General features: G+C 48.7%; 41 protein-coding genes and 1 pseudogene. 35 read left to right on the forward strand and 7 right to left on the reverse strand.

What is annotated here, in order from left to right; all coding sequences use genetic code 11:
• Positions 1-502: 502 nt before the first annotated feature.
• Positions 503-1,591: an Ig-like domain-containing protein gene (locus tag POREN0001_RS03100; RefSeq protein WP_004333051.1), complete on the forward strand. Its 1,089-nt coding sequence runs from the start codon at positions 503-505 to the stop codon at positions 1,589-1,591.
• Between the two features lie 144 nt (positions 1,592-1,735).
• On the opposite strand, the gene POREN0001_RS03105 is transcribed toward POREN0001_RS03100, so the two are convergent.
• Positions 1,736-2,677: a ribose-phosphate pyrophosphokinase gene (locus tag POREN0001_RS03105; RefSeq protein ID WP_040580443.1), complete on the reverse strand. Its 942-nt coding sequence runs from the start codon at positions 2,675-2,677 to the stop codon at positions 1,736-1,738.
• Positions 2,678-3,289: 612 nt separating this feature from the next.
• Between POREN0001_RS03105 and recJ the strand changes: the two genes are divergently transcribed.
• The 9 genes from recJ to POREN0001_RS03150 all read left to right on the forward strand — a co-directional run bounded on the left by recJ (position 3,290) and on the right by POREN0001_RS03150 (position 16,518).
• Positions 3,290-5,035: a single-stranded-DNA-specific exonuclease RecJ gene (gene recJ / locus POREN0001_RS03110; protein WP_004333011.1), complete on the forward strand. Its 1,746-nt coding sequence runs from the start codon at positions 3,290-3,292 to the stop codon at positions 5,033-5,035.
• A gap of 29 nt (positions 5,036-5,064) precedes the next feature.
• Positions 5,065-7,200: a RecQ family ATP-dependent DNA helicase gene (locus POREN0001_RS03115; RefSeq protein WP_115321317.1), complete on the forward strand. Its 2,136-nt coding sequence runs from the start codon at positions 5,065-5,067 to the stop codon at positions 7,198-7,200.
• A gap of 160 nt (positions 7,201-7,360) precedes the next feature.
• Complete coding sequence (locus POREN0001_RS03120) at positions 7,361-10,018, forward strand: thiol protease/hemagglutinin PrtT (RefSeq protein ID WP_004333119.1); 2,658 nt, start codon at positions 7,361-7,363, stop codon at positions 10,016-10,018.
• A gap of 181 nt (positions 10,019-10,199) precedes the next feature.
• Positions 10,200-10,553, forward strand: coding sequence for a PEGA domain-containing protein (locus tag POREN0001_RS03125; RefSeq protein ID WP_004332990.1), 354 nt, complete (start codon positions 10,200-10,202; stop codon positions 10,551-10,553).
• 239 nt (positions 10,554-10,792) lie between these two features.
• Positions 10,793-12,517, forward strand: coding sequence for a glutamine--tRNA ligase/YqeY domain fusion protein (locus tag POREN0001_RS03130; RefSeq protein WP_004333067.1), 1,725 nt, complete (start codon positions 10,793-10,795; stop codon positions 12,515-12,517).
• A gap of 12 nt (positions 12,518-12,529) precedes the next feature.
• Positions 12,530-13,186 carry a DedA family protein gene (locus tag POREN0001_RS03135; protein ID WP_004333009.1) on the forward strand — a complete coding sequence of 219 codons (657 nt, stop codon included), beginning with the start codon at positions 12,530-12,532 and terminating at the stop codon, positions 13,184-13,186.
• Between the two features lie 13 nt (positions 13,187-13,199).
• Positions 13,200-14,129: a hydrogen peroxide-inducible genes activator gene (locus tag POREN0001_RS03140; protein ID WP_004333039.1), complete on the forward strand. Its 930-nt coding sequence runs from the start codon at positions 13,200-13,202 to the stop codon at positions 14,127-14,129.
• Between the two features lie 31 nt (positions 14,130-14,160).
• Positions 14,161-15,885 (forward strand): phosphoethanolamine transferase, encoded by a 1,725-nt coding sequence (locus POREN0001_RS03145; RefSeq protein ID WP_004333021.1) that lies wholly within the window; start codon positions 14,161-14,163, stop codon positions 15,883-15,885.
• A gap of 378 nt (positions 15,886-16,263) precedes the next feature.
• A complete protein-coding gene (locus POREN0001_RS03150) occupies positions 16,264-16,518 on the forward strand; it encodes a GlsB/YeaQ/YmgE family stress response membrane protein (protein WP_040580449.1) in 255 nt (84 codons plus the stop codon).
• Positions 16,519-16,781: 263 nt separating this feature from the next.
• Here POREN0001_RS03150 and POREN0001_RS03155 read toward each other — a convergent pair whose 3' ends face one another.
• On the reverse strand, positions 16,782-17,441 hold the full coding sequence (locus POREN0001_RS03155) for a class I SAM-dependent methyltransferase (protein WP_040580452.1): 660 nt from the start codon (positions 17,439-17,441) through the stop codon (positions 16,782-16,784).
• Between the two features lie 177 nt (positions 17,442-17,618).
• Here POREN0001_RS03155 and POREN0001_RS03160 point away from each other — a divergent pair, with 177 nt between their 5' ends.
• Both POREN0001_RS03160 and POREN0001_RS03165 read left to right on the forward strand, forming a co-directional pair.
• Positions 17,619-20,123, forward strand: a complete 2,505-nt coding sequence (locus POREN0001_RS03160) for a ribonucleoside-diphosphate reductase subunit alpha (protein ID WP_004333019.1) — start codon at positions 17,619-17,621, stop codon at positions 20,121-20,123.
• Between the two features lie 36 nt (positions 20,124-20,159).
• A complete protein-coding gene (locus POREN0001_RS03165; protein WP_004333130.1) occupies positions 20,160-21,200 on the forward strand; it encodes a ribonucleotide-diphosphate reductase subunit beta in 1,041 nt (346 codons plus the stop codon).
• A gap of 211 nt (positions 21,201-21,411) precedes the next feature.
• Here the strand turns inward: POREN0001_RS03165 and gcvP are convergent, their stop codons facing one another.
• The 3 genes from gcvP to rsmG all read right to left on the reverse strand — a co-directional run bounded on the left by gcvP (position 21,412) and on the right by rsmG (position 25,727).
• Positions 21,412-24,303, reverse strand: coding sequence for an aminomethyl-transferring glycine dehydrogenase (gene gcvP / locus POREN0001_RS03170; protein WP_004333121.1), 2,892 nt, complete (start codon positions 24,301-24,303; stop codon positions 21,412-21,414).
• Positions 24,304-24,416: 113 nt separating this feature from the next.
• Complete coding sequence (locus tag POREN0001_RS03175; protein WP_004333077.1) at positions 24,417-25,070, reverse strand: MBL fold metallo-hydrolase; 654 nt, start codon at positions 25,068-25,070, stop codon at positions 24,417-24,419.
• A 15-nt stretch (positions 25,071-25,085) separates the two neighbouring features.
• On the reverse strand, positions 25,086-25,727 hold the full coding sequence (gene rsmG / locus POREN0001_RS03180) for a 16S rRNA (guanine(527)-N(7))-methyltransferase RsmG (RefSeq protein WP_004333109.1): 642 nt from the start codon (positions 25,725-25,727) through the stop codon (positions 25,086-25,088).
• Positions 25,728-26,111: 384 nt separating this feature from the next.
• Here rsmG and gap point away from each other — a divergent pair, with 384 nt between their 5' ends.
• The 8 genes from gap to POREN0001_RS03225 all read left to right on the forward strand — a co-directional run bounded on the left by gap (position 26,112) and on the right by POREN0001_RS03225 (position 35,560).
• The gene (gene gap / locus POREN0001_RS03185) at positions 26,112-27,116 is read left to right on the forward strand and encodes a type I glyceraldehyde-3-phosphate dehydrogenase (RefSeq protein WP_004333057.1); all 1,005 of its coding nucleotides are present in this window, start codon (positions 26,112-26,114) and stop codon (positions 27,114-27,116) included.
• 315 nt (positions 27,117-27,431) lie between these two features.
• On the forward strand, positions 27,432-28,454 hold the full coding sequence (pheS, locus tag POREN0001_RS03190) for a phenylalanine--tRNA ligase subunit alpha (RefSeq protein ID WP_004333079.1): 1,023 nt from the start codon (positions 27,432-27,434) through the stop codon (positions 28,452-28,454).
• Between the two features lie 90 nt (positions 28,455-28,544).
• The gene (locus tag POREN0001_RS03195) at positions 28,545-28,985 is read left to right on the forward strand and encodes a dCMP deaminase family protein (protein ID WP_004333052.1); all 441 of its coding nucleotides are present in this window, start codon (positions 28,545-28,547) and stop codon (positions 28,983-28,985) included.
• Positions 28,986-29,013: 28 nt separating this feature from the next.
• A complete protein-coding gene (locus POREN0001_RS03200) occupies positions 29,014-30,615 on the forward strand; it encodes a S41 family peptidase (RefSeq protein WP_004333069.1) in 1,602 nt (533 codons plus the stop codon).
• 25 nt (positions 30,616-30,640) lie between these two features.
• Positions 30,641-31,186, forward strand: a complete 546-nt coding sequence (locus tag POREN0001_RS03205) for a 5-formyltetrahydrofolate cyclo-ligase (protein ID WP_004333104.1) — start codon at positions 30,641-30,643, stop codon at positions 31,184-31,186.
• 24 nt (positions 31,187-31,210) lie between these two features.
• Positions 31,211-33,214: a urocanate hydratase gene (locus POREN0001_RS03210; RefSeq protein ID WP_040580404.1), complete on the forward strand. Its 2,004-nt coding sequence runs from the start codon at positions 31,211-31,213 to the stop codon at positions 33,212-33,214.
• A gap of 451 nt (positions 33,215-33,665) precedes the next feature.
• Positions 33,666-34,700 (forward strand): hypothetical protein, encoded by a 1,035-nt coding sequence (locus tag POREN0001_RS03220; RefSeq protein WP_004333137.1) that lies wholly within the window; start codon positions 33,666-33,668, stop codon positions 34,698-34,700.
• Positions 34,701-35,023: 323 nt separating this feature from the next.
• Complete coding sequence (locus POREN0001_RS03225) at positions 35,024-35,560, forward strand: hypothetical protein (protein ID WP_004333136.1); 537 nt, start codon at positions 35,024-35,026, stop codon at positions 35,558-35,560.
• Positions 35,561-35,847: 287 nt separating this feature from the next.
• Here the strand turns inward: POREN0001_RS03225 and POREN0001_RS03230 are convergent, their stop codons facing one another.
• On the reverse strand, positions 35,848-36,711 hold the full coding sequence (locus POREN0001_RS03230) for a DNA adenine methylase (RefSeq protein WP_004333128.1): 864 nt from the start codon (positions 36,709-36,711) through the stop codon (positions 35,848-35,850).
• A 4-nt stretch (positions 36,712-36,715) separates the two neighbouring features.
• Positions 36,716-37,513, reverse strand: a complete 798-nt coding sequence (locus POREN0001_RS03235; RefSeq protein WP_004333082.1) for a type II restriction endonuclease — start codon at positions 37,511-37,513, stop codon at positions 36,716-36,718.
• Positions 37,514-37,629: 116 nt separating this feature from the next.
• Here POREN0001_RS03235 and POREN0001_RS09660 point away from each other — a divergent pair.
• The 15 genes and pseudogenes from POREN0001_RS09660 to POREN0001_RS03305 form a co-directional block, all read left to right on the forward strand.
• Positions 37,630-37,763: pseudogene (locus tag POREN0001_RS09660) on the forward strand (IS30 family transposase); the annotation flags it as partial.
• 108 nt (positions 37,764-37,871) lie between these two features.
• A complete protein-coding gene (gene mutS / locus POREN0001_RS03240; protein WP_004333105.1) occupies positions 37,872-40,532 on the forward strand; it encodes a DNA mismatch repair protein MutS in 2,661 nt (886 codons plus the stop codon).
• Complete coding sequence (gene mnmH, locus POREN0001_RS03245; protein WP_004333041.1) at positions 40,532-41,566, forward strand: tRNA 2-selenouridine(34) synthase MnmH; 1,035 nt, start codon at positions 40,532-40,534, stop codon at positions 41,564-41,566. Before mutS ends, mnmH begins: the two co-directional genes overlap by 1 nt.
• Before the next feature lie 11 nt (positions 41,567-41,577).
• Positions 41,578-43,029 (forward strand): D-alanyl-D-alanine carboxypeptidase/D-alanyl-D-alanine endopeptidase, encoded by a 1,452-nt coding sequence (gene dacB, locus POREN0001_RS03250; RefSeq protein WP_004333113.1) that lies wholly within the window; start codon positions 41,578-41,580, stop codon positions 43,027-43,029.
• A 28-nt stretch (positions 43,030-43,057) separates the two neighbouring features.
• Positions 43,058-43,648 (forward strand): nicotinamide riboside transporter PnuC, encoded by a 591-nt coding sequence (gene pnuC, locus POREN0001_RS03255; protein ID WP_004333107.1) that lies wholly within the window; start codon positions 43,058-43,060, stop codon positions 43,646-43,648.
• 9 nt (positions 43,649-43,657) lie between these two features.
• Positions 43,658-44,806, forward strand: a complete 1,149-nt coding sequence (locus POREN0001_RS03260; protein WP_004333098.1) for a sensor histidine kinase — start codon at positions 43,658-43,660, stop codon at positions 44,804-44,806.
• Positions 44,799-45,158: a dihydroneopterin aldolase gene (folB, locus tag POREN0001_RS03265; RefSeq protein WP_004333131.1), complete on the forward strand. Its 360-nt coding sequence runs from the start codon at positions 44,799-44,801 to the stop codon at positions 45,156-45,158. The genes POREN0001_RS03260 and folB overlap by 8 nt, the downstream gene beginning before the upstream one ends.
• A gap of 318 nt (positions 45,159-45,476) precedes the next feature.
• Positions 45,477-46,187 (forward strand): UMP kinase, encoded by a 711-nt coding sequence (gene pyrH / locus POREN0001_RS03270; protein ID WP_004332995.1) that lies wholly within the window; start codon positions 45,477-45,479, stop codon positions 46,185-46,187.
• Positions 46,188-46,217: 30 nt separating this feature from the next.
• Positions 46,218-46,781, forward strand: coding sequence for a ribosome recycling factor (gene frr / locus POREN0001_RS03275; RefSeq protein ID WP_004333005.1), 564 nt, complete (start codon positions 46,218-46,220; stop codon positions 46,779-46,781).
• 104 nt (positions 46,782-46,885) lie between these two features.
• Entirely contained in the window at positions 46,886-47,839 is a 954-nt protein-coding gene (gene rsgA, locus POREN0001_RS03280; protein WP_004333017.1) for a ribosome small subunit-dependent GTPase A, read from the forward strand.
• A 72-nt stretch (positions 47,840-47,911) separates the two neighbouring features.
• Positions 47,912-50,122 carry a ribonuclease R gene (rnr, locus tag POREN0001_RS03285; RefSeq protein WP_004333094.1) on the forward strand — a complete coding sequence of 737 codons (2,211 nt, stop codon included), beginning with the start codon at positions 47,912-47,914 and terminating at the stop codon, positions 50,120-50,122.
• Between the two features lie 16 nt (positions 50,123-50,138).
• Positions 50,139-51,158 (forward strand): dual-specificity RNA methyltransferase RlmN, encoded by a 1,020-nt coding sequence (gene rlmN / locus POREN0001_RS03290; RefSeq protein WP_004333122.1) that lies wholly within the window; start codon positions 50,139-50,141, stop codon positions 51,156-51,158.
• A 60-nt stretch (positions 51,159-51,218) separates the two neighbouring features.
• On the forward strand, positions 51,219-52,349 hold the full coding sequence (locus tag POREN0001_RS03295; protein ID WP_004333029.1) for a DUF4831 family protein: 1,131 nt from the start codon (positions 51,219-51,221) through the stop codon (positions 52,347-52,349).
• A 50-nt stretch (positions 52,350-52,399) separates the two neighbouring features.
• Positions 52,400-53,956 carry a peptide MFS transporter gene (locus tag POREN0001_RS03300; RefSeq protein WP_004332999.1) on the forward strand — a complete coding sequence of 519 codons (1,557 nt, stop codon included), beginning with the start codon at positions 52,400-52,402 and terminating at the stop codon, positions 53,954-53,956.
• A gap of 541 nt (positions 53,957-54,497) precedes the next feature.
• Entirely contained in the window at positions 54,498-57,530 is a 3,033-nt protein-coding gene (locus POREN0001_RS03305) for a T9SS type A sorting domain-containing protein (RefSeq protein WP_115321321.1), read from the forward strand.
• Positions 57,531-57,671: the final 141 nt, after the last annotated feature.

The raw sequence follows: 57,671 nt of genomic DNA on the forward strand, positions 1-57,671 counted from the left end.
CTTATCGAAGACGAGGCTGGTCGCACAATAGCTCCAAATTGTACCTTAGTGGAATTGAAATTTCGTAGTCGACTTGTCCGGGGATGATGATCTTCTTCTCTCCAAATTGTACCTTAGTGGAATTGAAATTGATCAAAAAAGATTTACTTCGTTGCTCTCTTCTACTCCAAATTGTACCCTAGTATAGTTTGAAATATGGGGGGGAGTCAAATGGGCGTTCTCTCTTGATGTCACGCTAACAAATTGCTCTCAGAGGGAGGGGGAATTGGATTGTCCTGTGGATGACATAACCATTCATGGGGCAATTTTTTGTTGAGTCGAGGGGAGAGGGCAAGAGTGGTTGAGTTGAAGATATATAATAGACAGTTCTTTTTATTGCGGCATTTCGAATAAAAATCTTACATTTGTGCCGAATAGGGTTAATGACATGGAGATATAAATTATTCCATTTCTTGAAGACCTTGATTATAATGAAGAGTATAAATGAATCAAAATGCCAGAGATGAAAAGGAATTTGTTGCTTATTGTGGGAGTCTTCTCCTTCGTTTCTCTCCTTCTTGCGGGATGTGACAATGGGACTAAACCTCCCTCTCCTCAGAAGATTTCGGAGATAAAATTTGAGAAAGAAACTGTCAATCTTTCCGTTGGCGAGAGTCTACTTCTTAGGCTCATTGCTACGCCTAAAGAGGCTACTCTTGATGGGAAAAGTATCGTTTGGACCTCTAGTGATCCAAATGTTGTCTCTGTAAAAGAGGGAACCATTACGGGAGTAGCAGAGGGAAAAGCATTCATAACGGCTAAGCTAGAGGGACTAGAAGCCAAGTGCACGGTTGAGGTGAAAGCCAAAGGGCTAGAGGTTGATTTTGAGATCGTGGCTTTGGAAAAAACATCTGCTACCATCAAGATTGTCCCCAAAGATCTTACTATGCGTTACTACTATTATGCCATGACTCGGGAGAAGTACAAGACAGAAAGCTCTCGTACTGAGGCCGGTATTTATGGTTTCGAAAAGAGCTGGTTTATGTTTTTGAGTGAGGCAAATCCCGGGAAGACTTGGCAAGAATTATTCTTAGAAGACTGCACGAAGGGAGCTGCTACACTGAAGTTGCCTAAGCCGGGCTGCCTCTTGACGTTGGACCCCGACTCTACCTACGTGGTATATGCTTACGCTCTAAATGAGAAGGCAGAGCAAGTGGGAGAAGTAAAAACCATGGAGTTTACGACAAAGTCGTCGGAGAAAAAGAACGTAACATTTGACGTTCGGATCGAGAATATTTACCTGGATGGAGTGGATGCTCTCATCAAACCCTCGACCAACGACAAGTACAGTGTAACGGTCCAGAAGAAGAAATTTGTGGACTTTTACAGGGAGAAAAATATGGAGTATAAGATGGCTAAGATGATAATAGAGGCTGATCTTTCGAATGAATTTACTCCCTATCTCGTTCAAGGAGAGTTTAAACTAACTCGGGAATATCGCAGGGCTACTATGAAAGATACGGATTATTACATTGTGGTCTTTGCCTACGACGAGGAGAATGGTGTAGGATCCGATCTTACCTACGTACCCTTCCATACAAGAACAGAATAGCTAGAAAGACGGAAAGCACTGTTATAAAAAGCCCCATCGTTTCCTATAAAGGGACGGTGGGGCTTCGTTATTTTATCTCGTCTCGGGAGTAAGAAAAAGAATCTTACGGGAGGGAGAGGGTAGACTAATTGAGAGCTCTATTTCTTAGAAAGAATAGAGAGAGCTAATAGACTCGTGGCTGCAAACGCGTTTGATAGACTCTGCAATGAGGTTGGCAACCGATATAATCTTTACTTTGGGAGAGCCCTTGATGTAAGGGATAGAGTCTGTAAAAATCATTTCGGAAAGCCCGGATTCATTTACTCGCTCGGTAGCAGGGTCGCTCATTACGGCATGGCTTGCCATCGCGCGCACGCTCTTAGCTCCGTTCTTGAGCATCAAGTCCGCACTCTTAGTAATGGTGCCGGCTGTATCTACAATATCGTCTACGAGTAGTACATCTTTGCCTTCTACATCCCCAATGATACGCATTTCGGCAACTTCGTTGGCGCGCAAACGAGTTTTGTGGCAAATAACCATGGGTACCCCCAAGTGGCGAGCGTAGCTGCTGGCACGCTTAGTTCCCCCAACGTCGGGAGTAGCGACTACGAGGTTGTCTAGAGGCATCGTCTTTTCGATATAGTCCATAAAGACAGACGAAGCATAGAGGTGATCTACGGGTACATCGAAGAATCCTTGTATCTGATCGGCATGGAGGTCCATCGTGATAAGGCGCGTAATCCCCGCCGTGCTTAGGAGGTCTGCAATAAGTTTTGCACCAATAGATACACGAGGTTTGTCTTTACGATCCTGACGAGCCCAGCCAAAGTAAGGTACTACAGCTGTGATGTAGTGGGCGGATGCTCGCTTAGCAGCATCAATCATAAGGAGCAGCTCCATGAGGTTATCTGCCGAGGGGAAGGTCGATTGAACGAGGAAGACATCTCTACCTCGGATGCTTTCTTCGTACGAAACGGCGAACTCGCCATCGGCAAAATGTTGCGTTGTCATTCGCCCCATAGAGCACCCCAAACTTTTACAAATTTGCTCAGTGAGGTATTGGGATTTAGACCCCGAAAAGACCAAATAGGGATTTTCTGAAACCATTACAATAGTAGTTAGTAGATTATTCGTTGCACCTTGGTTCGTAACAGCTACCGTCTTAGGCTCATCTTTTGCCCTCGGCAAAATAGCTCTGTTATTTGCTTCTGCAAAAGTACCCCTTTTTACCTAATGGAGCACCCCATTTAGGGGGCTTTTTTCCTAGCTCAAGCTGTTTATGATTTTTGGGGAGGATATTCTTGTGGAATCGCAAGGCGAATCGCTTTTCGGAAATCAGGTAGTAATGCTTTCCCTTTCTGCTCTATTTTTCTTTTTTTCTCACCCTAAAATGGGTTGGCATTTTGCCTTAAAAATAAAAGAATCTAGGGCAGTAGTGTGAGAGGTTTTTGCCTGGTGTTTTTCGCGTTCTATAGGGTGGGTATGAGGGGAGGGGCTTTGAGGTGTTTGAAAAGGGTTGCTTACATAGTTTAGGATTAGGTAAGAGTGAGGTTTCGTCAGATTGTCGTAAATTTACGAGCCGTACTCTTTTGGGGGCAGCTTGCTCCCTCTTTTTGGGGAGAGATATTGCCGTGAGAGTAGGGTATAAGGTAGCCGGAGCGATCGATGTGAGAGCCTTTGATTGGTGCGCCTTTTGATAGAATAAAATAGAACAATATAATGACGAACAAATGGATTTGGAAGCCTCTAACAGACGAAGAGATTTCTACCAGCAACGAACTCATTGCGGAGCTAAAGTTAGCTCCCGTAGTGGGGCGGCTGCTGGTTAAGCGTGGTATTAGAACTGCCGACGAAGCGCGTCATTTCTTCTCTCCCAAGCTCGAAGACCTCCACGATCCCTTCTTGATGAAGGATATGGATAAAGCCGTGGAGCGCATCAATAAGGCGTTGGGTAAGAAGGAGAATATCCTAGTATATGGCGATTACGACGTAGATGGCACTACGGCGGTTTCCTTGGTGTATAAATTTTTGCGCCAATCGGGCTGTAGCGATCATCAGTTGCATTACTATATCCCGGATCGCAACGACGATGGTTACGGGGTCTCGAAGCAGGGGATCGACCGCGCCCACGAGTTGGGGGTTAAGCTTATTATTGTACTCGATTGTGGCATCAAGGCGATTGAGGAGATCGCTTATGCTAAGTCTTTAGGGATTGATTTTATCGTATGCGACCACCATACGCCGGATGGGGTGTTGCCCGATGCTGTGGCGGTACTCGACCCCAAGCGGGCGGATAATACCTACCCTTTTGAGGAGCTTTCGGGGTGTGGTATTGGCTTCAAACTTATGCAAGCCTTTGCTATTAACAACAACATTCGCATGCGTCGTCTCTATTCATTGCTTGATTTGGTAGCCGTGAGCATTGCGAGCGATGTGGTCTCCACATTGGGAGAAAACCGCATATTGGCGTATTTTGGCTTGCAGCAACTCAATCGTAATCCGTCGCCGGGCTTGAGGGGTATTATCAATATCTGCAACTTGGCAAATGAGGAGATTGATATGAGTAGTATCGTCTTTAAGATTGGCCCCATGATCAATGCTTCGGGGCGTATGATGGACGGCAAAAAAACGGTCGATCTGCTTATCAGTCGGGATATAGAGGAGGCAGAAGAGAAGTGCCTTGAGATTGTACAGTACAACGAGCAGCGGCGTGAGCTTGATAAGCAAATTACCCGAGAGGCCGTGCGCTTTGTGGAGGAGTTTAAGCCCCATAAGAAGTACAAAATCATAGTGATTCACAAGCCACAATGGCACAAAGGGGTGATTGGCATTGTAGCCTCTCGCCTGGCTGAGCAGTATGCTCGTCCTGTGGTGGTTTTGAGCGGAGAAGGGGACAAAGTCTCTGGTTCTGCGCGTAGCTATGGAGGCTTTGATATGTACCATGCCATAGAGCATTGCCGTGATCTCCTGACCAACTTTGGGGGGCACCCCTATGCTGCCGGGCTCACTTTGAGCGAGGATAAGGTGGAGGAATTTACCGAGCGCATCCAGCACTATGCCGAGGAGAACGTGTACGCCAAGCAGTTTAATCCGGAAATCGAAATTGATGCCGTGCTGAGCCTTGTGGAAATAACGAAGAGTTTGCACAAAAACTTGCAGAAAATGGGTCCCTTTGGTCCCGATAATCCCAAGCCTATCTTTATGACACGTTTCCTCTTCGATACCGGTACAAGTAAGGCTGTGGGCAAGAATGGAGAGCATATCAAGCTGGAGATGACGGACTCTCCACAGATGTTCCAAGTCAAAAGCGGTATTGCTTACGGGCTTTCTTCGCATATATCCTACATCAAGAGTTACCGACCCTTTTCTATCTGTTATACGGTGGAGGAAAACGATTATTATGGCACTTCATCGATACAAATACTGGTCAAGGATATCAAGCATGAGGACAATTTCTCTGCATAGAGTCTCTTAACGTTTTACCTAGCTACGCTGTGAGTACATCTTCCGAAGGGGCAAGAGTGGAGGGTGCGCCAGCCTTTGACGACGAGGAGGAATGGCGCTCCTATTGCGATAAGTATGGCTACGAGCTAGACTCTGTTGCCGGTTTTGCTGATGAGCCGGAGACCTCTTCTTTTTCCCAAGGGGAGGGTGAGGAAATACTCGTATCGCAAGAGCTGGACGACGAGGAGGTCGGGAATAGGAAAACTCGCTTTGAGACTCCCGAGGAGGTTTTGCAGTACTATTGGGGGTATTCTGAGTTCCGACCCAAGCAGCGTGAGATTATTGATTCGATACTCGCAGGGCGTGATACCCTAGGTTTGCTCCCAACGGGGGGCGGTAAGAGCATTACATTTCAAGTCCCAGGGCTTATGATGCGAGGGGTTACACTGGTTGTAACTCCTCTCATTGCTCTTATGCGCGATCAGGTAGAGCACCTCAAAGAGCGTAACATCCCTGCCGTGGCTATCCACTCCGGTATGGCGAGTTTTGAGATCCAGCGCACGCTCGATAACGCAGTCTTGGGGGCTTACAAGTTTTTGTATCTCTCCCCCGAGCGTATCGCTTCGCCCCTATTTCGCGCCATTTTGCCGCAGCTCAGGGTGAGTATGATTGTGGTAGACGAGTGCCACTGTATTAGCCAATGGGGGTACGACTTCCGTCCCTCCTATATGCGAGTTACCGAGTTGCGTTCTTTGCTCCCGAAGGCTCCTGTATTGGCTCTTACAGCTACGGCTACCAGGGTAGTTGCGGAGGATGTGATGCGTGTTCTGCACTTCCCCGAATCCAATATTATCCAACGAAGTTTCTCTCGTCCCAACGTTGCCTATGTTGTACGGCACACAAGTGACAAGGCGGCAACGATGCTACGCATTCTCTTCGGAGTACCCGGTACCTCCATTGTCTACTGTCGTAATCGCAAACGTACCGTAGAATTAGCCGAGTATCTGAGGGAGCAGGGAATATCGGCAGACGCTTTCCATGCCGGACTTACCCATGCTGAGCGCAACGAGCGACAGCGGCGTTGGATGGCCGGTGAGGTGCGTGTGATGGTGGCAACCAATGCTTTTGGTATGGGTATTGACAAGCCCGATGTGCGTTCGGTAATCCATTGGATGCTCCCTTCGTCGCCCGAAGAGTACTTCCAAGAAGCGGGGAGAGCCGGGAGAGATGGTAAGAAGTCGTATGCCGTGGCACTCGTGGATAAGCGAGATCCCATGCTTATTCGTAGGCGTGTTAATGAGGAATTTCCTTCTCGCGAGTTTCTTTCGGATGTGTACGACCAGCTTACGAGCTATTTAGGAGTGGGTATGGGCGAAGGATTTTTGCGTACGTTCTTAGTCGATATTGAGAGATTTATCAAACTTAATAAGCTGTCTCCCATCTATACGATGAGCGCCATTCGTCTGCTTGATATCGCGGGAGTTTGGGAGTATCGAGACAAAGAAGACCAGCACTCACGCCTTTTGTTTACCATTGATCGCGAGGCTCTGTACAATAACGCAACCCTATCGCCGGCAAGTGATACCCTAATCCAATTTTTGCTTCGTCGCTATACGGGTATTTTTACCGAGTACGTTTTTATAGAAGAAGATACCATTGCAAGAGCTCTTAATTGCTCTGTGGAGGAGGTCTATTTAATGCTTGTCGACCTCTCGCGGAGCAACGTTGTACACTATGTGCCGCGCTCGTCTCTTCCCAAACTTTTCCTTTTAACCCGACGCGAAGAAGGCCGGCATCTGCTCATCTCCCAAGAGGTGTACGAGGTGCGCCGAGAGCGATTGGCAGAGCGTATTGAGGCCATAATTGCCTATGCGGGTGCGTCTGATACTTGCCGTAGTCAGCTGCTTCTCCGCTACTTTGGGGAGGAGGAGAGTGAGCCTTGTGGTATGTGTGATGTCTGTCTTTCGCATCGGAATAAATGCTCCTCTCCCTCTATGCCTCTCTCCCAAGCCGTGGCTTTACTGCAAGAAGAGGCAGAGGCTCTCGTACCCAAAGGCAAGGCGTTGCCGCTTGTTTCTTGGCGAGAGCAGAGTAGGGTGCCTTCGAGTCTTTTTTTTGAGGCCTTGCAGCAACTTTTGGCAAAGGGGCGAGTAATACTTGACGGAGATAGCTGCCGTATCCCCTAGTATTGGCAGTATTATAGTCTTTTCACGTGACAAAGTGATAGAATTTGCCCCAAGAGATATATCTTTGTGGGATGGATGGTTGGATGGACACTAACAACCCTCTTTGCTACAACAAAGCTACAGTAACGAAATATCGAATTAAAAAATAAGTATAGAACCTATGAGAAAATTTATCCTCTCTACGCTGGCGGCAGTGATCTCTCAGTTGGTGCTTCTGGCGGGGCCGGTTACTCCCGAGCAAGCACAGAAGATAGCAGAGAGCTATCTTAATGGGTCAGATCTCCGCAGTTCAACCCCTGTGGCATTGACTTATACGCACCGGGGTAGTAACGAGTTGCGCTCTGGCAATTCATCTCAACTACTCTCTTCACCAGCCTATTACTATGTATTCAATCGTGGTACTGATGAGGGCTTTGTGATTGTTTCTGCAGATGATCGTACCGCTGCCGTGCTAGGGTACTCGGAGACGGGTCACTTCGATTTGGCACAAGCTCCGGCACAAGTTCGTTACTGGATGTCTCAGTATGATGCTGAGTATCAGTATCTCTATACCCATCCCGAGGCTAATTATATTCAGCCTCGCCAGTCTCGTCTAGCATCGGTTCTGCGCCAAGAGGGTGATATTGCTCCCCTTCTCAAGGGTATTCGTTGGGATCAAGGCCATCCCTACAATAGTATGTGTCCCTCAGATATGGGAGGGCGTGCAGTAACAGGGTGTGTTGCTACAGCTATGGCTCAAATACTTCGTAGCTATCAGTGGCCTGTGCGTTCCGTTCCCGGGGACTACAGCTACAGGGATAAAGGTGTTACTCGCTCCATAACTTTTGGTCAGAAAGATTATGACTGGAGTCACATGCCGGAAAACTTCGACAATGACCGCAAGCCGACCAAAGAGGAGGCTGATGCGATTGGACTTCTGCTCAAAGAAGTTGGCTACGCTGTAGATATGAATTACTCTTCATCGGCCAGTGGTGCTTGGGAGTCTGACGCTTTGGTAGCTCTTAAGACGCGTTTCCATTTTAAGAAACAGGCTCGTCTTCACTTCCGCTCTGCACACACGGTAGAGTCTTGGACTAAGATTATTCTCGAAGAACTTAAGGCTCAGCGTCCTGTCTTCTACTGCGGTGCAGGAGAAGAGGGTGGGCACGCTTATGTGTGTGATGGCTACAAAGCTAGTGACAATACCTTCCACTTCAACTGGGGTTGGAGCGGTATGGCAAATGGGTACTATCGCCTAAATGCCCTTGAGCCTGCCGAGCTGGGTATTGGTGCCGGTATGGGTGCTTACAACATGGGACAAAGCGTTATTGTAGACCTTATCCCAGACCGCGACAATAACCCCGGAGAAGAGCCTCGCCCCTCTGCCCCCAACCTTTATACACGTGGGTATATATTCAGTAATGGGGAAACTCTTAGTGCCGATGTAATTGTATCGCAGTACTCTTATAAAAAGATGGATATCAAATCTATAGCAACCATCTACAAAAAGGGTACTACAGATGTTATTGACTCTAAGGAGAAGACTGTCTCTTTGCTGATGCTATCATCTAAAAGGGTTGATTACCTTTTTGGCATAAGTCAAGAAAAGTATCCCGATGGAGACTATGAAATACATTATACCTGGGGCGACGATGCTTTCCCCGAACAAGAGGCTTTTGCACCTACCAACGATGAGCCTCAGATCATTTATTTCTCGGTCAAAGACGGTAAGATTGTAGACAATTCTATTGCCTATGATAATACGCTATTGCCTATGCAGGCAAAACTTGTTGCCGGTCAAGCATTTTATGCTTTTGGCCCTTCTAAGATTAAGGTAGAGGTTACCAACCCCAACAAAAAGGAGTACTATGGCCCCATAGAGCTGTATCTAACCTCTGCTAATAAGGGTGAGCAATGGTATCCTAGAGAAGAAAAAGTGCGTACTACATTCGTATCAATTCCTGCAGGTCAGACGCTAGAGGTTGAGCTTGATCCTATTATCAATCTCTACGAGGGTACCCAGGTTTATCCCTATGTTCGGTTTGCTAATCTAAAGGAAACCCTCGAACAGGAGATGGTAGGTTACTTCAAGGCTCGTCTATCGGGGAGCAATGCCCTCCGTCTATCAGAGACACCTGTTACTATCGTTCGCCCCGATTCTTATAAAGAGGTTACCCTTGTTGCGTATAATACTCAGGGCTCTGCTTTCTGGTACGATATTGATCCCGAAGCACAAACCACACCTGCATTTGAGATCGAAAATCGTGGAGAAAAACCTCTTCTTGACCGCTCATCCAATAGTATTGTATTGGGCTCTTTACTCGTAGCAGTCGTTGGTGGAAGGGCGCAACTCGTTGGTATTTCTTCGAACTTTGTTGAGTCTGGTATTGGTGCTAAGGCGCGCGTCTCTTATGCTCCTAAGTTTGAAAACACAGCTTATGTGAGGAGAGCCACCGGACGCAGTGGTACTGTCGTTCTTGGTGCTTTCCGAGTGAATGAACAGGGACAGATCTCCGCATCTTCTCATACTATCTACAACAAAATAAACTATGGAGTATCTTTCTATAGTAAGAACCCCAATCAAGAGATTGATGTGACAATGGACGATGCTATGATAGCACCCAATCCGGCGGATGCTTCTACTACCATCTGTAGTGAACAGGGCATCCAATACATTGCTGTATTTAGCACGGATGGTACTCAGGTGGCCACAATCAACCTCCATGGCGAGAAGAGCTATACGCTTGATACTTCTACTCTGAGCGCAGGTAGCTATATCATAGGGGTTACTAAGGGAGATAACACCCTTACTACCTCCGTACTGGTGGTTCGCCACTAATCCATAGGGCAAAAGAGAAATCCTTTTAGCCCACTACTTTTTCGCTAGGCACTCTCTCTTTTACGAGATGGTGCCTAGCTTTCTTTTTACTTTAGGGGAGATTATTTCGTGATGTTGTGTGGAAATAAAAAATTGTTACCTTTGCCTTGAATTTTTTCGGAACAAATAATTAGAAACAGGAATGAAAACTTTCTTTAGAAATTTTGCCCTCCTTGTTGTGGGGCTTATCACCTTGGTAAGTTGTGCAAGCACCACCATTATCAATAGCGTACCACAGGGTGCTGCTGTGTATATTAATCAGTCGCGAGTGGGTACAACGCCTTACACTTACAGCGATACAAAGATTCTAGGAAGCGTAACGCCTATTACTCTTAAACTTGATGGCTACGAAGACTTCCATGTAATGCTTACTCGTAACGAAAGGGTTGATGCCGGAGCAATTGTTGGAGGACTCTTTTTTTTGGATTCCTTTCCTCTGGACTATGCAGTACAATCCTTCGCATACGTACGAATTGGTGCCCGTCAAATAGTGTGAGTACTATTATACTTTGTTAAGAGCATTCTTGCTCTTTTCCCCACAAGGGTTGGTGAAGTCTCGAGGCTTTTCCAACCCTTTTTCTATCCTGGGGGAGCTACCTATCTTAGGAGGGTGGGGTGGGGTCGTCTGCCCTTTCGCTCTAGAGAAAGAGCGGAGTGAGGGGAGGAGGAGGTCGCCCCAAACGTTCTATTTACTATCTTTGTGGTATTATATCCTATCGTAGCCGGTATAGAAAGATGAACGAAAATGCCCCTGCTCTTCCCATTGAAGAGCCTAAAGAAGAAAAACGCTCCCTTAATTTTGTGGAGCAAATTGTGGAGCAAAACCTTGCCGAAGAGCTTAATGAGGGTCGCGTGCAGACGCGCTTCCCACCCGAACCCAACGGCTATCTGCACATTGGGCATGCAAAAGCTATTTGCATAGACTTTGGTATTGCTCAGCGTTACGGAGGAGTATGCAATCTGCGCTTCGATGATACAAATCCCATTAAGGAGGATGTGGAGTATGTAGACTCTATCAAAGAGGATATCCATTGGCTCGGCTTTGAGTATGGCAATATATACTATGCCTCCGATTATTTTGAGCAGCTCTACGCTTTTGCCGAGCGGCTGATTATGGAAGGGCACGCCTACGTAGATGAGCAGAGTGCCGAGGAGATTGCCAAACAAAAGGGAACTCCTACAGAGCCCGGGGTGGCAAGTCCCTACCGAGATCGCCCTAGAGAGGAAAGTCTCGACCTCTTCCATCGCATGAATGCAGGCGAGTTTCCCGAAGGGGCAATGACCCTTCGGGCCAAGATTGATATGGCATCAAGCAATATGCACTTCCGCGATCCGATTATTTATCGGATCATAAAACATCCGCACCATCGCACGGGGAATACATGGAACGTTTACCCCATGTACGACTTTGCCCATGGGCAGAGCGACTACTTCGAGGGGGTAACGCACTCTATCTGTACACTCGAGTTTGTACCCCACCGTCCTCTATACGATTATTTTATAGACCTATTAAAGCCACAGGATAGCGACTATCGTCCACGGCAGTATGAGTTCAATCGACTCAATCTAACCCATACGATGATGAGTAAGCGCAAGCTCCTTGCCCTCGTAAAAGAGGGGCTCGTTGCAGGGTGGGACGACCCTCGTATGCCTACGATATGTGGCTACCGTCGCCGTGGTTATACTCCTCAAGCGATTCGCAATTTTGTCGATAGCATCGGGTATACCAAGTACGATGGTATGATCGATGTTGCCCTCCTCGAGCACGCTGTACGCGAAGATCTTAACCGCATTTCTACGCGAGTATCGGGGGTACTCGACCCAATCAAACTCGTCATTACCAATTACCCCGAAGGTCAAACGGAGGACTTTGAGGCCATCAACAACCCCGAAGATCCTACGGCGGGCAGCCATGTTATCACCTTCTCTCGTGAGCTGTGGATTGAGCGAGACGACTTTATGGAGGAGGCTCCTAAGAAGTATTTCCGCCTTACTCCCGGAGGAGAAGTGCGTCTGAAGAACGCCTATATCGTGCGTTGTACGGGCTGCAAAAAAGATGCTGATGGCAACATTCTCGAGGTATATGCCGAGTATGATCCTGAGACACGTAGCGGTCTCCCCGGTAGCAATCGCAAGGTAAAGGGTACGATTCATTGGCTCTCTATTGCGCATTCTATGGATGCTGAGGTGCGTCTCTACGACCATCTTTTCTTAGACGAAGATCCCTCAAGTGTGGAAGGGAAAGAGCTGGCAGAGCTACTCAACCCCGAGAGTTTGAAGGTACTATCTCATGCCAAAGTGGAGACCTTTTTGCACGATGCCGCTGTGGGTGCTCACTACCAATTCCAGCGCATTGGCTACTTTGTAGTCGATAAGGATACGGCAAAAGAGGGGCGTCTTATCCTCAATCGTACGACCTCTCTCAAGGATACTTGGGGTAAGATTGCTACTAAAAAATAGTACCTCCCAGGGATGCAAGACCTTTCTTTTATCGCTTGGTGCCTAGAGCATCTCAACTACGGAACGATCTTCCTCTTGATGACCATCGAGAGCAGTTTCATCCCGTTCCCTAGTGAGGTGGTGGTGCCTCCTGCCGGGTATCTAGCCCGAGCTGGCGAACTTTCTTCGTGGGGCGTTGTGCTGGCCTCGTCCTTGGGAGCTATAGCCGGTGCTCTTATCAATTACCTCTTAGCCCTCTGGTTGGGGCGGCCTCTTGTCTATCGCTTTGTGAATAGTCGCTTGGGGCATGCTCTTTTGCTGAGTGAGGCTAAGCTCATCAAAGCCGAGCAGTACTTTGATAAAAGAGGGGCTATCTCTACGTTTATAGGGCGTCTCTTGCCGGGGATTCGCCAGCTTATCTCTATCCCGGCAGGGTTGGCAAAAATGCCTCTTGCCACATTCCTTTTTTATACCTTGCTTGGTGCCGGGCTTTGGAATACTATACTTTTCCTTATGGGATACTTCCTTCCCTCCATGGTGCCGGGCATAGATACCAAGGAACAGCTCGTAGAACAGGTTACCAAGTATAGCCACGAGATAGGCTTTACCCTGCTCTCGCTCGTCGCTTTAGTACTAGCGATTTTAATTCTAAAACACTATCTAAAGCGCAGAAAAGTCCCCAACAACTAAATCTTTCTTTGCTATGACCCTCCAACAGCTAGAGTATTTGGTTGCCCTCGACAAGCATCGTCAGTTTGCCAAAGCTGCGGCTGCCTGTAATGTAACGCAACCCACGTTGAGTACCATGATACAACGCCTCGAAGAGGAGTTGGGGGTACAACTTTTTGATCGGCAGAGACAACCCGTGGAGCCTACAGCTATTGGCGAAAAGGTGATAGAGCAGGCGCGGCGTACTTTGGGCGCATCAGCCCTTATTGAGGAGCTTATCGCCGAAAGCCGCGATACGCTATCGGGAGATTTTACGCTAGCTGTTTTGCCTACAATAGCGCCCTATCTTATCCCCTTGGTTTTGCCCAAATGGAAAGCGAGATTCAAGGATCTTAAACTCGAAATTGTGGAGCTTAAGACGAGTCAATGCCTTGCGGCCTTGCAAGAGCGCAGTATAGATATGGCCATCATAGCAAGTGCTCCCGAGGTAGAGGGGATGCAATACCGTCTCTTGTTTTACGAGGAGTTTTTGGGCTATGTCTCTCGCAACGAAAAGATCTATTGCTCGTCGGTAGTACGCAGTAGTGAGGTGGATGCCTCTCGTCTCTGGCTACTCGATGAGGGGCATTGCTTCCGCGATCAGTTGGTGCGTTACTGCCAACTATCGGCAAGTGCCAAGCGAGCTATTCGCTATTCGGAGGGGAATCTCCTCTCCTTTATGCACCTCGTAGAAGGGGGGCAGGGGATGACTTTTATTCCCAAGTTGGCAGAGCGTTATTTGGGTACAGACCAACGCTCACTGGTACGCCCCTTTGCGATTCCTCGTCCCGTGCGTGCCATTCATTTGGCATTCAGAAGCGATTTTGTTCGCACCTCGTTGCTGGATGCTTTCGCAAGCACTATATGCTCTTCTGTACCGCAAGATATGTTGCAGATGGCTCCCAACCAGGCGTTGGCGAAGTAGTACCTATCTGTACGTAGCATAATACACACCCATGAAGTCTTTTCTTTGGCAGAAGTTCTCTCGGCATATCCCTTATTTGCCCCCCTATGTAGCTTTGGGGGTGATGGGTTTTTTGTGTTTTGCTCCGATGATTGGGATTGTTTGGGCGGACGAAGAGGTGCGGTCAAGTGGCTATAGTCTTGCCATTATACTTGTCCTTTCTGCTCTTTTGGTGGGAATGTTGGCATCTGTCGGAGGACGGAAATATGCCCCGTGGCTGGGGGCGGTGTGCCAATTATTTTTCCCGGCGGAGCTTGCCTCTCTCATTCTTGCCGGCTCTCCCGTTTCGTTTGGTTTGATACAAGCCACCTTCCAGACCAATGCCGGAGAGGCAAGCGAATTGGGGGGGATGTATCTTTTGATAGGAGCCATTGTGCTCGCCGTTTGGGCGATTTATCTATGGGCATGGCTCTCTTGGCGTAGGGGGAATAAGCCGATTTCCAAATGGGTTCGGGTGGGAATTGCAGGGGCTTTTGTACTCTATTCTGTTGGACTTTTTGCCAGAGGGATTCCCTTTTCCTCCTCCGACGAACCGGCTTTGGAGCGAATCGACTCTGCCGCTTCTTCTACGTTTGCAAAGTACGTCAAGGTCTTTCCCTACGATATATTCTACAGCACAGCTTCCTATTTGCGCGTGCGGAGGCAGGAGCTTTTCTATTCTTCTCGCATTGGGGAGGGGAACTTGGAGGTCACAACTACGCCTGCCTATGGCACGGATCGTCCTATTGTGATATTCGTAATAGGGGAGACCGGCAACGCTTCGCACTGGCAACTAATGGGCTACGAGCGAGAAACGAATCCTCTTCTTTCGAAGAGAACGCGGATCATTCTCTTTGAAGATGTGGCATCGGGAGCCGACCTAACCGCTCTCTCTATACCTATGCTGATTAGCCGCTCTACCCCCGAAGACTTTATGCGCTGGCAGCACGAGGGCTCTCTTATGCACCTATTTCGCAAGGCCGGTTTCTCCACGGCTTGGATCGGTAACCAGGCATCCGACTTCTCGGTGGTGCAGGCAGGGCTGGAGCAAACGGACTATCATTACTATTCGGGTAAGGAGGTTAATAGCCTCTCTTCTTATGATGAGATATTGCTCCCGCGCCTTGAGAGTTATCTGCGCTCCATTGTTCGGGATAATAGAGCCGCCTTTGCTGTTGTGCATACCTTGGGTAGTCACTTCCGCTATGATGCACGTTGTCCGGAGGAGTTCGACATCTACCAGCCGACGACTCGTGGGTTACGTTCGGTAGAGGCTCTCAATAGTATGTACCATGAGGAGCGTATCAATAGCTATGATAATACCATTCGCTATACGGACTATGTTTTGGACGAAATGATAACCAAAATAGACTCCCTGTCTCGTCCTGCCGTACTCGTGTACATCCCCGACCATGGCGAAGGGTTGGGAGAGATCGATCCACAGCACAAGTTACATGGTTCCGAGTTCCCATTAAAGGATGAGCTAGAAGTTCCGCTTTTCGTCTCCTACAATGAGGCTTACGCTAAGCGCAACGGACAACTCCTTGCGACCCTTGCAAAGAATCGCCAAATGCCGATAAGTGTAACAGAAGTACCGGCTCTGCTGGTGCGTTTGTCGGGGGTAGTGTCGCCACAATTCCCTGTTTCGGTAGGGGATAGCACCTTCCGGCCTCAGCCTCGTTACTATTTAAGCCCTAGCTTGCAGGTGCGCTCGGCAGACGAAGTGCTTAGGCGGTAAAAGAGAAAAGCCCCCGCATCTTTCTCCCCTTCTAGATACGATTGCGGTCCCTCTCTCCCTCGTGGATGAGAGCCTTGCCATGCATCCTAAATTATAACGAAGGCCCTCCTCCGATAGATTCGGGAGGAGGGCTTTTTCGTTTGCTGCCTGGTTTCGGATTTTTTCCTGGCTGATTTGTAAAACTTTTTCAGCTGATTTTGAACTCCCTTTCCGGCTGATTTCTTTTTTTATTTCAGGCAAGCACTTCCCGACTTTCTGGCGTGTTGTATTGCTCAACAAACTCATTTCTCTTGCTGTTGCGCCTGATTCTGGCCGTTGCACAATTTGTCTTGTGGATAATTGTTCTTACCTTTACTTCCCAAGTTAATGTTGAAGTTTATGGGTATTATTGCAACACTTATTATTGGAGCCATCGCGGGATGGTTAGGCGGAACTATCTACAAAGGCAGTGGATTAGGACTTATCGGGAATATCATTGTTGGTCTTCTCGGAAGTGGCGTGGGGTACTGGCTTTTAGGATCCGTATTTAATATCTCTCTTGGTGAAGGATGGATTGCTTCCATCTTGACAGGGGCTATCGGGGCTATTGTGATCTTGTTCTTAATAAACTTGATAGTTAAGAAGAGAAAATAGGGAAAGGCCGTATTCGCTTCTGCTATATTTGTATCCTTAGAAGAGAAAAGCCTTGAAACACAGAATGTTTCTGGCCGTCATAGCTTGCATATCCCGATTTTAGTATACTCATACGGAACAAGAGAGGGCTCTTGATAGATGCAGGAATCGGATTGTAGTTCCGATAGGTGGCATTTATCAGGGGCCTTTTTTCTTATTCCTTTTAGCCCTTTAATGTGTCCCTCCAGCGGCTAGAGAAGTTGGAGGTGCTGGGGTTGAGGGAGCTACCTCTTCGTGCAGCGGAAGGTCGCAACGGAGCAGGGTGCCTTGACTTCTACCTCGGAGCCATAGAGTGCGGTGAGTCGCTCGTGAAACTCCGTAGGGGTGAAGTAGGGCGGCATAAAGAAGCCCTTCTTTTCTAGGATATTGCGTGCGAACCAATCTGCCACGGGGCGCATCCCTTTTACATATAGGCATCCAAAGAAAATCCCTCCGGGCTTTAGTACGCGATACATTTCGCTAAGGGCACGCTCCTTATCGGGGAAGACATGGATCCCATTCATGGATAGTACGGCATCGAAGGAGGCATCCTCAAAGGGGAGGGCACCTACATCGCCTTGTACTAACTCTAGATTGTGGGGTATTTTTCCGTTGTAGCGAGCACGCGTAATCTCCAGCATCTGGGGGGAGTAGTCAAGTCCAACGATATGGGCTTGCTTGAGCAAACTATATTTTTGATGGGTGAATACGGCAGTGCCTATGGGTACGTCAAGGAGTTTCCCCGAGAAGTCGTCGGGGAGTGTAGCGAGTACTTCGCGTGCTATTTGATTGTCGTCTGTGTGCCAAATACCATGCATATAGAGCCACGACCACCAGCGTCGCCCCGTAAGGACATCGTCGTATCGATTCATCAGCTTGGCATAGGCGTTCTTTTGATTGCTCATGGATTTTCTTCCATTTATTTCTACCGCAATAGTACTTGATTTCCCACAATGCTGCAATACCCACATCGCGTTATAGGAGGCTGTTTTATATTCTTTCTTTTTATGTAGCGATAGATTTTGTCTATACGAGGAGGGGGTAGTTAGAAGTACCTTTGTTACAAATATAGGACCCATTCGATGAAGATAATTAAGCGAAATAAGCAAGTCGAATCTTTCTCTGTGGAGAAGATTAAGAATGCTCTACGTAGAGCATTCCGAGCTACCGAAACACGTGTTACCCCAGCTGAGCTTAATGCTCTGTGCGAAAGCATCCTTACGGAGATTGGCTCTCCCGAAGCTGTTGAGGTAGAAATGGTGCAAGACATTGTAGAAACACGCTTGATGGCTAGTGGCTACTATAAGGTGGCTAAGGCTTATATCCTCTATCGAACGAAGCACAGCGAAGCGCGTGAGGTGATCAATCGCTTCCGCCACTATATTGCCGATGAGGAGGTGATCTCCCTACTCAAAGAGCTGCAAGAGCAGTACACGGGGGCGGCTTATGCTTTGGACCTCCTCTATGCCAAGTTTTATGCCTTCTACAAAGAGGGGGCAGAGCCGTTGCAGATGCTCACCAAGGCTGCTGTGGAGTTGATTACCCCCGAGGCTCCCAAATGGGAGTTTATAGCGGCACGGTTCCTAGGGTTAGAGCTGCGTAAGGGCTTAGAAAAAGTGGAAGAGAAGTACCATCTATCGGGCTTTTATGCAAAAATAAAGTTCCTCACAGAAGAGGGGCTTTATGGGCGTTATATCCTAGAGCATTACACCAAAGAGGAGATTGACGAGCTCGCCAAAGTAATAGACAATAGCCGTAGCAACCTCTTAACCTATAGTAGTTTACATCTTATTGCCAAGCGATACCTAATTCACTCTAGCGACCATATTATACTAGAGAGTCCCCAAGAGATGTTTATGGGTATTGCCATGCACCTTGCCATGCCCGAGCGGCATAGAGTGCAATGGGCAACCAAGATTTACGATATTCTCTCCCAACTGAAGGTGACTATGGCAACGCCCACGATGAGCAATGCCCGTAAGCCCCTTAGTCAGCTCTCAAGTTGTTTTATTGATGTGATGCCGGATAATCTTATCGGTATCTACCGCACGATAGACAACTTTGCCCAAGTCTCTAAGTACGGAGGTGGCATGGGTATTTACCTGGGTAAAGTGCGTGCCGTAGGGAGCGATATACGTGGCTTTAAGGGTGTGGCAGGCGGAGTGCTCAAGTGGGTGAAGCTCGCCAATGATACCGCCATTGCAGTGGATCAGTTGGGCGTGCGCCAAGGCTCTGTTGCCCTCTACCTTGATATATGGCATCGAGATATGCCCGAGTTCCTCCAGATTCGTACCAATAATGGGGATGACCGCATGAAGGCACATGATGTATTCCCCGGTGTTTGTATTCCGGATCTCTTTTGGCAGCAGCTGGAAGAAGACCCCAATAGCACGTGGTACATGCTCTGCCCTCACGAGGTGCTTTCGGTTAAGGGGTATGCTCTCGAAGACTATTGGGGCGATGAGTGGACGCGCCGCTACAGGGAGTGCTTGCAAGACAGCCGATTGGCCAAACGCCCCATTGCCATCAAAGATATGCTGCGCCTTATCATCAAGAGTGCAGTAGAGACGGGTACTCCCTTCATATTCAACAGGGATACAGTGAACCGCATGAATCCCAACGGCCATTGCGGTATCGTCTATTGCTCCAATCTCTGTAGCGAGATTGCCCAATCGCAGAGCGAGATCCGCCTCAAGCAGCAAACCGTAGTGCTGGAGGAGGGCGAAGAGGTGGTTATAGAGAAGACCATTGCCGGCGATTTCGTAGTCTGCAATTTGGCGTCTCTCGTATTGGGGAATATTGATACGGAGAGTGCAACCGAGTTGCGAGACACGGTGCATACCATCGTGCGCGCGCTTGACAACGTGATCGATCTCAACTTCTACCCCATCCCCTATGCCGAGATTACCAATCTAAAGATGCGCCCTATCGGGTTGGGTAGTAGCGGCTATCACCATCTACTTGCTAAGCGCGGTATTGCTTGGGAGAGCCAAGAGCACCTCAGCTTTATGGATAAGCTATACGAGCAAATCAACTACTATGCGATAGAGGCTTCATCTCTCCTCGCTGCCGAGAAGGGGCAATATGCTCGCTTTGCGGGGAGTGATTGGCAAACGGGGCAATACTTTGCAAAGCGCAACTACACGAGCGAACGATGGCAAAAACTTGCCGCACAGGTGGCCGAGTTGGGTATGCGCAACGCCTACCTCATGGCTATTGCTCCCACAAGTTCGACCTCTATCATTGCCGGTACAACGGCTGGTATCGACCCCATTATGAACCGCTTCTTCCTCGAAGAAAAGAAGGGTTCGATTGTGCCTCGTGTGGCTCCGGATCTCTCCGACGAGACCTTCTGGCTCTACAAAACAGCACATCAGATCGATCAGAAATGGGTGGTGGATGCAGCCGGTATTCGTCAGCGCCACCTCGATCAGTCCCAGAGCGTCAATCTCTACATAACTCAAGATATTACCTTTGGGGGCATCCGCGATCTCTACCTCCGTGCGTGGCACGAGGGAGTAAAGACCCTCTACTATATCCGCAGTCTCGCTCTAGAAGTGGAGGCGTGCGAAACCTGTTCGGCTTAACAAATCCTTTCCTCTTACATAAATACACACCCTCTTATGGATCTCAAAAAGAAGGCTCTCTTTAATGAGCATGGCGATATAGAGCTCTCGAAGCGTCGGCTCATCAATGGCAATACGACCAACCTAAACGACTTCAACAACATAAAGTACCCGTGGGTATCGAATTGGTACCGCACGGCAATGAATAACTTCTGGATCCCCGAGGAGATTAACCTCAGTCAGGATGTCAAAGACTATCGTATTTTGAGCAAAGCCGAGAAGACGGCCTACGACAAGATACTCTCGTTTTTGATTTTCCTCGATAGCATCCAGACGGCCAACCTACCCAACGTAGGAGAATACATTACGGCCAATGAGGTAAACCTTTGCCTTACGATCCAAGCCTTTCAAGAGGCGGTTCACTCGCAGAGTTACAGCTATATGCTCGATACGATCTGTTCGCCTGAGGAGCGTACTTCCATCCTATACCAGTGGCGCGACGACGAGCATCTCCTGCGCAGAAATAAGTTCATAGGGGATATATACAACGACTTCCAGCTCCACAAGACTCCCGATCAACTTGCGCGTACGATGGTCGCAAACTATATCCTCGAAGGGGTCTATTTCTACTCGGGATTTATGTTCTTCTACAACCTCGGTCGCATGGGTAAGATGCCGGGTTCGGTGCAGGAGATTCGCTACATCAACCGCGATGAGAATACCCACCTGTGGCTCTTCCGCTCTATGATACTAGAGCTAAGGCGAGAGCAACCCGAGCTATTCACGCCCGAGCGTGAGGCGGAGTTCTTAGAGATGATTCGGGAGGGTGCTTTGCAAGAGATCGCTTGGGGTAAGTACGTAATTGGCGACGAGATAGAAGGGCTTACCTCGCAAATGGTGAGTGACTATATTATGTATCTAGCAAATTTGCGTAGTGCCAATTTGGGTCTTGGGGTGATATTCCCGGGGCACGAAGAGGAACCTGCGAGCATGAGTTGGGTATCGCAGTACAGCAATTCGAACCTAATTAAAACTGACTTCTTCGAGGCAAAGCCGAGTGCTTATGCCAAGAGTGCTTCCATAGAAGACGACCTCTAATCCCTGAGGCTACCGCCGGCGAGGCTCTTCCGCTCACAAAGGATCACTGCCCTCTTGCCGGCATTGTAGCTCCGAGAGACCCTATATTTCGTTTTTTATAAGTGTGTCTTGGCACACAAAAAGCCCACTAAAGGATTTCCTCTAGTGGGCTATGTTTTATAGATTCTCTCCCTACTTTATGTGGTAAAGTAGGGGAGAAAGCGGGATAGAATTACTTGCCTTGCTCCTCTTTGAGCTTCGCAAAGAACTCATTGCAAGCGCACATGGTGGGCACGAGGTTGCGGTCACCGTAGCCGTTATCTACACGAGCTACATTGATCCAGAACTTATTATCCTGCAAGAAGGGGAGGGCAAAAGCGGCCTTCTGGCGCGAATAGCTGTGCTTCCACTCGTCAGCCACAATTTCGTATTGGGGGTGAGGAGCATTCTTGAGCACGTTGTCTTCCTTATCAGCCTTACCTTGGGCGATCTCTTGAGCCTCTTGGTAGATGCAATCCATTACCTCACAGAAGCGGTCGAGTTCGGCCTTGCTTTCGCTCTCGGTAGGCTCTACCATAAGCGTACCGTGTACGGGGAAAGAGAGCGTAGGAGCGTGGTAGCCAAAGTCCATCAGGCGCTTGGCGATATCGTTTTCATCTACTCCGGTCTCTTCTTTTACCTTGCGGCACTCTAAGATGAGCTCGTGCCCAACGCGTCCCGTAGCACCGGTATAGACGATGCCGTAGGTGTCTTTGAAGCGTGATGCCATGTAGTTGGCATTGAGGATTGCTATAGCGGTAGCTTCACGAAGTCCTTCAATACCGAGGAGACGAATGTAGCTGTAGGTAATCACCTGTACCCCTGCTGAGCCGTAGGGTGCTGCGGATACTTGGTTGCTGCCATCGCCAAAGCGAACTACATGCTTGGGGAGATGAGGAGCGAGGTGGGCGCGTACGCAGATAGGACCTACACCGGGGCCACCACCACCGTGGGGGATAGCGAAGGTCTTATGTAGGTTGAGGTGGCATACGTCCGCCCCGATGAAGCCGGGATTGGTATAGCCTACCTGGGCATTCATGTTGGCTCCGTCCATATAAACCTGTCCGCCACAGTCGTGGATACGTTGGCACAAGTCTATAATATTGGTCTCGAAGATACCGTGGGTACTGGGGTAGGTAATCATCATGGCTGCGATCTGATCCTTGTGGGCTTCGGTCTGTACCATAAAGTCGTCCCAGTCCACATTACCACGCTCGTCAGTCTTTACAATTACGGTCTTATAGCCGCATTGTACGGCACTTGCAGGGTTTGTTCCGTGGGCAGATGCCGGTAAGATCACTACATCACGATGCCCCTGCCCGATGCTTTCGAGATAAGTGCGGATGGTGCGTAGTCCTGTGTACTCGCCACTTGCACCCGAGTTGGGTTGGAGAGACGTTGCGTCGAAGCCTGTGATCTTAGCGAGGTATTCGGCAAGGTTGTCGAGCATTTCGGTATATCCCTCTACCTGATCTTCGGGAGCGTAGGGGTGGATATTGGCGAAGTAGGGGTTGCTGAGGGCAAAGAGTTCGCTTGCGGCATTGAGTTTCATAGTACACGAACCGAGCGAAATCATAGAGTGTGCAAGCGAAATATCCTTGCGGTCAAGGCGTTTGATATAACGCATTAGCTCCGTTTCTGTGTGGTAGCTGTTGAATACCTCGTGCTGTAAGAAGTCGCTTGTGCGTTGCCACTTCTTATCCACATAGAGCGTATCTTGGGGTACATTGTCCACTTCGGGTGCCTCTTTGCCGGCAGCCTCTGCAAAAACGTAACCGAGCACACCCAAGTCGGAGGGTAGGGTGGTTTCGTCAATGCTGATACCTACACAAGTGCAGCACGTGAAGTAGCGAAGGTTGATGCGGCAGTCGAGAGCAACCTCACGAAGTCGCTCCATGCTTACCCCCTCGGGTAGCCCAATGATAAGGGTATCGAAGTAGTCTTTGTTGTACTGCTTGTAGCCCAACTTCTCGAGCATTGCAGCCAAATAGCCGGCATAGCTATGGATGCGGCGAGCAATGTTTCTGAGCCCTTCGGCACCATGATATACGGCATAGAATCCGCTCATCGTGGCAAGGAGAGCCTGTGCTGTACAGATATTTGAGGTCGCTTTTTCGCGTTTGATGTGTTGCTCACGGGTCTGGAGTGCCAAGCGGTAAGCGGGGTGCCCGTAAGCATCCTTAGAGATACCAATGATACGCCCGGGTATCTCGCGTTTGTATTCCATACGGCAAGCCAAGTAACCGGCAGAGGGACCGCCGAAGTACATGGGGATACCAAAGCGTTGAGCCGAGCCGAAAACAACGTCAGCGCCCCACTCTCCGGGAGGGGTGAGCATCACGAGGCTCATAAGGTCGGCAGCAACTGCAACCGTAGATCCATTGGCCTTGGCTTTGGCTACAAAGTCTTCGTAGTTGTTGATGGCTCCTACCGAGTCGGGGTATTGTATGATAACACCAAAAATATCGGGGGTGAACTCAAGAGTTTGGTAGTCTCCCACCACGAGTTTCATCCCTTGGGGTTCTACACGTGTGCGGATTACAGCTTGCGTGGTCTCAAATACGCGCTTATCCACAAAGATGGTATTTGCTCCGGCTTTTACTTGCGCACGGCTACGTTCGTTGAAAAGCAGCATGGCAGTCTCGGCTCCGGCTGTTGCTTCGTCGAGGAGCGAGCAATTGGTAAGAGGGAGTGATGTAAGTTCGCTGATAACCGTTTGGAAGTTGAAAAGCGCCTCAAGGCGTCCCTGCGAAACTTCCGCCTGATAGGGGGTGTAGGAGGTGTACCAAACGGGGTTCTCGAGCACGTTGCGCTGGATAGGAGCCGGAGTAACTGTGTCGTACCACCCCTGACCTATATAAGAAGTGAAGGGTTTGTTCTTAGAGGCAAGCTCGGCAAGATGCTCTGCAAGCTCTCGCTCCGTCATGGCTTCGGGGATATCAATCTGCTCCTTGAGAAAAATATTCTCGGGGTAGACTTGGTGCATGAGTTCGTCTACAGACTTTACGCCAACGGCCGCAAGCATCTCGGGTAAATCCTTGTCGGAAATACCCATGTGCCGCGTAGAAAACTTATTCGTATCCATACTGACTATTATGATTTAGAGTTTTTATTTTCTTGAGGACGAGTCACGGTGTACTCGGTGTTGTGGGGTGGGATATAACCTCTTCTCCATGGCTGCTTTCTAATCTATGGGCTTTATTGAATATAGCTATTCGCCCTCCGCTCAAAACCTATGGTGCTCTGAGGTCCATGCCCCGAGTAGACAATGGTATCGTCGTCAAGGGGCATCAGCTGCGTTTTTATACTATTGATAAGAGTGGTATAGCTCCCTCCCGGTAGGTCGGTACGCCCTATGTCTCCTCCGGCAAAGAGTACATCGCCGGCGAATAGGAGGTGTTGTTGGGGTTCGTAAAAGGCTACATGCCCCGGAGTGTGACCCGGTACGAAAAGGACTTCTAGGAGAGTCTCTCCCAGCTTTAGTCTATCGCCCGTCTCAAAAGGCTGGTAGGGGAGGTCGTGGCGCTCGGGCATGGGGGGCATTCCAAACGCACGCATTTGCTCCTCAAAGGGGGGCATCTTCTCTATCTCTACACGGTGAGCGCGAGGGGTGAGACCCCACTTTTGGGCAGCAAAGGGAACGCCCCAAACGTGGTCGAAATGCAGGTGAGTCGCGATGAGTAGGGTGGGGGTGGCATTGAGCTCTTCTACCTTAGAAGAGAGTATATTTTCTTCGGCAGGTACCATGCAACCGCAGTCTATAATAGCAGCTTCTCGGGTTGCTTTATCAACCAAGAGGTAGGTATTAACCTGTACGAAATTGAAGCTGAAGGTATGTACTTCTAAAGCCATAATTTTTTGAGAATATTACTGCATGGGGAGGTAGAGCACGCGCTTCTCTCGGAAGTATTCATCGGAGAAGAAAGGGTAGAGATCCTCTACTATCACTCTGTTTTTGTAGGCAGTGCACTCTCCCTCTAGGTTGCCGCCTTTGAGAGCAATGATGCCGTTGGGGAGCGCATTGTGCCCTTCTCGAGAAAAAAGGTGGCGTGTGAGTTTGACCAGTTCGCCTAAGAGCATGGTAGCACGGGTGACTACAAAGTCGCACTTTTCCCGAAGCTCCTCAATACGGATATGATGTGTTGTAACATTTTGTAAACCCAAAGAGTCGGCAACAGATTGCGCAACACGTACTTTTTTGCCAATGCTATCCACGAGCGTAAACTGCACTTCGGGGAAAAGTATTGCCAGTGGGATGCCTGGGAATCCTCCTCCCGTACCTACGTCAATTACATGACTCCCTGCCGTAAAATGCAGCATCTTTGTAACCCCGAGGGAGTGCAACACGTGGTGCATATAGAGGTTGTCTATATCCTTGCGCGAGATTACATTGATCTTGCTATTCCAGTCTGTATAAAGCTCCCAAAGAGCCGCAAACTGCTCGCGTTGTTGCTCATTTACTTCCGGAAACTTTTGGTAGAGTAATGCTAATTGCTCCTCGGGTGTCATTTTGCTGAATCTTGAAAGATTACTCAGATATCTACCGCAAATATACGCTATCTCTCGCAATTGAGACGAGTTATACAGGGCAAAGAATTACATATTCGCACCCAGTTAAGAGCCTTTGCAAAAAACTATCTTCTCCTCTCTTTTGGGGAAAGTATTTTTACCCCTTGTGCTAAGGGATTGTAATTTTTCTCTATCCGAGGCTTCGGGATGGCTTGGTCACTAAAGATTTAGTACCTTTGTGGGGAGAGCAGCAGATACTTGAGTTACAGTCCATATGATGGCTGTGGCAGATGGTTACGAGGGCATGGATTGGCGGATCCGAATGCCAGTCTTGTTGTCTAGTCTCTATGGAAAAGATATTTCATACACTAAATAGAAAGCATAATGATTAAAGTAGGTATTAACGGTTTTGGTCGAATCGGTCGTCTTGTATTCAGAGCATCTCTTCTTAGAGACGACATCGAAGTTGTAGCTATTAACGACCTCATTGAGGTAGATTACATGGCGTACATGCTCAAGTACGACTCTGTGCATGGTAAGTTTGAAGGAACTGTAAGCGCAGAAGATGGTATGCTTGTGGTGAATGGCCGCAAGATCCGCGTTACCGCCGAAAAAGAGCCCGCCCTCATCAATTGGGGTGCCGTAGGTGCTGACTATGTGGTTGAGTCTACAGGACGTTTCTTGACCAAGGAGTTGAGCGAAGGGCACATCAAGGCAGGTGCTAAGTACGTGGTAATGTCTGCTCCTTCTAAGGATGATACCCCTATGTTTGTAACGGGTGTAAACCTCGATACTTATAAGAAGGGTACTCAGTTTGTATCTAATGCTTCTTGTACAACAAACTGTCTTGCTCCTCTTGCAAAGGTGCTTAACGATAACTTCGGCATCGAAATGGGGCTTATGACTACGGTACACGCTGCTACTTCTACACAGAAAACAGTGGACGGCCCCAGCAATAAGGACTGGCGTGGTGGTCGCTCTGCATTGGGCAATATCATCCCCTCTTCTACAGGTGCTGCTAAGGCTGTGGGTAAGGTTATCCCCGAGCTTAATGGCAAACTTACGGGTATGTCATTCCGTGTTCCCACAATGGACGTATCTGTAGTGGACCTCACAGTAAGCCTCAAGAAGGGTGCTACTTATGACGAAATCTGCGCTGCCGTTAAGAAGGCTTCGGAAGGCGAACTCAAGGGCATCCTCGGTTATACCGAAGAAATGGTGGTATCTACCGACTTTACCACAGACCCCCGCACTTCTATCTTCGACGCTAAGGCCGGTATCGCCCTTACCGATAAGTTTGTAAAGGTTGTATCTTGGTACGACAACGAGTGGGGCTACTCTAATAAGGTGCTCTGCCTCATCGCTCACATGGCTAAGGTAAACGCCTAAGCGAGACAATAGGGTGTAGATGGCTTCGAGGTGCTGAATAGCCACGGAGCCATAACACCGATTTCTCAAGAAAACTCGGAGGGATCGTCTGTGGATAGTGCAGCTGTGCTCTACAGATGCTCATAGAGGGAGAGGATCCCTCCGAGTCTTTGATTTATATCGTTTGGGAGTAGGGGGTGGCAATTGTCGCGAGAGGTGAAGGTAGAGGCGAGTCGTTTATCTCGCTTTCTTTGACTGCAGTTCCATACTCTTTTGAGCCTCCTCAAATGGTATAATAGAAGGATTTCAAACTCTCTCATAATAGAAGCAAAGCACGTGTCTTTAGCAGAAAAAATCAAAGCCCTCCAAGAGGAGGTGCGCTCACAGCACGCCAAGAGCCACGAAGAAGTGGAGGCGCTACGCATTAAGTATCTCAGCAAGAAAGGGATTATCCCTTCTCTCTTTGAGGAATTTAAGAGTGTGCCCAATGAAGAAAAACGCACCTTGGGGGCACTTATCAATGAGGTAAAGACGCTGGCCACAGAGCACATCAATGCTTTGCGTGATGCCCTACAAACGGAGGAGACGGCTGAGCATCTTGATCTCTCGCGCTCGGCTTATCCTGCCAGTATCGGGGGGCGTCATCCTTTGACCCTAGTGCGTGAGGAGATCATACAGATTTTCGCAAAACTAGGTTTTAGTATCGCTTTGGGGCCGGAGGTCGAAGACGACTATCATGTTTTCTCCGCCCTCAATTTTGCTCCGGATCACCCTGCGCGCGATATGCAGGATACCTTCTTTGTAGAGCGTAATCCGGATGTTTTATTGCGTACGCACACCTCTTCGGTACAGGTGCGTGTGATGCAAACAACTAAGCCTCCTATACGTGTTATTTGTCCGGGTCGTGTGTATCGCAACGAAGCGATTTCGGCTCGTGCGCATTGTTTCTTCCATCAGATTGAGGGGCTTTATATTGATAAGAACGTCTCGTTTGCCGACCTTCGGGAAGTTCTTTTTTACTTCGCTCGTGAGCTATTTGGCCCCGATACGAAAATCCGTTTGCGCCCGAGTTACTTCCCCTTTACGGAGCCAAGTGCCGAGATGGATATAAGCTGTAATATCTGTGGAGGAGAGGGATGTGCCTTCTGTAAGCACACCGGCTGGGTAGAAATCTTGGGCTGCGGAATGGTCGATCCCAATGTCCTTCGCGAGAGTGGAATAGACCCCGAGGAGTACAGCGGTTACGCCTTTGGTTTGGGAGTGGAGCGTATTACCAACCTCAAATATCGAGCAAAAGACCTCCGTCTCTTCTCCGAAAACGACAAGCGTTTCCTCACGCAATTCCAAGGAGTGCACTAAAGAAAGAGGGGTGTGGTGGATTAATTATTTGTCACTACTTTCGCAGCGGAAAAAATCGTAAGGACGGAGTAAGCAACTATTCCCACACCTATGGAACAAGAAGACAAGCAATTAGTACTCGACAAACGCTATCTCAGGATGGCGCGTATTTGGTCGGAAAACTCCTATTGCACCCGCAGAAAAGTGGGTGCTCTTATCGTTAAAGATCAGATGATTATATCTGATGGATACAACGGTACTCCCTCAGGGTTTGAGAATGTGTGTGAGGATGAGAGCGGCCTTACCAAGCCCTATGTGCTCCACGCTGAGGCAAATGCCATTACCAAGGTAGCCTGCTCGGGCAATAATAGCGATGGCGCTACCATTTACATTACGGCATCCCCCTGTGTAGAATGTGCCAAACTCATCATCCAAAGCAAGATAAAGCGAGTGGTCTATGGTGAGGAGTATCGCCTTACCGATGGGGTAGACCTCCTGAGGAGAGCAGGCATTGAGGTGGAGTTTGTAGCTCCGGATAAAGAGAGTGTGTGACCTTAGCGAAGACTCTATATAAGGGGATATGAAAAAGAGATTCTCCTCGTTTACAATCGCGATTGTAGCCCTATTGGGGATACTTTTTGGGGGGCTGTTGAGTTGGATGATTGCCACTCGTGCCCCATTTTTCCGTTCATCTTTTATTCGTAATCTCAGCCCTATAGATCAAGTCTTGGAGCTGATTTCTGAGCATTATGTAGACTCGATAGACCTACGAGAGCTGCAGATGCGACTCCTCCCCAAGCTGGTAGAGGAGCTCGACCCACACTCGGCTTATATCCCTAGAGAGGAGAGCGATTTGGAAAATCAGCGACTCAATGGTAGCTTCTGCGGTGTGGGGATTTCTTTTAATACCTTGATTGACACTCCCGTAGTGATTGAGGTTTTGCCCGGAGGTCCCTCCGAGCGAGCCGGATTACAGGCAGGAGACCGCATCCTAAAGGCGGATAATCATCCTTTAATAGGAAAAAAAATATCCCCCGACTCTGTACGAAGCATTTTGTTGGGCGAAGAGGGTTCTGTCGTTTCTCTCCAGCTCTTGCGCAAGGGGCAGTCTCTAGCGAAGAAGGTAGTACGTGGCGAAGTACCCATCCACAGCGTGGATGTGGGCTATATGCTCGATGATTCCACCGGAGTGATCCGCATCGTTCAGTGGTCGCGCAATACGGTCGCAGAGTTCCTAGATAAGTACACACAGTTGCGTGATGAAGGGCTACGCAACCTCATTATAGACCTACGAGACAATGCCGGAGGATACCTAGAGCCGGCCATCCGTCTCTCCAACGAATTTCTCAAAGAGGGGCAGCTCATTGTCTACACTGAGGGTAAGGCTTATCCTCGGGAGGAGTACAAAGCGAATGGCAATGGCGTCCTGCAATCACTTCCCTTAACCATTCTTCTTAACGAATATTCCGCATCGAGCAGCGAGGTTTTCTCGGGTGCTATGCAGGATCACGACCGCGCGACAATCGTGGGGCGGCGATCTTTTGGTAAAGGCTTGGTGCAAACGGCTTTTTACCTCCCCGATAGTTCGCAGCTCCGTCTTACCATAGCTCGCTACCATACCCCCTCGGGTCGTTGTATCCAAAAGAGCTACACGTTGGGAGAAGGTATGGACTATCAACTCGATCTCCAGCGAAGGTTTGAGGCCGGCGAAACCTTCAGCAACCAAATGGATAGCCTAAGGCTGAGCAAAGCTCCGCGCTACAAAACGGATAAGGGACGCATAGTATATGGAGGCATTGGTATTATGCCCGACTTGTTTATTCCTGCGGATAGTGTGGGGATCAATAGTTACTATTTGCGTTGTGTGGAGAGCGGTACCATGACGGAGTTTGCCTTCCTCTATGCGGATAGCCACAGAGGCGCTTTGTCTTCTTTAGGGAGTGCGGATGCCATTGTGGGTTATTTGGACGATAATACTTCCCTAGTGGCCGATTACGCTCGCTTTGCTTCGGAAAAAGGGATTGAGCTGCGCCCGGGTATGCTCTACGAGAGCAAAGATCTGATTCGTAGCGTGCTTTATGCCCAAATCTCCCAGTATATCCTAGGCGTGGAGGCGTTTTATCGAGTCTACTATGCCTCAGACGCGATGCTGGAGGCTGCCCGCAAATCTTTCAAACTATAGTATATTTGTACCACAATCTAGACTAATGCAGGGATCCAAACAAGATATTAGGGTTGCTCTACGTCAGCTTAATAAACTGACGCTGACAGATGCTTACCGAGCCGAGGCTGCGCAAAGCATTGTTCGGTCTTTGCTGGCAACAGAGATGTGGCAGAAGGCACGTCGTATAGGCCTTTATGAGGCGTTGCCGGATGAGCCAAGCCTGCAGAGCCTTTTGGCGGTACCCGGGGATAAGGAGTTTTTCATCCCTCGAGTAGAGGATGCCGAGACTATCGCTTTCTATTCGTATAATCCGGAAAAACTGCAAGAGGGGGGAGCTTTTGGCATTAAAGAGCCTACTCAGGCTCGGGAAGATGCTGTAGACCCCACGCTCCTCGACCTAATCATCGTGCCGGGAGTGGCCTTTACTGCCCAAGGGGTGCGCCTCGGGCGTGGGAAAGCCTACTACGATCGCTTCCTACAAAAAGCCCCCCAAGCGCAGTTGATAGGGGTTACTTTCCGTTATCGTTTATTACCAAGTCTGCCGAGTGATCCTTGGGATCATCTTATGGACTTAGTCCTCACAAATTGAGTATAATTATTCTACTTTCATCATATGGAAAATCGTACAAGATCTTTTACTTTAGACGCTACGTTGCCCGCTTATCCCTCGTTTGTTGAAGGGATTCGTCGTGCTCCAGACCGTGGCTTCCGCTTGACGCCCGCACAAACACGTGTTGCCTTGCGCAACGCGCTTCGCTATGTGCCTCGTGAGTTGCACGCACAGCTGGCTCCCGAGTTCCTCGAAGAATTAAAAACTCGTGGTAAAATCTATGGTTACCGCTTCCGTCCGGAGGGTGACCTCAAGGCTACTTCTATAGACGATTACAAGGGTCGTTGTTTGGAGGGGAAGGCTTTCCAAGTCATGATTCAGAACAATCTTTCCTTCGATGTAGCTCTCTATCCCTACGAATTAGTAACCTATGGTGAGACGGGTCAGGTGTGCCAAAACTGGCTTCAGTACCGTCTCATCATCAAGTATCTAGAGCAACTAACCGAGAACGAAACCCTCGTGATTGAGAGCGGTCACCCTCTAGGTTTGTTTGCTTCTCACCCCAGTGCACCCCGCGTTATCATCACCAACTCGATGATGGTAGGGCTCTACGACAACCTCAAAGATTGGGAGATTGCCGCTCAGATGGGGGTTGCCAACTATGGTCAGATGACCGCAGGAGGTTGGATGTATATTGGCCCGCAGGGCATTGTACACGGTACCTTCAATACGCTGCTTAACGCAGGACGTATGCAGCTTCACATCCCCACAGGGGGCAACTTGGCAGGCAAGCTCTTTGTTACCAGCGGTCTCGGTGGTATGAGTGGTGCACAGCCTAAGGCTGCCGATATTGCCGGAGCTGTGAGCATTACCGCAGAGGTGGATTCGAGCCGTATCGATACACGTCACGGACAAGGCTGGGTAAAGCACCGTACCGAATGCCGCGAAGAGGCTTTCCGTATGGCACTCGAGGCGCAAAAGAAGGGCGAAGCTTGCTCTATTGCTTACCATGGTAACGTGGTAGATCTTTTGGACTACGCTATCGAAAAGAACATCCATATCGACCTCCTTTCTGACCAAACAAGCTGCCACGCTGTCTACGAAGGTGGCTACTGCCCCGTAACCCTCTCGTTTGAAGAACGCACTCGCCTTCTCAAAGAAGACCGTGCTAAGTTTGAAGAAGAGGTAGACAAAGGTTTGCACCGTCACTTCGAGGCTGTCAAGGCTCTTGTAGCCCGTGGTACCTACTTCTTCGACTATGGTAATGCCTTTATGAAGAGCTGCTTCGATGCCGGTATTACCGAGATTAGCCGCAATGGCGTAGACGATAAGGACGGCTTCATCTGGCCTAGCTATGTAGAAGACATTATGGGTCCTGAGCTATTCGACTACGGATATGGCCCCTTCCGTTGGGTATGCCTTACCAATAAGCCCGAAGATCTCCGCAAGACGGATGCCGCAGCGATGGAATGCATTAACCCCGATCGTCGTGAGCAAGACCGTGACAATTACATCTGGATCCGCGATGCAGAGAAAAACGAACTCGTGGTAGGTACACAGGCTCGTATCCTCTATCAAGATGCTGCCGGGCGTTTGGCTATTGCTTTGCGCTTCAACGAAATGGTGCGCAATGGCGAGGTAGGCCCCATCATGCTCGGTCGTGACCACCACGACGTGAGCGGTACGGACTCTCCCTTCCGCGAAACCTCCAATATCCGTGATGGTAGTAACGTAATGGCCGATATGGCTGTACAATGCTTTGCCGGTAATGCGGCTCGTGGTATGAGCCTTATTGCTTTGCACAATGGCGGTGGCGTAGGTATCGGTAAGTCTATCAATGGTGGATTTGGTATGGTACTCGATGGTAGTGAGCGCGTAGACAATATCCTCCGCTCGGCTATGACATGGGACGTAATGGGCGGTGTGGCTCGTCGCGCTTGGGCTCGCAATGAGCACGCTATGGAGACGAGTGCTGAATTTAACAAGACGCACGCCGATGGCTACCATATCACCATGCCATTCCTTGCTGATGATGAACTAATTAATTCTCTTGTTCCCCTTAAGTAAGAGGATCTTTTAGATCAAAATAGGGCTCGTAATGTGTGCCTCTTGAGGGAGAAACTTCCCTTTGTAGAGGAAGCGCATAGGTTGCGATAAACACTTCCCCCTAGAGAGTATTGAAAAGCTCTTTAGGGGGATTTCTTTTTTCTCTAGGTGAGAAAGCGATCTTTTTCTTGCTCTACAGATTTTTTGCTGTAGCCCTAGAAAAGTTTTCGTCTTGCCCAAGAAACAAAAAAATATAGGCCTAGAGTTCGCGCGTTTTAGGCCTATTTCGCTCCGCCTTTCACCTGTAGAGGGTGAAGTAACTTCAAATCAGCGACCAAACACCTCTCCTCCTTTTGTCATGCTGTTATCCTTGCTATAGGATCAGTAATCTATTGAGTATTTATTGTTTTTTGTTATATTTGCATGTAAGAAGGATTGATTTAATGTTTTGATTTGTTTTAAGAGTGTTTTTATGAATAAGAACAATGGAATTTTTCGTGAGCTCACGAGAGATGACATCTTTGGAAGGAAGCCTTTTGCACATTTTGGATGGGAAGGGGAAGATGCCTATGCATTCGAAACGATATCAGATGCATATTTTGAATGTGCAAAAATGCTATTAGATAAAATGCAGTCTAAATCTCAGTCCCCATCAGTAGTAGATGGACTTATATATCCGCTGTTCTTTAATTATCGACATTCTATAGAGATATATCTAAAGGCATTGTTTTTTAGATACGGAGAACAGACAGTGGAAGCTAGAAGGGAGTTTCTTGGATTAGGGCATGATCTTGGCCAGCTTTGGGCAAAACTGCGACCTTCCTTGAATAAAGGGAAAAAACATGTGGGAAGTTCTGTTGATCTCGATACATTGGAGAGCTACATAAGAGAGATTAATAAATTTGATTCAAAATCTATGGTAATGCGTTACCCAATTGGGAAGGATTTGGGTGCAAATAAGAAAGAATACCGCCTTGATTTTAATTGTTTAGGAGATCGGATGAATGAAATTTCCCAACTTTTAAGGCAGCTTGATAAAGACATCTCAAATCAAATGACAACTGAGGCAACATCGGACGAGTTGCGCGAGTTTTTGGGTGTTTTCGATAAATATAGGAGTGAAATAGATGATTTTTTGTCGATCTTGAAGTTGGAGGAGCAGGACAACAAGAAGCCTAAGAAAGTGACTATTAGTGCCATCATGGAGAAAATACAGAATAATGAATTATCTCGCTCTTCTAGGTTTCTTAGGGAGTGTGAAGCAGATTTGCTTATCCTTTTAGATGTTCTATTTTACGGCGGGCATGCTCAAGTCAATTGGGCGAAAGATCCAGATCAGGGGCGGAAGGAGTTTGTTAGTTGGTGTAAGAACAACATGAACTCTGATGGGCTTTCTTTTGGGCAGAGGCCTGAAGAGGAGCAAGTTAATATTTGGGATAAATCTTCCTCAGTTTTATTATTGTGCATTTCTAAGGCTGTAGAAATATTAACTCTAGGGCATGCTTAAGCACAATTAATTTAGAAGGGTAATTTAATGGTGTAACATAATACGGGACAAGAGGCAATACAAGGCAGGTACTTTTAAGTGATGGATTTGACGATCTTGAATGTATTGGTATAGGCTAATTCTCTAACTACGGTTCGGGTTTCTTGGTTTCTTTTCTTTGTGGGGAGTCGCTTCACCCTCTCGGATTTTTCCTTCCCTAAGTGTTAAAACATAGAGGTGAAGCAAGAAAAATCTTTTGCTAGAGAGGGGAGTCAATTTGTTTTATATCTTTGCGGCCAGTACCAAGCGTGGTATCTCAAAAGAAATAAATCAAAACTTGTAGTATGAAGAAATTAGTATTAGCTCTTGTCGCGAGCTTTATCTTAGGAAGTTTTGCTGTACAAAGTGTTAACGCTCAAACCAGACGAGGGCATTATTTCCTTACGGGAGCCTCTCAGCTCTCCTTCCAGTCCACATTCACCAATGGCTCAGGCGAAGAGTTCTTGTTCGCCTTTTCTCCCTCTTTTGGCGGTTTTATTGCCGATAATTTAGCACTTGGGCTTAATGGAAAGATATTGTATTCCTCTTCAGCAAGTTCGGTGTCTTATTCTGCCATGCCAACATTGACCTACTTCTTTAATCATGGAAAAGGCTTTATTCCCTACCTCGATTTCCAAGTTGGTTATGTGGGGGTCTCTGTTAGAGGCTCCAGCCTTCATGGCCTTGGTATGGGAGTCGGAGCCGGAGGCGTTTTGATGCTCAACAAGCACGTAGGTGTGGACTTAGGACTTCAATATCTCCACAGCAGATACCCCACGAGATACCGTAACGTTACGAGCAATTCGATTGCCACAACCATTGGTTTAACAACGTTCTTTTAACGCCCTAGTTTGAGACGATAGTTAGGCTATAAGCCCTCACTAGGAGACCATTTGCCTCCTAGGAATGATAGGTCTTTCTTCCCGATTTGTAGGGAAGGGGAGACCTATTTTCGTGTAGAGGAGGAGTGAGGGTGTGGAGAGGTTGTGCTTGGGCTCGCAACGAGCACGCTATGGAGACGAGTGATTAGAAACTTTTATATAGAATGAGAGGTCTATCCCTCTTCCTGTAATCAAATAAAACCTAATAGGTAAGAGTATAAGGCTTTTAGTTACAAAAGACATTATCTCTACTCTATATCAAAATTAGAGACTAGAGCTTCAACAATGGAGCGACGATTTTCAATACGAGCTCCGCTGTGATAAAAATGTTCTTGAGTTTTTATATTAAATCGCCCCCAAAAACGTTCAATCATTTTGTTCTTTCGAAACTCGTTATGATGCCATGTCGATAAAATGAAATGAGCCTGTGTTCCCTGAAGAGCAAGAAATAGCCGCTCTTCATCTTCTTCAGTCCAACCATTGTAATAATCCACATGTCTCCCAAAATATGGGGGATCACAATAAATTATATCTCCTTTATTAGCTCTATGGATGGTTTCTACAAAATCTTGGTGGCAAAACTCCCATTTCCCACCTTTTATAATTCTCTCTGCAGCTGCTATTTGATTGCATATTTTTGTTATATAAGCAGGCGAAAATCTATTAGGCTTCTTACAAAATGGAATATTCCAATAGCCCATCTTGTTAAAACGCATCATACCATTAAAACCAGCACGAGAAAGAAAAAGAAAATCAAATGGGCTTTGATCTTGATTGAAGCGATCTCGAATTTTTCTATAATGCTCATACCCGTCTTTTCCTGAATTTGACAGTAATACCCCCTCAAATTCCAAATAAGATCGCATATTGAGAGGCGTAATTTCCCCGTCTTTTAGTGCATTATAGAAGTTAATGATATGAGGATTCGTGTCTCCTACAATTCTCTTTCCCCCAACAGGGATATTTAATCCAACAACACCTGTTCCTAGAAAAGGCTCTATCCAGTTAGTCTGCTCTAAATCTAATCCAGAGCTTTCAATCAAATCAAGTATCCAAGGAACCAATTTAGTTTTAATCCCTTGAGACTTAATCGGAGGTATAATTATGGACATGAATTTAAAGCTTATCTAGAATTTGTTGTTGAGATTCCAAATATTCTTTATAGGTTTTTAGGTTTTTATAGTTGGGGGTTCCTATACCTGCTGTTCTAGCATCTACCTTGTTGAAATACCCTTTCCAATAGTCATCGAAAACTTCTTCTCCCAACTCTGAAAAAGGGCCCTTTCCCTCCAAAAGATTCTGGATGTTGGTAATACCTCCGATATTTCGTGTATTGCCACTTCCTGGAATATCATTTGCTATTTTCCATTTCGGCTGAACAAAGAATATAAAGTTCTCTATTACAGAGTGAATAGTATGTAGGTCGTCCACGGAGTACACCTCACACTCATCTACCTGAAGTTGGCTTTGTTTGTAAAGCATCCCGAGAACCAAATGAGAGCTATAAGCATTGTAGGGATAATCCATGTTTTTTATAGAGTCTCGTTCTCTAAAGTACCCCCAATAAGACCCTAACGTAAGACCATTTACATTTTCCCCATCATAATAGCTGGACTTAAAATCAACAGCAAACAAATGCTCCTCGCTGTCTTTAAATGTCAGGTCTGGATAGAAATTTTGCTTGGATGGCAATTCTAACCTCATCTCATTTCTACGAGCAAAACTGTCCAGTTTAGGAATAAGTAGAATTTCTATAATCTTTGAAACAACTTTTGTGTCATTAGTTATCGTATAAACGTTTTTATCTACGTCTATAAATCCCTTGACAATCCAGTCTTGACTATCCGTCTCGAGAAAATCTTTATACGTTTCCACTTCATCTGTGAGGAGTTGAAAGAAGGTGTCTTTTTCCATATCGGCTACAATTTACTTTGGCTACAAAGGTACAACATCAAAAGGCTTATCAACGAAAGATTTAGAGAATTATTTGACAGAAACCGTATTTTCCAGTTGTAAAGTGTATTCGATAATACATGCCCAAAGGGACTTCGTTCAAAGACATCGATGACAAACAAATATGATAAACATCAGACCTAGGAAAAGTTTGGACTTTAAATCCCCGAATGAAGTACTAGCATTACTTTTGCCATACTGTTGCATTTGATACTGGAATCTGCACCCTGGATCTAGGTGGTGGCAGTGGTGCCGAGTTTGGCACTAAAACCCTATCTTTGTAAGACATTAGTAGAGTGTAATATAGTGAGTTATTGTTGTGGCAAAGAATGTAGTTGAGACCCCTCTGATGAAGCAATTCTTGCAGATAAAAGGGAAGCATCCGGATGCAATTCTGCTCTTTAGGGTTGGCGATTTCTACGAAACCTTTCTAGAGGATGCCGTAGAGGCTTCGCGCATCTTGGGGATTACACTTACACGCCGAGCCAATGGCTCTGCACAGCATGTAGAGCTGGCAGGGTTCCCTCATCACGCCTTGGAGACGTACTTGCCACGCCTTGTGCGAGCCGGTAAGCGAGTGGCTATTTGCGACCAACTGGAGGACCCCAAGCAAACCAAAAAGCTGGTAAAGCGAGGCATTACGGAGTTGGTTACCCCGGGGGTTGCCGTTAGCGACAACGTTTTAGAGAACAAAGAAAACAACTATGTAGCTGCCATTTCGTTTGCCAAAGAGCGTATGGGAGTGGCCTTTCTAGACCTCTCTACGGGCGAGTTTGCTACAACTGAGGGGTGCGCAGCCCTTGTTGATAAATTACTCGCAGGCTACCGACCCAAAGAGATCCTTGTAGAGCGGAGTACACGCCTTCTCTACGATAGTCAACTCACCTACCGCACCTATATATTCGAGGCGGACGATTGGCTCTTTATCCCGAGCAACAATCAAGAGAGACTTCTACGCCATTTTGCCGTGCGCAACTTCAAAGGTTTCGGGCTTGAGGGTATGGAGTCCGCTCTCACTGCGGCAGGAGCCATTTTGCATTATCTAGACCTTACGCAGCACAACGAACTGGGGCACATTACCTCACTGCACCGCATTGATGAGGAGCAGTATGTGCGTATTGATGGCTTTACGGCACGTAGTTTGGAGCTTCTCTCCACGATGAATCAGGAGGGATGTAGTCTGAAAGATATTTTGGATCGCACCTATACGCCCATGGGGGCACGCCTTCTCCGTCAGTGGATTGCCTTCCCCCTCAAGAGTGTTGCAGCGATAGAGGAGCGGCAGTCGGTGGTACGTGCTTTGGTGGACGATGCCCAAGTGAGGTTCGTACTCGAGGAGCATTTGAGGGAGATGGGCGACCTAGAGCGCACCGCCTCTAAGGTATCTATGAAGCGCATTTCACCTCGCGAGATGGTGCACCTAGCCGATGCCCTCACCGCTTTAGAGCCCATCAAAAAAGTGGCAGAAGAGAGTGCTTGTCCCTCCCTTCAGGCTTTAGGGAAAGAGTTGGCACCCTGTACTGAACTAAGAGACCGCATTCGATACGAATTAAATCCGGATGCCCCTCCCCTTGTAAATAGGGGCGGAGTGATCGCTACGGGCTACAACGAAGAGTTGGACGAGCTGAGGAGCCTTGCTTTTTCCGGCAAAGACTACTTGCTCTCCCTACAGCAGCGCGAGATCGAGCGTACGGGTATCACAAGTCTAAAGGTGGGCTTTAATAACGTCTTTGGCTACTACATAGAGGTGCGTAATACCCATAAAGATAGGGTGCCGCCCGAGTGGATTCGTAAGCAAACCCTTGTGAGTGCCGAGCGTTATATCACCGAAGAGCTCAAAGAATACGAAAGCAAAATCTTGGGGGCCGAGGAGCGGATTCTTGCTCTAGAGACAATGCTTTTTGCAGAGCTGGTGGACGATGCTCAACCTCAGGTTACGGCACTTCTCCGCAATAGTCACCTCCTCGCGATGCTTGATGTGCTTCGCTCTTTTGCAGAAGTGGGGGAGGCTTACGACTATTGCTGCCCACAGGTGAATGATTCCCTCACTATAGATATAAAAGAGGGGCGCCACCCCGTAATTGAGCGTCAGCTACCTCAGGGCGAACCCTACATTGCCAACGATGTGCATTTGGACAATAACGACTGCCAAATAATGATCGTTACGGGGCCCAATATGAGTGGTAAAAGTGCCCTCCTCAGGCAGACCGCTCTTATTACCCTTATGGCACAAATTGGGAGCTTTGTACCGGCACGAGAGGCCTCTATTGGCTTGGTGGATAGTATTTTTACCCGAGTTGGGGCGAGCGATAATATCTCCATGGGAGAGTCCACTTTTATGGTGGAGATGCAGGAGGCCGCGAGCATTCTCAACAACTTAACCCCTCGGAGTTTGGTGCTTTTTGACGAGCTGGGGCGCGGTACGAGCACTTTCGACGGAGTCTCCATTGCGTGGGCTATTGTGGAGTATCTACACAATCATCCGGCGCACCACCCCAAAACCCTTTTTGCCACCCACTATCACGAGCTTAACGAGCTTGCCAAAAAGCATCCGCGTGTACGCAACTACAACGTTTCGGCTCGGGAGGTCGAGGGTACCATGATCTTCCTTCGCAAGTTGGAGGAAGGGGGCAATGAGCACAGTTTTGGTATCCAAGTGGCTAAGCTTGCGGGGATGCCTCGGCAGATTGTGGAGCGTGCCCAAGTGGTGCTGCAATGCCTAGAGAAGGAGCACGCCCAAGAGGAGTCTTGCACTTCGGCAGACGCTGAGAAAGCCATAGAGACTGCCGGCCTTAAAGCGACGCACCACTCATCCGCCCCCTCTCGTGAGGACTTGGTGCAACTCTCTTTCTTCCAATTAGAAGACCCTCTACTCGTGGAGATTCGAGACGATCTCCTCGGTATCGACCTCAATAATCTGACCCCTCTCGAAGCGCTTAATCGCCTTCACGAGATCAAGCAGAGACTATCCAAAATCTAATGTCTGAGACCTGTTCGCCTAGAAAAATCCTTGCTTTACGTGCCGAGGGGGTACCTATCGTTGATGTGCGTTCTCCCGGGGAATTTTCTCGAGCTCATCTCTTGGGTGCCTATTCTCTCCCCCTTTTTTCTAACGAAGAGCGCGCTGCCGTTGGTACCCTCTACGCTCAAGAGGGGCGAGATGCTGCCGTGGAGCTGGGGCTGGAGTACGTAGGAGGTAAAATGCGCTCCCTTGTGCAGGAGGCCAAGACGCTCGCCGGCGAGGATGGGCGAATTGGCGTCTATTGCGCCCGAGGAGGTATGCGGAGCGAGGCGGTTGCATGGCTCCTTTCTATTGCCGGGCTATCGGTGTATCGTATGGAGGGAGGCTACCGCGCCTATCACCAGGAGATGATGCAGGAGCCTCTGCAATACGCTCTTATCGTATTGGGGGGAGCTACAGGATGTGGCAAAACGGAGGTACTGAGCGAGCTTGCCTGCCTAGGTCAGCAAGTGGTAGATCTTGAGAGATTGGCACGGCACCGCGGTTCTGTCTTTGGCGGTCATCCGGATCGGCCCCAACCTTCGGGCGAGGAGTTCCTAAATCTCCTAGGCGAAGCCTTTTTGCCCCTAGACCCCAAGAGACCCGTATGGGTGGAGGGGGAGAGCGAAATGATAGGGCATTGTGCCCTCACGCCCGGCTTTTGGCAGAGGATGCAATCTGCGCCCTTTGTTGAGTATTCTACCCCAAGAGAGGCTCGTGTGGAACGCATCGTTGCCGAGTATGGAGTGCTGGGTAAGGAGGCTTTGTTGCACGCTTTTGGGGTGATTCGCAAGCGTCTGGGGGCAGAGCGTTTTACCCAAGCCCGAGAGGCTGTAGAGGCAGGAGATCTCCACACGGCGGCTAGTCTCGCCCTTGTCTACTACGACAAGGCATATGCCAAATGTAGCCAAACGGGTTCGTGGCAACACCCTGTTTGGTGTTATTTCCCAACAGAAGACAACCCTAAAATGGCAGCACAGGCTATTATTGCCCGGCTCGAATACCTGCAATAACACCTTCTATTATGGTTTTACGAAATATCTTTTTTCTACTTCTTGCGGCGCTGCCCTTAGGGCAGTTAGTTGCTCAAGGGGTTGCCCCTAATCCCCTTGCTTTGGCGCGTGTCGATAGCTTGATTCGTGCGAGCGAAGAGTCCGGAGTTGCCCGTTATTCTTTTGCGGTGCAGGATGTGAGTCAGGATACACTTTGGGCTGCCTATCGCCCCGAGGAGCTGTGTACTCCAGCCTCCATTACCAAACTGGTTACTGCGGCTACGGCACTTGAGTCGCTTGGAGCGGACTACTCTTTTTGCACCGAATTGTACATGGAGGGAGAGCTGAAGAGGGGAGTGCTCTACGGCAATCTACTAGTAATAGGGAGCGGAGACCCCTCCATCGATTCTAAGTTCTTCGAGCAAGACAAAGAGCGCTGGCAGCAGAGTGTACTCCAGACCGTACAGGCAAAAGGCATCCGCAGAATAGAGGGGAATATTGTGATAGATGCCTCTCGCTTCGAGCGCATGGGCATTCACCCCCGTTGGGCTCCCGATGATCGTGGGGACTACTACGCCGCAGGGGTGTATGGCTTCAATTTGTACGACAATTGGCTCGATCTCTATTTCGCAACCGGGGGGGTAGAAGATAGCATCCGCCTTGTAGGCACCTACCCCAAAGGGGTGCAACTCGCGCTCGACAATCGCCTAAAAGTAAACTGCAAAACGCAGGGTTGGGAGGGAGATGGTGCCAACCTTGTAGAGCATCGTACGCTACTGGGCACGCTCCCCTGCAACAGAGAGAGTGTGCGTGTGGCTATAGATCTTCCGCATCCACCTCTGCATGCAGCTCGTTTGCTTCGTGCTACGCTTGAGGGGCAGGGTGTTGAAATCTTGGGGCAAGAGGAGGCGCGTTTTGAGTCTTCCTCTCATCCTCGTACTCTGATAGGGCGTTACTACTCCCCCTCTTTGAGGGATCTTTGCCGAGAAATGAACTACCGAAGCCTCAATCACTATGCCGAAGCCCTTTTCAAAGCACTTGTAAAAGAGAATGGGGCAACAAGTAATGCCGCCTGGCTTCGGGAGCAGGAGATCTTGAGTAACTGGGGGGTGACTCTCTCTCCAAAGGCGCATCTCTACGATGGGTCGGGTCTCACTCGTGCCAATAGACTATCTGCCCAAGATATGGTAGCTTTGCTCGTAGGGGTCTCTACTAAGGCACGTGGGAATACGCTTGATGCTTTTGCGCAATCGCTCCCTAGAGTGGGGCGGGAAGGAACGGTCAAAAGTTTTATGCCGGGAACTTCTCTTAAACTCTACTGCAAAAGTGGATCTATGAGAGGGGTGCAGACCTATGCCGGGTATCTTTACTACCAAAGACGGGTCTATGCCGTAGCCCTCCTAGCCAATGGTTGTGCCAATAGAGCGAAGGTGCGCCAAGTGATGCAGCAGTATATCGAGGGGCTCTTCCCTCCCAAATTCTAAGTATAAATCCCTAACCCTTTCGCTTCTTGTGGACTATATTCAGATTATCGAACTTGTAGCAGCTGCCCTCGGGGTGCTTTATCTTGTACTTGAGGTAAAGGCAAGTATGTGGCTCTGGCGCGTGGGGGTACTGCTCCCCTTGTTCTATATTTATATCTCATGGCAGAGCAAGGTGTACGGCAATATTATTGTCAATCTTTACTACCTCATTACCTCCATTTGGGGCTGGTGGCTTTGGGCAAGGCAGGGAAAAACTACGGAAGACGAAGGGGCAATTAGGAGTTTTGTACGGCAACAGCGAAAAAATCGGGAGCTTACTCTCGCCGCACTTCTTGGGGGAGTCGTGGCTTTGTCCAGTGCTCTGTTGCCTCTTTTTGCCTACCTGACGGATAGCCCCTATCCCCTATTGGATAGCATAGCCACCTGCTGTGGCTTTGTGGGGATGTGGCTATTGGCGAAGAAGTTCCTAGAGAATTGGTATTGTTGGATTGTCTCCAATGCGCTCTATTGTACGCTCTACTTCTTGCAGGGTTTCTACATCACGGCCGCTTTTTTTGTCGTCTATACGGTTCTGGCCGTAGTGGGGCTTATTCGCTGGAGTAAGCAGGCTGTACTCTAACTTTGCAGTATGAAGCATTATAGCCTTTCCCTCAATATCTTGCTGGCTCTCTTGGCTATTGCTGTAGCTACGCTGCCTGTGGTGCTATCGCAGCAACTGCACCGCAAGATGGTGGCGGACGAGCGAGCCAAGATGGAGTTGTGGGCGGAGGCAACGGAGGGGCTTGCCAGTGATAGCGAAGAAAATGCCCTCAATCTGATGCTCCATATCATACAAAGCAATGAGACGATACCTATACTTCTCGTGACAGATAGGGATTCGATTGTCTCTTTTAACAACATTTCCATCCCGGAGGGGCGCGATACGCTAGAATACCTGAGTCGCTACCTCGCTCAGGTGCGAGGGGGCTATCCGCCCATTGCCATAGATTTAGGCGCGGAGGGGTACCAATATCTCTACTATTCGGATAGCTCTACACTGGAGAGTTTGACGCTCTTCCCTTGGCTGCAGGGCGTTGTTTTCATTCTCTTTGTCGGCATCGTGATTATCGCCGCCGTGTGGGCAAAGCGCAATGCACAAAACCGCCTTTGGGTAGGCCTCTCGAAGGAGACGGCACACCAGCTGGGTACGCCCATCTCGTCTTTGCTCGCATGGCTCGAATTGTTGCGAGCTGAAGGCTTTGCGGAAGAGTCGCTCGTGGAGATGGACAAGGATGTGGAGCGTCTACAGACCATTGCGCACCGATTCCAAAAAATAGGGTCGGAACCCCATTTCGAACGATGCGACCTTGCCGAAGAGGTCGCTACCTCCGCTCGCTATATTTCCACGCGCATTAGCCGTGGGGTCACCCTCTTTTACGACTTCCCCTCGGAGCCGCTGCCGGTTATGCTTATCCCTGCACTGTGGAGCTGGGTTATAGAGAACCTCGTGAAGAATGCCGTCGATGCCATGCAGGGTAAGGGTGAGATCACCATTGCCATAGAGCGTAGGGGCCATGTCGCCCTTATTGATATAACCGATACGGGTCGCGGTATCGCTCCTCGCCATCGTAGGCGCATCTTCAACCCCGGGTTCACAACCAAGAGTCGCGGATGGGGCTTGGGCTTGTCGCTGGCTCGCCGCATTGTCGAGACCTATCACCATGGGCGTATTACGCTCTTGCGCAGTGAGGTAGGTATTGGCACCACATTTCGTATAAAAATCCCTCTTAATGACTAGTAAAATCTCGCTCAATGCCATGCGTTTCTATGCCTACCATGGCGTACTCCCTCAGGAGAAAAAGGTGGGCAATTGGTTCTCTGTAGATTTGGAGCTATCGGTCGATCTCTCTCGTGCTGCGCTCTCCGATCAACTCCAAGATACGCTTAACTATGCCGAGGTGTATGCGGCTGTGGAGGAGGAGATGGCTATCCCTTCGGAGCTGCTGGAGCATGCCGCAGGGCGTATCTTACGGCGTATTCGTGGGCAGTTCCCCCAAGTGGAGGGGATTATGGTACGGCTGACGAAAGAGTATCCCCCTTTCAAAGGGCAAGTGGGAGGGGCTAGCGTCACGCTCTCCGAAGGTGTGTAGCTGCTCCGTTGCTCTCCTTCTCTTTTTCTTGCCTTGTGTGACTTCATGGACGAAGTCCGGTGTCTTTTGAATTTTTTCCACCCAAAAAACGAGGAAAGTATTGGGTGAAAAAATTTCCCTTTTCAGCCAAAAAAAGAGGGGCATTTCTGCCCAAGAAAATTTTTTGTTTCGGGCAGAAACGGAAAAAGTTTTACCCTGTGGTTTTTTCTCCATCCGATTGATTCGCTTTCTATCTACAATCTGTACCGCCTTCTACGTTCCCTTTGGGCAGAAAACAATTGCTATCTTTGTGGCATATAATTGTAAGAGAAGAAAGCAATGCAGAAACCCCGAAGAGTACTACTAAAGTTGAGCGGAGAGTCGCTCGCCGCCGGTTCCGGTCATGGTATAGATGATGCAAGACTGGCGGCTTATGCCCAAGAAATCGCCCAAGAGGCAGCCCGTGGTTGCCAAATAGGTATCGTGATAGGAGGGGGCAATATCTTTAGAGGAATGAGTGGCGCCGCGCGTGGATTCGATCGAACCACGGGCGACCAAATGGGGATGCTTGCCACCGTAATCAATGCCCTCGCTCTAGGCTCAGCCCTCAAGGCTATTGGCTGCAAGGCCATCGTATATACGGCTATTCGCATGGAGCCGGTGGCTCGCCTCTACAGTTCGCATGAGGCAATCGAAAAGCTAGAAGAGGGATATGTGGCTCTCTTTGCCGGTGGTACGGGCAATCCTTTCTTCACAACGGATACCGCTTCTGCCCTACGTGCGGTGGAAATCAAGGCGGACTACCTACTCAAAGGCACGCGTGTGGATGGTATCTATACTGCCGATCCCGAACGAGACCCAACAGCGACACGATTCGATAAAATTACCTTTGACGAAGTCTATACACGCAATCTCAAGGTAATGGATCTTACCGCTATGACCCTCTGCAAAGAGAACAATCTCCCGATTATGGTGTTTGATATGGATACCCCCGGCAACCTATCCAAGCTACTTGGTGGAGACCCGATAGGTACCCTTGTACATAACTAACAAATACACATTCCCCCATCAATAGACAATATGAGTGACGTAAAGCAATACCAACAGCAGGCAGAAACAGGGATGCAAAATGCCATTGAGTATCTCGACGAAAAGCTCGCACACATACGTGCCGGCAAAGCCAATCCCAAGATACTCGACGACATTATGGTGTCTTACTATGGCACGATGACTCCCCTCAATCAGGTCGGTACCGTGACCGTGCCCGATGCACGTACTATCGTTATTACTCCTTGGGAGAAGAAGATTATCAAGGATATTGAGAAGGCCATTATCGACTCACCCCTTGGGATTATGCCCGAGAATAACGGCGATCTTATCCGCATTGGCATTCCCCCTCTTACCGAAGAGCGTCGTAAGGTGCTTGTAAAGCAGGTAAAGGGCGAGGTAGAAGAGGCAAAAATAAGCGTGCGTAATGCGCGACGCGACGCTATAGATGCCGTTAAGAAGAGCGTAAAGGCAGACGGCACTCCCGAAGATGTTGCCAAGGATGCCGAGGCAGCAATTCAGAAGCTACACGATAAGTACATATCTCGTTGCGACGAACTTTTCGCTGCCAAGGAGAAGGAAATCCTTACCGTTTGATTTAGATTTAGAGATGCAACGGCGGAGCAGGGAGGCTTGGGCTCTTCTTTGTGGGAGAGTGCTTTAGCTCCCCGAGGCTTCTTCTCTAACATCTAACAACTAAAATGACAGGGCTCGTACTGCGTTGCGTTGGCAATCTGTGTCGGGTACTACTCGATGGTGACGGAGGGGAGTGTGACGCTCTCGTTAAGGGTAACTTGCGGCTCAAGGGACTCCGCTCTACCAACCCCGTGGTGGTGGGAGATAGGGTGGAGTTGCAGCCTACTCGAGAGGATTTGGAGCACCCCTACTACATTACCGCTATCTGCCCTAGGCGTAACTACATCATCCGCAAGGCTTCCAACCTCTCTAAGGAGTCGCATATACTTGCGGCCAATATAGATGTGGCTTTGCTCGTGGTTACGATGATACAACCCGAGACGAGCTTTACTTTTGTCGATCGTTTTTTGGCAACAGCGGAGGCGTATGACATCCCCGTTGTTTTGCTTTTTAATAAGATAGACCTCTACGGAGAGGAGGAGAATAGGCGGCTTGCCGAGTGGCAATTGATTTATGCTCCCTTGGGTTATCCTACACTCTCCATCTCGGCGACAGAAGGGATAGGTCTGGAGGAGGTTTGGCCGCATATCGCAGGGCGTATTGTGCTCCTCAGTGGGCACTCCGGAGTAGGTAAGAGTAGTCTTATCAACGCCCTGCTCCCAGGTTCTTCTCTGCGTACCCATAGCATTAGTTTGGCACATGGTACGGGTATGCACACCACTACTTATAGTGCTATGATTCCCCTTGCTGCCGAGCGTGGCGGTGGGTATCTTATCGACTCTCCCGGCATCAAAGGTTTTGGTACGCTGGAGATGAATGAGCACAATGCGCATCACTACTTTCGGGAGTTTTTTGCCCTGAGTGAGGGGTGTCGATTTAACAATTGTACCCATATCAATGAGCCTGGGTGTGCCGTCTTGGCAGCCCTAGAGCGAGGTGAGATTGCCCCATCGCGTTACGTGAGTTACTTGGGCATTTTGGGTGATGAAGAGGGCGGTAAGTATCGCCCCGAGCAGTGATCTTTTTTCTTTCTCCTCCCCTTTCTCTCCCTTACTCTCTGCTGAAAGGGGAGAGGAGTATGACAAAGTAATATGAAAAAGAAGTCAACAAAATCTACAACAATAACGGGGCGACGCAAAGCTACGGCGCGCAAGTCGGGTACTAAGCGGCTTGCACGGAATAAGCGTCTCTCGGGTCATAAGATTGTGGATAGCATCATAGATTATTTTACTCGCCACCCTCGCGAGGTGGTAAACTATAAGGCCGTAGCCGCAAGTCTGGGCTTTACCACCATGTCTGAGAAGCAGTTTGTGGTGCGTACGCTGGAGTCTCTGGTAGAGCAGGGTATGCTCACACAAGTGGAGATTGGGCGTTACCGCTACCAGGTGGGCGGAGAGATGCTGGAGGGCGTCTTCGAGTCTCGCCGTAATTATTGCGTGGTTGTGCCCGACGATGAGAGCGCGGAGGTTATCGTTTCTGATAGAAATAATCCGGAGCATGCCCTACCGGGAGACCGAGTGCGTGTGGCTCTTTTCCCGCTCAAGGCGCGCCGTACTCGCACGGGGCAGGTAGTGGAGGTCTTGCAGCGCCGTCGCTCTACCTATGTGGGGCGCGTTGTCGTTACGAAAGGTTTTTCCTATCTGCATACCGAAGATCGTGCCCTCGATAGTCGCATCCTGCTCCCCCGAGAGGCGTTGGCAGGGGCTAAAAACAACGACAAGGCCATTGTCCGAATTGCGCATTGGGGCGCACGAGAGCCCGAGCCTACGGGCGAAGTGGTAGAGGTCTTGGGGGCAGCCGGAGACAACAACACTGAGATGCACGCTATCCTGGCAGAGTACGATCTCCCCTATTCGTACCCCGAAGAGGCCGAAGAGGCTGCGCGTCAGATCCCCTCAGAGATCCCTAGTGAGGAGATGGCAAAGAGGGAGGATTTTAGAGAAGTCTTCACGCTTACCATAGACCCTGCCGATGCCAAAGACTTTGACGACGCCCTTTCGTGGCGTAAGTTGGAGGGCGGCCTTGTGGAGGTGGGTGTGCATATTGCGGACGTGAGCTACTATGTAACCCCGGGGAGCGTGATTGACAAGGAGGCCTACGATAGAGCTACGAGTATCTATCTTGTAGACCGTACGATCCCCATGTTGCCGGAGCGGCTTTGTAACGATTTGTGTAGTCTGCGCCCCAACGAAGCGCGCCTTGCCTTCTCGTGTGTATTCGTGCTTAACGAAGCGGCTGAGGTACAGTCGTATCGCATTGGACGTACCATTATAGAGAGCAACCGACGCTATGCCTACGAGGAGGCGCAGCAAGTGATTGACACGAAGGAGGGCGACGATGCCGAGGTTATCCTCTCGCTACATAGTCTCGCTCAGCTCCTTCGGAAGCGTCGCTTTGCCCAAGGGGCAATCAACTTCTCTAGTCAGGAGGTACAGTTTGTACTCGATGCCGAGGGGCGTCCTGTAGATGTAATGGCTCGCCCTCATGGCACAGCAAACGAACTCATTGAGGAGTTTATGCTCCTTGCCAATAGGACGGTTGCTACCGAGTTTGGCAAGAAGCAGCGCAATAGTAATGGGGACGCCAAGACCTTTATATACCGTATCCATGACCTCCCTGATGGGGACAAACTGAATCAGATGGGGGCGTTTATTCGTCGTTTTGGCTACCAGTTCAAAAACGCTACTGAGGCTAGTGCCATTAGCAAGAACCTCAATGCCGTGATTGAGGCTTCGCAAGATAAGCCTGAGGCAACACTCATCCAAACCATGGCTGTACGCACGATGGCTCGTGCTGAGTACAGTACAGAAAATATCGGTCACTACGGGCTGGCTTTTGAGTATTACACCCATTTTACTTCGCCTATCCGCCGTTATCCCGACCTTTTGGTGCATCGCCTTGTTGCCCGCTATATGGCAGGCGAGGGCAGTGTGCCGCAAGCCGAGTACGAGGCGTACGCCCAACATTGTAGCGATCAGGAGCAAGTGGCCGCCAAAGCCGAGCGAGACTCCGTACGTTACAAGCAGGTAGAATATATGAGTACACGCTTAGGCAAAGTATTTGATGGGGTTATCTCCAATGTGGCGGAGTGGGGGTTCTATGTGGAACTAACCCATTCGCATTGTGAGGGGTTGGTGCCGATGCGACTTCTTAATGACGACTTCTACGACTACGACGAGAAGAATTTTGCCCTTGTGGGTCGGCGGTATAGACGTAAGTTTACCCTTGGAGATACGGTGCGCGTGCGTGCCATCCATAGCGACTTTGAGCGTCGGCAAATCGATTTTGAATTGGTAGATTAGCCCCCTTTCACTCTGTATGATTACCCTATTAGGGATGCTACCCGAGGAGCTTACCGGCCTTGCTCTCTCCATTGGGATGCCTAAGTTCGCAGGTCGGCAGTTGGCAGATTGGATTTACAACAAACGCGTCACTTCCTTTGACGAAATGACCAATATCTCCCTTCGCCATCGGGCTCTGCTGCAAGAGAAAGCAACGATAGGGCGAAAGGCACCCGTAGCAAGAGCCGACTCCAAAGACGGTACGCGCAAGTTCCTCTTTGCCGTGGGTGATGGGGCGCAGTACGTCGAGAGTGTTTTCATCCCTGAGGGGGATCGCGCTACGCTATGCGTCTCTTCCCAGATCGGATGCAAGATGGATTGCCTCTTTTGTATGACCGGGAAGCAGGGATTCAAGGGTAATCTTACCTCTGCCGAGATTGTAAATCAGATTCTCTCCATACCCGATAGTGACAAGCTTACCAATATCGTTTATATGGGAATGGGGGAGCCGCTCGACAATGTGGAGGCCGTACTCAAGAGCATTGCTTGCTTTACGCATCCCTCGGGGTTGGCCATGAGCCCCAAGAGAATCACGTTATCGTCTATCGGATTGGAACCGGGGCTTTCTAAGTTTTTGGAGCAATGCTCTTGTCACCTTGCGATTAGTTTGCATAACGCCCTCCCCGAGGAGCGACTCTCAATGATGCCCATAGAGCGAGCCATGCCCATAGAGAAAACGATAGAGACCCTCAAGCGGTATAACTTCTCGGGGCAGCGTAGACTTACTTTTGAGTACATCGTTTTCGGGGGGCTTAACGACGATATCGCCCATGCCAAAGCACTCCTGCGGCTTATCCGTCCTCTCGAGTGTCATATCAATCTGATCCGTTACCATCGTATCCCTAATGTGGCTTTGCCCTCTTCCCAAGAGGAGCGAATGCAACGCTTTGCAGACTATCTCAACGGGGCGGGAGTGCCTACAACGATACGAGCTTCGCGAGGGGAAGACATCGCTGCCGCCTGCGGAATGCTCTCGGCGCAGCATCAGACGAAATGAGCCCTTTTGAGGAGTGTGAAAAGAGATTTTTTGTCATAAAGGCTAGCCAATATAAGGGAATTGATTAGTTTTGTTCTCACGAAATTGGCAAATGGTATCATGCACAAGGCTTTACAGCAACTAGCCCTCTCTGTGGCTTTCATCATTTTATGTCCCATGATGATGTGGGCGCAGACTGATGTTGTACGCTACTCCGCTACCGAATATCAAGACCGAGGCGTCGTATACTACTTGCCTAAGAGCCGGTTGGATATAGCTCTAAGGGTCGTAAAAACAACCGTAACTCCGGGAGAATTTTCGGATTATGCCCCACTTCTTCTCGGGCAGAAAGTGGCTACCGAATTGACCATATCGTATGAGATTGAGTCGGCAGAAGTTCGTTCGTTGGGAGTCCCTGACGAAAACTATAGTTACCTAGTGGAGTTTAAGGCAGCGCAGCCCTATAGCTATGTCGCTCTAACCAAAAATGGAATACTATCGGGTATCAACGGCTATTCTACGCCCCCACAAGAGGAGGTTACATCTCCGCCGTTTGCCCCTAGGCAAGAGGGGGTAGACCCCTTGCTCCCTCGGGAGTTTGCCTTGGCTACTTCGCGTGCTAAAAAGGCTCAAATTGCTGCCAATCACCTTTTTTCTCTTCGAGAAGATCTCATGAGTCTGCTCTCGGGTAAGGCTGAGTTTGCCCCCCGAGAGGGAGAGGCTTACACCCTTGCTGTCTCTCGTCTTGAGGGACAAATTGCGGCTGTGGAGCGTCTTTTTGTGGGGACGACTGCACGCGAACCTTTTACGCAACGCTACAAAGTGGAGCCGGAGGAGGAGATAAACCACCGCACCATCGCTCGCTTTTCTCCCGTCGTGGGGTTACTCCCGGCAACGAGCCGAGAGGGAGAAGCGATTACCCTAGACCTAAAAGCAACGCGCCGAGCCCCTTTGCTCTCCCCCGAGGAGCTGGCAAAGCAGGAGCGGAAGTTGCATGGCATCATATATAACTTGCCGGGGAGTGCCACTGTTCGCCTCCATAAAGGCTCTCGCCTCTTTGCCGAGGTGGAGTTACCCATTACTCAATTTGGCACACGAGTTTCGCTCGCCAATCAAATCCCGAAGAGCAAAGACAACTCTTTTTCCATCCTCTTTGATACGGATACGGGGGCTTTGCTTGGTATAAATCCTGTAGCAACACCCATGCCATAGGACGCTTGTAAATTCAAAATCATTAATCATATTAATTCCTAGTAACCAGTATGTTCAAAAATCATCCGAAAGGACTTGTAGCGGCAGCCCTAAGTAACATGGGGGAACGCTTTGGCTACTACATTATGAACGCAGTGCTACTGCTATTTCTCTGTTCCAAGTTTGGATTGGACGACACCACGAGTGGTGTGATCTACTCCGTCTTCTATGCATTGATTTACATCCTCAGCCTTGTTGGGGGTGTTGTTGCCGATAGAAGTCAGAACTATAAGGCAACGATCATTTCGGGTCTTGCCGTTATGACGTTGGGATATGTTTTGATTTCTATCCCCATCATGTCTACATCCGACAACATCAGCTGGCTGCTCCCCTTCACTTGCTTTGCTCTGTTGCTCATCGCTTTTGGTAACGGGCTTTTCAAGGGTAACCTGCAAGCCATTGTGGGGCAGATGTACGACGACTTGGAAACCGAGGCTGCCAAAGAAGGCGAAGAAGCTCTCCGTCTTGCTAAGGGTAAGCGCGACTCCGGGTTCCAGATCTTCTACGTTTTCATCAACATCGGTGGTCTCATTGCTCCCTTCGTTGCCCCTCTCTTGAGAAGCTGGTGGCTCGGAGTTCATAACTTGACCTACAACGCAAGTTTGCCCGAATTGTGCCATAAGTTTATCAACAACGGAGGCAACTTGGTAGGACAAGATTTGGACAATATCACCAAGTTGGTATCCGAAGTTGGTGGCTCAGAAGTGACTCTTGAATTCTGCCAAAGATACCTAGACATCTTCAATGCCGGGGTGCACTACTCGTTTATTGCTTCCGTTGTTGCCATGCTTATCTCTATGGTGATTTTTGTTGTAACAAAGAAGAAATTGCCTAACCCTGCTAAGAAAGAAGCGCACAAGGCAGTAGACTATACGCCCGAAGAAAAGGCTGCTATGGCCTCTGAGATTAAGCGTCGTTTGTATGCTCTCTTCGCAGTATTGGGTGTTGCTATCTTCTTCTGGTTCTCTTTCCACCAAAACGGACAGTCACTCTCTGTTTTTGCTCGTGACTTTATCGTAACATCCTCTATTCCCCCCGAAATTTGGCAGGCTGTGAATCCTTTCTTCGTGATTGTGCTCACTCCTATTATCATGGCTATCTTTGGGGCATTGGCACGTAGAGGAAGAAGCATTTCTACTCCTCGTAAGATTGCCATCGGTATGGCTATTGCTGCCATTGCCTATGTGTTCTTGGCAATCTTGTCAATGATCAATGGATTCCCCTCAGGCGACGAATTCCGCGCTATGGATCAAACGGCACAAAATGCCATGAAGTCCGGGGCTTGGGTGCTCATCGTTACCTATTTCTTCCTTACGGTGGCAGAGCTCTTTATCTCACCTCTAGGGTTGTCGTTTGTATCTAAGGTTGCCCCTAAGCACTTGCAGGGTTTGTGCCAAGGCTTGTGGCTCGGTGCAACTGCCATCGGTAACTTGCTAATTTGGATTGGCCCGTTGATGTACAACAAGATCCCTCTCTGGCAGTGCTGGACAGTATTTGCAATTGTCTGCATTATCTCCATGGGAATCATGTTGGCTATGGTTAAGTGGCTTGAGCGTGTAGCGCACTAATCCCGATTCGATTCCTCATAAAGAGCATAGCCCCTGTCTCTCCATCAGCGAGAGGCAGGGGTGTTTTTTTTTGTAGAGCTACCTCTTGCCTTGTTTTGAGCTACGTGATAGATGGTAGACATTCAGCCTAATCCCTCTGGGGATATAGGCTGAGTTTTATTTCGTTGCTGCCTGAGAATTCTGAAAATTCCACCCTGTAATGGGGTACGTTTTTGGGTAGGTTCTGATTTTTTATTGGCTGGACTTTTTTTTCTCCTTACAGAAAATTAGGGCAAGCGCATCAAAAATTTTGAGACAATACAAGTTGTTAATTTTCAGGTGATTGCATTCTGGAGATTATCCCCAAAACTATGATTGATAATCAGGTACCTACATTTTGATGCGGGAGCCCTGATTACTTCCTATTCTGTTTTGTATATCAAAAATGTTTCATTATATTTGTGGTGCAGGTTATTAGGTAGTACCACCCTCTGCGGGGCTGGTGTGGTAGTATTTGATAGTGTTTAACTTGTTATTTTTGAACCTTATAATATATAAGTCTATGAAACTAAAACATTTAATGGGAGTACTACTAGTATTACTATTAGGCTCCGGAATCGCAAAAGCTCAGACAAAGTATGGCTTTTATATTTGTGGAGTAGAAGTCAACTCGGGAAACGTAAAGAAGCTAAATGAAATCGAGGGCGTCACCGTCGGGGCTGGCGGATATATCTCCTACTCACCTGAGACAAACACGCTAAGCATCAAGGACGTCTCAATGCAGCCTGAAGAGGGAGAGAGTTGTCTACAGGTGTACTCAGCATACGAAAATCTGCCATTCACATTGCACCTTGAGGGAAAAATTCAGTTTAACGCCACTGATATTACAGCTTTTTGGACGAAATGTAATACACGTATTGAGGGAAGCGGTAAACTCTTCATAAGAACAACCTATCATGGGATCTTCGTAGATAACGGCGCTACTCTCGCGATCGAAGATTGCTCTCTCGAGATCGTCTCCGAGAGGGACGGAAATGGTCGTGCTGGCATCGACGGAAGATGGAATACTCAAGCCAAATTAGTGATTAAGAATGCCAGTCTCTACGCCAAAGCATCTGGAAAAGAAGAGGGTCCTTATCCCTATGCTATCGGTGGGTTTGAGAGTATCAGCATAGAGGGATCCGTAATAACTCAGCCGAGCAATGCGGAGATAGGCAGTTACACCTTCTCCTTCTATGGCGAATCTTACACAAAGCAGTTTATCATGTCTGGGGATAAACCCGCCACAGAAGTGAGAATAGAAAAAAAAGTGATTCCTTATGAATTTAGTATTTGTGGAGTAGGAGTCAACTCGGAAAACGTAAAGAAGCTAAATGAAATCGAGGGAGTCACCGTCAGGGCTGGCGGACATATCTCCTACTCACCTGAGACTAACACGCTAAGCATCAAGGACGTCTCAATGCAGGCTGAAGAGGGAGAGAGGTGTCTATACGTGCACTCAGCATACAAAAATCTGCCATTCACATTGCACCTTGAGGGAGAAAATCAGTTTAACGCCACTGATAAGACAGCTTTTTGGACGAAATGTGATACACGTATTGAGGGAAGCGGGGAACTCTTTATAAGAACAAACTATTATGGGATCTTCGTATCTAACGACGCTACTCTGACGATAGAAGATTGCTCTCTCGAGATCGTCTCCGAGACGAATGGAGAGGGTTATTCCGGAATTGACGGACTCTGGGATACTCAAGCCAAATTAGTGATTAAGAATGCCAGTATCTACGCCAAAGCATCTGGAAAAGAAGAGGGTCCTTATCCCTATGCTATCGGTGGGTTTGAGAGTATCAGCATAGAGGGATCCGTAATAACTCAGCCGAGCAATGCGGAGATAGGCAGTTACACCTTCTACTCGGATGGCGCATCTTACACAAAGCAGTTCGTCATGTCTGGGGATAAACCCGCCACAGAAGTGCGGTTAGAAAAAGTGATTCCCTATGAATTTAGTATTTGTGGAGTAGAAATAGACTCAGGGAATGCGGACAAACTCGATAAAATCGAGGGCGTCTCCGTCGGGTATAACGGGCATATAACTTATTCGCATAAGGATAAGAAGCTAAGTCTCAAGGATGTCACGATACAAACTAGTGGCAATGTTAACTGTATATACGTGGGCAATCATTCCGAAGAGAAGCCATTCATCTTGCACCTTGAGGGGGAAAATCAATTTAACTCTCCTAGCGAAACGACTCTCTATACGGCAACAAATATGAGTATTGTAGGAAGCGGAAAACTTACTACCAAAACAATAGAATCGGGAATATTTGTAGATCTTAGCACCTCTCTGACGATAGAGGATTGCTCTATCGTCACCATGCCAGAATCAGATGGGAGTGCTTATGCCGGGATTAACGCAGACTGGGGGTTTCAGTCCCGCTTGGTGATTAAGAATGCGAGTATCTATGCCAAAACTTCCGGTTCTTATAAAGATCCTGGCCCCTATGCTATCGGTGGGTTTGAGTCGATTAAATTGGAGGGTGTCACGATAACTCAGCCGCAAAACGCTGTGGTAGGCAATTACAGCTTCCAATGGGATGGCACATCTTACACAAAGAAGTTCGTCATGTCTGGGGATAAACCCACCACGGAGGTGAGAATAGAAAAAGTGATTCCCTATGAATTTAGTATTTGTGGAGTAGGAGTCAACTCGGGAAACGTGGACAAACTCGATAAAATCAAGGGCGTCACCGTCGGGGCTGGCGGACATATCTCCTACTCACCTGAGACTAACACGCTAAGCATCAAGAATGTATCGATGCAGGCTGAAGGAAAAAAGAACTCTCTACGCGTGTACTCAGCATACAAAAATCTGCCATTCACATTGCACCTTGAGGGAAAAAATCAGTTTAACTCCACTGATGAGACAGCTTTTTGGCCGGAATGTGATACACGTATTGAGGGAAGCGGTAAACTCCTTATAAGAGCAAACGATGAGTTTGGGATCTTCTCATCTAACGACGCTACTCTGACGATCGAAGATTGCTCTCTTGAGATCGTCTCCGAGACGGACGGAGAGGGTTATGCCGGCATTAGCGGAAACTGGGGTACTCAAGCCAAATTAGTGATTAAGAATGCTAGTATCTACGCCAAAGCAACGGGTAGTGATAATAGTGCTTGTCCCTATGCTATCGGTGGGTTTGAGAGTATCAGCATAGAGGGATCCGTAATAACTCAGCCGAGCAATGCGGGGATAGGTAGTTACACCTTCTACTCGGGTAGCACACCTTACACGATGCAGTTCGTCATGTCTGGGGATAAACCCACCAAAGAAGTGAAGATAATGAAGACGCTTGCTGTAGAAGAGGTAGATGTTGCCGACCTACGTGTTTATCCCAACCCTGCCACCCATTACGTACAGGTAGAGGGGGCAAAAGCAGGGGCATCCATCGCCCTATACAGCTTAGAGGGGATACGCTTGCTCGCTGCCGAGGCCAACGAAGCGGGAGCAGTAGAGCTTGACCTCACCACACTGCCCGCAGGCAACTATGTAGTAAAGGCGGGAGGGAAGCATTTGAAGCTATCTGTAAAACACTAAACCCGTACTACTCCGTCCGATGCTCCGAGAGGAGCAACAGAATATATTGAGGGGATGTGCCGTGGCATAAAGACCAGCGCATCCCCTCGCCTATTCATTGGCGGGCAAGAGAGCAACTCTTCGGCAGCAATCTCCGCTCGA

The organism is Porphyromonas endodontalis ATCC 35406 (assembly GCF_000174815.1).
Lineage (GTDB): Bacteria > Bacteroidota > Bacteroidia > Bacteroidales > Porphyromonadaceae > Porphyromonas > Porphyromonas endodontalis.

Coding starts and splice junctions, on each gene's coding strand:
- POREN0001_RS03100 (WP_004333051.1), top strand. CDS start 503: ATGAAAAGGAATTTGTTGCTTATTGTGGGAGTCTTCTCCTTCGTTTCT.
- POREN0001_RS03105 (WP_040580443.1), bottom strand. CDS start 2,677: ATGGTTTCAGAAAATCCCTATTTGGTCTTTTCGGGGTCTAAATCCCAA.
- recJ (WP_004333011.1), top strand. CDS start 3,290: ATGACGAACAAATGGATTTGGAAGCCTCTAACAGACGAAGAGATTTCT.
- POREN0001_RS03120 (WP_004333119.1), top strand. CDS start 7,361: ATGAGAAAATTTATCCTCTCTACGCTGGCGGCAGTGATCTCTCAGTTG.
- POREN0001_RS03125 (WP_004332990.1), top strand. CDS start 10,200: ATGAAAACTTTCTTTAGAAATTTTGCCCTCCTTGTTGTGGGGCTTATC.
- POREN0001_RS03130 (WP_004333067.1), top strand. CDS start 10,793: ATGAACGAAAATGCCCCTGCTCTTCCCATTGAAGAGCCTAAAGAAGAA.
- POREN0001_RS03135 (WP_004333009.1), top strand. CDS start 12,530: ATGCAAGACCTTTCTTTTATCGCTTGGTGCCTAGAGCATCTCAACTAC.
- POREN0001_RS03140 (WP_004333039.1), top strand. CDS start 13,200: ATGACCCTCCAACAGCTAGAGTATTTGGTTGCCCTCGACAAGCATCGT.
- POREN0001_RS03145 (WP_004333021.1), top strand. CDS start 14,161: ATGAAGTCTTTTCTTTGGCAGAAGTTCTCTCGGCATATCCCTTATTTG.
- POREN0001_RS03150 (WP_040580449.1), top strand. CDS start 16,264: ATGGGTATTATTGCAACACTTATTATTGGAGCCATCGCGGGATGGTTA.
- POREN0001_RS03155 (WP_040580452.1), bottom strand. CDS start 17,441: ATGAGCAATCAAAAGAACGCCTATGCCAAGCTGATGAATCGATACGAC.
- POREN0001_RS03160 (WP_004333019.1), top strand. CDS start 17,619: ATGAAGATAATTAAGCGAAATAAGCAAGTCGAATCTTTCTCTGTGGAG.
- POREN0001_RS03165 (WP_004333130.1), top strand. CDS start 20,160: ATGGATCTCAAAAAGAAGGCTCTCTTTAATGAGCATGGCGATATAGAG.
- gcvP (WP_004333121.1), bottom strand. CDS start 24,303: ATGGATACGAATAAGTTTTCTACGCGGCACATGGGTATTTCCGACAAG.
- POREN0001_RS03175 (WP_004333077.1), bottom strand. CDS start 25,070: ATGGCTTTAGAAGTACATACCTTCAGCTTCAATTTCGTACAGGTTAAT.
- rsmG (WP_004333109.1), bottom strand. CDS start 25,727: ATGACACCCGAGGAGCAATTAGCATTACTCTACCAAAAGTTTCCGGAA.
- gap (WP_004333057.1), top strand. CDS start 26,112: ATGATTAAAGTAGGTATTAACGGTTTTGGTCGAATCGGTCGTCTTGTA.
- POREN0001_RS03195 (WP_004333052.1), top strand. CDS start 28,545: ATGGAACAAGAAGACAAGCAATTAGTACTCGACAAACGCTATCTCAGG.
- POREN0001_RS03200 (WP_004333069.1), top strand. CDS start 29,014: ATGAAAAAGAGATTCTCCTCGTTTACAATCGCGATTGTAGCCCTATTG.
- POREN0001_RS03205 (WP_004333104.1), top strand. CDS start 30,641: ATGCAGGGATCCAAACAAGATATTAGGGTTGCTCTACGTCAGCTTAAT.
- POREN0001_RS03210 (WP_040580404.1), top strand. CDS start 31,211: ATGGAAAATCGTACAAGATCTTTTACTTTAGACGCTACGTTGCCCGCT.
- POREN0001_RS03220 (WP_004333137.1), top strand. CDS start 33,666: ATGAATAAGAACAATGGAATTTTTCGTGAGCTCACGAGAGATGACATC.
- POREN0001_RS03225 (WP_004333136.1), top strand. CDS start 35,024: ATGAAGAAATTAGTATTAGCTCTTGTCGCGAGCTTTATCTTAGGAAGT.
- POREN0001_RS03230 (WP_004333128.1), bottom strand. CDS start 36,711: ATGTCCATAATTATACCTCCGATTAAGTCTCAAGGGATTAAAACTAAA.
- POREN0001_RS03235 (WP_004333082.1), bottom strand. CDS start 37,513: ATGGAAAAAGACACCTTCTTTCAACTCCTCACAGATGAAGTGGAAACG.
- mnmH (WP_004333041.1), top strand. CDS start 40,532: ATGTCTGAGACCTGTTCGCCTAGAAAAATCCTTGCTTTACGTGCCGAG.
- dacB (WP_004333113.1), top strand. CDS start 41,578: ATGGTTTTACGAAATATCTTTTTTCTACTTCTTGCGGCGCTGCCCTTA.
- POREN0001_RS03260 (WP_004333098.1), top strand. CDS start 43,658: ATGAAGCATTATAGCCTTTCCCTCAATATCTTGCTGGCTCTCTTGGCT.
- folB (WP_004333131.1), top strand. CDS start 44,799: ATGACTAGTAAAATCTCGCTCAATGCCATGCGTTTCTATGCCTACCAT.
- pyrH (WP_004332995.1), top strand. CDS start 45,477: ATGCAGAAACCCCGAAGAGTACTACTAAAGTTGAGCGGAGAGTCGCTC.
- frr (WP_004333005.1), top strand. CDS start 46,218: ATGAGTGACGTAAAGCAATACCAACAGCAGGCAGAAACAGGGATGCAA.
- rsgA (WP_004333017.1), top strand. CDS start 46,886: ATGACAGGGCTCGTACTGCGTTGCGTTGGCAATCTGTGTCGGGTACTA.
- rnr (WP_004333094.1), top strand. CDS start 47,912: ATGAAAAAGAAGTCAACAAAATCTACAACAATAACGGGGCGACGCAAA.
- rlmN (WP_004333122.1), top strand. CDS start 50,139: ATGATTACCCTATTAGGGATGCTACCCGAGGAGCTTACCGGCCTTGCT.
- POREN0001_RS03300 (WP_004332999.1), top strand. CDS start 52,400: ATGTTCAAAAATCATCCGAAAGGACTTGTAGCGGCAGCCCTAAGTAAC.
- POREN0001_RS03305 (WP_115321321.1), top strand. CDS start 54,498: ATGAAACTAAAACATTTAATGGGAGTACTACTAGTATTACTATTAGGC.